The sequence below is a fragment of the Streptomyces sp. JJ36 genome, from assembly GCF_021696945.1.
In the GTDB taxonomy this organism is placed as follows: Bacteria; Actinomycetota; Actinomycetes; order Streptomycetales; family Streptomycetaceae; genus Streptomyces.
In genome coordinates, this window is the sequence record NZ_JACYHE010000042.1 from 1 (window position 1) to 51706 (window position 51706).

Below are 51706 nucleotides of genomic sequence, written 5' to 3' on the forward strand. Positions count from 1 at the left end.
GGCCGCTCCGGGCGCCGGCCCCTGCGGCGCTTCGGGCCGGCCCGCCGGGCCGCCGGGTGGGCCCTCGCCGGGGGCGTCCGGGCCCTGCCCGGACGGCTGCCCGGCAGCCGGCTCCGGCTCCAGGTGCAGCAGCTCGACCGCGCGCCGGCTCACCTGCTCCACCAGGGCCGGCGGCAGCCATCCCGTACCGCTCAGGGCCGCCGCGCCGCCCTCGCCGGCCAGCCGCCCGGCCACCTCCTCCGGGGCGGGGCGGGCCGCCGGGTCCTTCGCCAGGCAGCCGGCCACCAGCTCGCGCAGCGGGCCGCTCAGGTCGTGCAGCTCCGGGTCCTCGTGCACCACGTGGTAGAGGAGCGCGGCCGAGCTGTCGCCGGGGAAGGGGGCGTGGGCGGTGGCCGCGTACGCCAGCACCGCGCCCAGCGAGAAGACGTCGCTCGGCGGACCCACCCCGCCCCGCCCGAGCGCCTGTTCGGGTGACATGTAGCCGGGGGAGCCGATGGAGACCCCGGTCGAGGTCAGCGACGCCGTGCCGTCCGTCGCGCGGGCGATGCCGAAGTCGATGAGGGACGGCCCGTCCAGGGTGAGCAGCACGTTGGACGGCTTGACGTCCCGGTGCACGAGGCCGAGCCGGTGCACGGCCGCCAGCGCCTCGGCCAGCCCGGCGCCCAGCGCCCGTACGGCCGGCTCGGGGAGCGGGCCGTGGCCGGCCACCGCGTGGTGGAGTGGAGGTCCGGCGACATAGCCGGTGGCCACCCAGGGCAGCGGCGCGTCCGGGTCGGCGTCCAGCACCGGCGCGGTCCGGACGGCCTCGCCCGCGCGGCGGGCGGCGTCGACCTCGCGCCGGAAGCGGACGAGGAAGTCGTCGTCGCCGGCGAAGTGCGGATGGACGACCTTCACGGCGACCGTACGGCCGCCGGGGCTGCGGCCGAGGTAGACCCGGCCCATGCCTCCGGAGCCGAGCCGGCCCAGCAGCCGGTACGCCCCCAGCGTCCGCGGGTCCCCGGCCTCCAGCGGCTGCATGCGCGATCCCCTCCCCCACCCGCGCGGTGCGACCAACGGCCCCCAGCTTAGGGCCTGTCCGGCGGACCTTCCCGGGCCCGCGAGGCCTGGCACGCACGCGCGCCGCGTTGTCGCATCCGTTGTCGCATCGTCCGCGTACGCGCCGTACGAGAACGATCCTCCGCCTTGCGCACGCACGCTTCCCCAGAGCCTTCGGCCTGGGGGAAACCCCTTGACGCCGCGGGCTGATCCTCAAGGATCCACCGGACAGGTCCTGGGCGTGCGGGGGCGCGGGGCGTCACGCCCGCCGCAGCAGCTCCACCCGGACGTCGGCCGGGTAGCCGGTGGTGGCTCCGGTCCGCCGGGCGAACTCCGCGATGCCCGCGAGCTGCTCGCCGCCCAGCCGGAAGTCGAGCGTGGTGAAGTACCGTTCCAGCACCGGCGCCTCGAAGGGCTCCCAGCGCGCCGCCTGCTCGGCGACCTTGGCGACCTCCTCCAGGGAGAGGTCGCGGGAGGCGAGGAACGCCTCGTGCACGGCCCGCACGATGGCCGGTTCGCGCCGCAGGTAGTCCCGGCGCACCGCCCACACCGCGAAGACGAAGGGCAGCCCTGTCCACTCCTTCCAGAGCTGTCCGAGGTCGTGCACCTGGAGCCCGGGTTCGGGCAGGGCCCGCAGATAGGCGCGGAGCCCGACGTCCCCGATGACCACGGCCGCGTCGGCCTCCCGCAGCATCGCGGTCAGGTCCGGCGGGCAGCTGAAGTACTCCGGGTGGACGCCGTAGCGCTCGGCCAGCAGGAGCTGCGCCAGGCGCACGGAGGTCCGCGAGGTGGCGCCGAGCGCGACGCGCGCCCCGCCGAGCTCCTCCAGCGGGCGCCGGGACACGATCTCGCAGGACATCACCGGGCCGTCGCAGCCCACGGCGATATCCGGGAGGGCCACCAGGTCCTCGGCATTGCGGAGGAATTCGACGAGCGTGACCGGGCCGATATCGAGAGCGCCGTTCACCAGTTGTTCGCTCAGTTTTTCGGGGGTGTCCTTGGTCAGCTCCAGGTCGAGCAGCGTGCCGGTCCGGGCGAGGCCCCAATAGAGCGGCAGGCAGTTCAGGAACTGGATGTGCCCGACACGCGGGCGGGTGCTCGGCTGTGCAGTCACCCTCCGGAGGGTACGCCCGGCCGCGCCGCCTCCCGCCGCCAGCCCGGGACGCCCTGGCGGAGGCCCAGGCCAGAGCGGTGGCGCAGCGTCCGACACGCCCAGAGCGAAAAAATCTTGTCCTCTTCCCCACGGGAGCGCGGCCGTGCTACTCTCAGAGCGAGTTGCAGTTTGGTTTCCCTTGCAGTACAGAGCCTGCGGAGCATGTGACCGCGGGCTCTCGTCGTTTTCAGACTTCTTTTGAGGGTTCTGGAGCAGGGCGACCCTTATAGGCCCAGGGAGGGCTTATGGCTACCGGAACCGTCAAGTGGTTCAACGCCGAAAAGGGCTTCGGCTTCATCGCCCAGGACGGCGGCGGTCCCGACGTCTTCGTCCACTACAGCGCGATCAACGCGACCGGCTTCCGCTCCCTCGAGGAGAACCAGCAGGTCACGTTCGACGTCACCCAGGGTCCGAAGGGCCCGCAGGCGGAAAACGTCACCACCGCCTGATCGCCTGATCCGCAGTACCCAAGGAGCCCCCGCCACCGGCGGGGGCTCCTGCCTGTCCGGGGACGGGTTCCTCATCGACACCGGAGTGATGAGAAAACTGACTGGCCCATCAGTCAGGACCTGTTTCCCGCCCCCTTCCGACCTCACTTACCCCATGACACTGCCAGCGGACGGAGGTGCCGCGCCAGCCGCGTTGCGGAAATCTCATCACTGGGCTACGGTCGCGGGTCATGTCCCCCACACCGGTTCCCGAGGAGCGGCAGCGGCGTGACCGCGGTGGCCCCGGCACCCCCGGCGAGGTCGCCGCGCGGGTCCGCGAGGTGATCGCGGCGGCCGGGTGCAGCCGGCGTGAGTTCGCCCGGCGCATCGTGATGGACCCCTCCAAGCTGTCCCGCTCGCTCGGCGGCACCCGCCGCTTCACCGCGGCCGAACTCGCCCGCATCGCGGACGAGGCGGGAGTCGACGCGGGCTGGCTGCTCGGTGCGGCCCCGGGCCCGCGGGGCGGACCCGCCGCCCCCGCGGGCCGGGCGTCCGTACGCCCCGCCGCCCCGCCGGAGGGTGGGCGTCCGCTCCAGATCGTGCGGGAGACCGTGCGGCTGATCGCCGAGCACGGCTTCCACGCGGTGCGGATCGCGGACATCGCCGCGGCCTGCGAGACCAGCACCGCCGCGATCCACTACCACTTCCCCGGCCGGGCCGAGCTGCTGGAGGCGGCCGTGCGGTGGTGCATGGACGAGGACATCGCCCGCCGCGCCGCACGGATCGCCGGGGCGGCCGGCGCGCACGAGGAGCTGGCACAGCTCCTGGAGCTCCAGACACCACGCACCGAGCAGCAGCGCCGGCAGTGGCGGGTGTGGCTCGACCTGTGGGCGGAGGCCGCCCGCTCCACCGCCGTCGGCCGGCTGCACACCGACTACTACCGGCAGTGGCGGGACACCGTCGCGGACGTCCTCCGGCGCGGCGTGGACCAGGGCGCCTTCCGCCCGGTCGACCCGGCGGCGGCCGCCCTGCGGCTGACGGCGCTGATCGACGGCCTGGCGTCGCAGGTGCTGGCCTCCGGTCCGGAGGGCACCACCGCGGACGACATGCACGCGGCGCTGCTGGCCCACGTACACACCGAACTCACCCCCGCCTGACCGGCCGCCGGCCGGCACCGCACCGCCCCCGAGCCCCGCGAATCCGCACCGTTCCCGCTCCGGGAGGAGTCCGCATGCCCGCGCACGCCGTCCACGCCGTCCACCCCGTCGCCGAGGAGGTCATCGTCACCTGCGCCCTGACCGGTGCGGGCGACACCGTGCACCGCAGCCCCCATGTGCCGGTCACCCCGGAGCAGATCGCCCGTTCCGCCGTGGAGGCGGCCGACGCGGGCGCGGCCGTGGTGCACATCCACGTGCGGGACCCCGGCAGTGGCGCCCCGTCCCGCGACCCGCGCCTGTACCGGGAGGTGGTGGAGCGCATCCGGGAGACCGGCACCGACGTGGTGATCAACCTCACCGCCGGGATGGGCGGCGACCTGGTCGTCGACCCCGACGAACCGCTGCGGCACCTGCCCGGCACCGATCTGGTCGGCGGCCTGGAGCGGCTGCCGCACGTGGAGGAGCTGCTCCCGGACATCTGCACCCTCGACTGCGGCTCGCTCAACTTCGGCGACGGCAGCAACCTCTACGTCTCCACCCCCGACATGCTGCGCGCCGGCGCCCGGCGCATCCAGGAGCTGGGCGTCCGGCCGGAGCTGGAGGTCTTCGACACCGGTCAGCTCTGGTTCGCCAAGCAGCTCCACGCCGAGGGACTGCTCGACGAGCCGGCGCTCTTCCAGCTCTGCATGGGCATCCCGTGGGGCGCCCCGGCCGAGCCGCGGGTGCTGGCGTCGATGGTCGACCTGCTGCCCGCGGGCGCGCAGTGGGCCAGCTTCGCGCTGGGTCGGATGCAGCTCCCCTGGGTCGCGCAGGCCGTACTGCTCGGCGGGAACGTGCGGGTCGGCCTGGAGGACAACCTCTATCTGAGCAAGGGCGTCAAGGCCACCAACGCCCAGCTCACCGAGCGCGCCGTCCGCCTCGTCGAGCTACTGGGCGCCCGCGTCGCCACCCCCGGTCAGGCCCGCGCCCGGCTCGGGCTCCGCCCCCGCACCGCCGCCTGACCCGCCGTACGTCCCCAGGAGCCCCCTGCCATGTCGTTCCCCGCACCTCCCTGCGCTCCCACCTCCGTACGCCGAGTCGCCTGCGTCGGCGCCGGCGTGATCGGCGGCGGCTGGGTCGCCCACTACCTCGCCCGCGGCTACCGGGTCACCGCCTGGGACCCGGCCGCGGACGCCGCCGCCCGGCTGCGGCGGCTCGTCGACGCCGCCTGGCCCGCGCTGGAGCAACTCGGCCTCGCCGAGGACGCCTCGCCGGACCGGCTGACCTTCGCCGGTTCGCTCGCCGAGGCCGTCGCCGGTGCCGAGTTCGTCCAGGAGAGCGCGCCGGAGGACCTCGCGCTCAAGCGGGAACTGCTGGCGGAGCTCGACGCGACCACCCCGCCGGGCGTGGTCATCGCCTCCTCCACCTCCGGTTTCCCGATGACCGAGATGCAGACCGCGGCCGCCGGCCCCGGCCGGCTGGTGGTCGGCCACCCCTTCAACCCGCCGTATCTGGTCCCGCTGGTCGAGGTCGCCGGTGGCGAGCGGACCGATCCGGCCGCCGTCACCTGGGCCTCCCGCTTCTACGAGGCCGCCGGCAAGTCCGTCGTCACCCTCGACCGCGAGCTGCCCGGCTTCCTCGCCAACCGCCTTCAGGAGGCGCTCTGGCGGGAGGCGTTGCACATGGTCGCGAACGGCGAGGCCACGGTGCGGGACATCGACGCCTCGATCACCGAGGGACCCGGGCTGCGCTGGGCCTTCATGGGCCCCTGCCTCACCTTCGCGCTGGCGGGCGGCGAGGGCGGCATGGCGCACATGCTGGACCACTTCGGGCCCTCCCTGCGGTCCCCCTGGACCCGGCTGGAGGCACCGCCGCTGGACGACGGGCTGCGGGCGGCCCTGGTGGACGGCTGCGCGGAGGCCGCGGACGGGAGGACCCACGCGCAACTCGTCGCCGAGCGCGACCAGGGCGTGATCGACGTGCTGCGCGCCACCGGCAGGCTGCCGCGCCCGGCGGCACCGCACGACCGGGGAGACCCGGCGGAACCGGAGGTCCCGGAGGCCCGGGAAGCGCCGTCCGGGGAGACCCGGCGAGGCCCGGATGCCCCGGGTGGTACCGCATGACCGGCACGGACGGGCGGCTGCCGCTCCTCCGGGAGACCGTGCGCCCGGAATGGATCGACTACAACGGCCATCTCAGCGAGGCCTTCTACGTCCTGGTCTTCGGGCACGCCACCGACGCCCTGATGGCGGAGGCCGGCCTGGACGCCGGCTACCGGGCGCGCACCGGGTGCTCGCTCTACACCGTCGAGGCTCACCTGCGTTATCTGCGCGAGGTCACCGAGGGCGCCCGGCTGGTGGTGCGCACCCGGGTGCTGGGGGTGGACGCCAAGCGGGTGCGGTGCGCCCACGAGATGTTCGCCGAGCGCCCCCAGGACCCGGAAGACGGGGCGGGGGCCGCCGGGGACGACACGGTGGACACGGGAGACACCGTGCCGGCGGGCGGCCCCGTGGCGACCGCGGAACTGCTGGCGCTGCACGTGGACCAGGAGGCGGGCCGCGCCGTGCCGTTGCCGGAGCAGCCGCACGCCGTCCTGGCCGGCCTCACCGGACCGGCGCCCGGGTGGGCCGGACGCTCCGTCGGCGCGGTGCCCCGCCCGGAGTGACGGACCGGCAGCGCGGCGGGACCGGTTCGGGCGCGTGTTGACAGTGCCCGGGGCCGTTCCCAGAATGGCGGCATGATCCGACCGCACTCGTTCGACGCGCCCGGGACGCCCGACGTCCCCGAGCGCGGCGGGTGCGAGCGCTCCGGCCGATAGCCGCGGCGCGGCCTACCGGTCGTTCCCCGACCGCGTGCCGCCGCAGCCGGCCGGATCTCCGTCTGTTCACCGCCCCGTGGGGCGCCCTCCCCCGCCCGTGCTGCCCGCGGTACGCGCGTCCTTTCCCCTTCCCCCCGCGTACGGCTGTGCCGTACGCCGTCTCAGGAGGACCGACGTGACCGTCACCGAGAGCCCCCTCGACCACCCCGGCACCGCCGCTCCGGCGCCCGCGCCCGCACTCCGCGAGGCGCGGGTGCCGGCAGGCGGGATGTACGAGGGCCGGCGGGTGCTGCGCCGGGTGCCCGAGGACTGGGAGGAGCGCCCGTACGAGCACGTCACCCTGGTCCCGCAGGGGCGCGTCATCGGGGCCGAGATCCAGGGCGTAGACCTGACCCGCCCGCTCGCCCCCGCCGTACGGGAGGAGCTGAACCGCGCGCTGCTGGAGTGGAAGGTGCTCTTCTTCCGCGGCGCCCACCTCAGCTCCGCGCAGCAGGCCGACTTCGCCCGGCACTGGGGTGAGCTGGAGACCAACCCGCTGCTGGCCCGGGGTTCCTCGGCGGAGGTGGTCCGCTTCGACAAGGGCGGCTCCGCCGCACCCACCTTCGAGAACGTCTGGCACGCCGACGTCACCTTCCGGGAGCGGCCGGCGCTGGGCGCGGTGCTCCAGCTCCGCGAGGTGCCGCCGGTCGGCGGCGACACCATGTGGGCGGACATGGCGGCGGCGTACGACAACCTGCCGGAGGAGGTGCGGGAGCGCATCGAGGGAGCCACCGCGGTACACGACTTCCTGCCCGGCTTCGCCCGCTTCTACGGGCCCGAGCGACTGGCCCCGCTCCAGGAGGAGTTCCCGCCGGTGGAGCACCCGGTGGTCCGCCGGCACCCGGAGACCGGCCGCCGGATGCTCTTCGTCAACACCTCCTTCACCACGCACATCACCGGCATGGACCGGGAGGAGAGCGACCGGCTGCTGAGCTTCCTGGTGCGGCAGGCGCATGTGCCCGAGTACCAGGTGCGGTTCCGCTGGCAGGCGGGCGACGTCGCCTTCTGGGACAACCGCGCCACCCAGCACTATGCGATCGACGACTACTTCCCGCACCGCCGGGTCGCGGAACGGGTGGCCATCGCGGGCGACCGCCCGTTCTGAGAGCCGGAGGCCCACCCGCACGGGTGGGCCTCCGGGGGCCCGGCCGGTGCCGGGCCCCCGGCCCCGGCCGGTGCCTCACCAGATCGACCCGACCCACTCCGGGTGGTCGATGAACGGGTTCCGGTTCTCCTGGAAGCGCTCGTGGATGAGGTCGTTGCGGCGCTGCTCGAAGGCGTCCGGCGGGTCCTGCTCGTGCCACGCCTTGAGCACCGAGAGCCGCCCCAGCAGCGGCTGCGAGCCGTTGCCCACCCGGTCGTTGAGTTCCAGGTCGGCGAAGCCGTCGCCGCCCTCGTAGCGCACCGCCATGTAGAAGACCATGCGGGCGACGTCGCCCTTGACCGCGTCCCGGGGTTCGAAGGAGTCGTCGTCGGTGCGGCTCTCCGGGGCCTCGTCGACCGGAGAGCCGCCGAGGTCGAAGTCCTTGTTGCCGCGGGTGCCGTTGACGGTGACGTCGGTCGGCCGCAGATGGTGCACGTCGGTGCCGGGGCCCGGCGCGGTGCCGAAGTCGCCGTGCGACTTGGCCCAGACGTGCTCCCGGTTCCAGTCGTCCTGGTCGCCGCCGTGCCGGTCCTTGTCCCGCGAGGTGCCGCTGTAGAGCAGGATCACGTTGTCCGGGTCGGCCGGGTCCTCGTCGGTGACCTGGAGCGCGTCCCACACCTGGGAGTAGCTCAGCGTGCGCTGGTCGCTGACGATCGTGTGCAGTGCGTCCGCGAGTGCCGGGCCGGTCTTGCCGAGCGCGTCCTGGTAGTAGGAGTCGTCGAGTGCGGACGGGCCGGGCTGCGCGGCGCTCGGCGGGCCCGGTGCCGGGCCGGCGGGTGCGGCCGCCCCCTGGGCGGCGAGGCCGGTCAGCAGGGTGCCGGCGGCGAGCAGGGCCAGGCCGGTGCGGCGGCCGGTGCGGGATGCGGGCATGCGTGGGGGTCCTCTCCCGTGGTGCCGCGGCGGGGCGGCGGCGGCCGGGTGGGGAGAGGCCGTCTACGCGCGATGACCGCGGCGACTGCGTGGGTGTGCGTCCACGGGAAGTCTTCCCCGGGCGGCTGGACTCAATGTGAACATGACAAATGCATTGCCGGGCCGGTGCACGTCCCCGGGCCGGCATCGCGCACGACGCCGCCCGGCGGGCGCCTGCGCACCCGCCGGGCGGAGGGGCGGACGGCCCGGGCAGAGGCCCCGGCGGGACCCGGGCCGGAAACGGCCGCGCCGCTTACGCGGTGCGCTCGCCGAGCACGAAGGCGAAGCGGTCGTCGAACTCCAGCCACGCGTCCGGGTGACGCTCGGTGACCTCCTCCAGCCCGCGCTTCAGCTCCTCGTCGCCGAACGTGGAGAGCACGGACATCCAGCGGTTCCCGACCAGGCGCAGCCACCGCTCCCGCTCGATCCCGACCCGGTACTGCTCGGTGGTGTGCGTCACCGCGAGCCCGGCGCGGCGCATCCCGGCCGCCACCGCCTCCGGCTCCGGCTGGCGGTCGGCGAACCGGTCCAGGGCCTCCTGGAAGAGCGGGTAGTCCAGCTTGGGCGGGATCGTCACCACCAGCAGCCGGCCGCCGGGGGCCAGCCGCCCGGCCAGCCCGGCGAGCGTGGCGTCCAGATCGGCGAAGTGGTGCACCGCCTCCTTGACGAGCACGGCGTCGAAGGCGTCGTACGGAAGGGCCGTGTCCGGGTCGCCGAGTTCCTCCGCGGTGGCGCGCAGCGGCCGCAGCCGGGGGTCGTCCGGGAGCTGGTCGAGCATCTCCTGCGACGGGTCCACGCACACCAGCGGTGTACGGGCGTCCGCGCACGGCAGCAGCCGGCTGAGGAAGAGCCCGGTGCCGGCCCCGACGTCGGCGATCCGCTGGCCCGGGTGCGCCCGGAGCCGGTCCCGGATCAGGTCGGCCATCCATTCCAGGTACGCGGGCCGCTGGCCCCACGTGTCGTCGTAGGTACGGGCAAGCTGTGCGTAGTGGCGCTGAAGCTGCTCGTCCACGCGGCGGACTCACCTTTCTCACTGGAGTCACACGGTTTGCGCCACCAATGTGCGGCCCGGGCGAGCCTCTTGGCCACCGTGCCACCGCCCGGCGGCGCTGCCACCGAAACATTTCAGCCACCCCAGGATACCGACCGCCCGCACGCCCCGGGATGCGGACGACCACCGTCCGCCCGGCACGGGCCCGCCCGGAGACTCCGCACGCACGGCACCCGGCCGTGCACCCGGAGTGAGCGTGCGCCCCGGGTCGGGGGAAGCGTGCGCCCCGGGTCGTGGTGCCCGCCGGCCTCCCGTGCTCAGGTGTACAGTGCGTCGATCTCCGCGGCGAAGTCCCGCTGGATCGCCTCCCGGCGCAGCTTCATCGAGGGCGTCAGGTGCCCGGAGCGCTCGGTGAAGTCCACCGCCAGCACCCGGAAGCGGCGGATGGACTCGGCCTGGGAGACCAGGGCGTTGGCGTCGTCCACCGCCTGCTGGAGGTTGCGCCGCAGGTCCTCGTCCCCTACGAGCCGGTCCGGCGGGACGTCCTCCTTGCCGTGCATCCGCTGCCAGTGCGCCAGGCCCTCCGGTTCGAGGGTGAGCAGCGCGGTGAGGTAGGGCCGGTTGTCGCCGACGACCAGGCACTGGTGCACCAGGGGGTGCGCGCGCAGCCAGTCCTCCAGGGGCGCCGGGGCCACGTTCTTGCCGCTGGAGGTGATGATGAGGTCCTTCTTGCGGCCGGTGATGGTGAGATAGCCCTCGTCGTCGAGGTGGCCGAGGTCGCCGGTGGCGAGCCAGCCGTCCGGCCGGGTGCCCGGCTCGACGGCCCGCCGGGCGCCGTGCCAGTAGCCGCTGAACACCTGGCCGCCGCGGAGCAGCACCTCGCCGTCGTGCGCGATGCGGACCGCCGTGCCGGGGACCGGCCAGCCGACCGTGCCGAGCCGTGGCTTGAGCGGCGGGGTGACCGTGACGGCCGCGGTGGTCTCGGTGAGCCCGTACCCCTCGAAGACCTCGATACCGGCGCCGGCGAAGAAGGCGCACAGCCGCTCGCCCAGGGGCGAGCCGCCGCAGATCACCTGGCGGACCCGGCCGCCGAGCGCCTCCCGGATGCGCCGGTAGACCAGCGGGTCGTAGAGGCCGCGGGCGGCGCGGGTGAGGAAGCCGGGGCCGCGCCCGCCGCCGTGCCGGGCGTCGAGGGCGGCGTCGCCGAACCGGACGGCGACCCGGGAGGCCCGGTCGAAGGAGGAGCCGCGGCGCATCCGCTCGGCGGTGGCCCGGGCGTTGTTGTAGACCTTCTCCAGCACATACGGGATGGCCAGCAGGAAGGAGGGCCGGAACCCGGCGAGGTCGGCCAGCAGGTCCTCGGTCTGGATGCTGGGGGCGTGGCCCAGCCGGACCCGGGCCCGGACGCAGCCGACGGCGACCATCCGGCCGAAGACGTGTGCCATGGGCAGGAAGAGCAGGGTGGCGGCCGGGTGGCGGCTGACGGCCCGGAAGACGGGGTGCAGCAGCTCGATGCAGTTGTCCACCTCGGCGAAGAAGTTGCCGTGGGTGAGCACGCAGCCCTTGGGGCGGCCGGTGGTGCCGGAGGTGTGGATGACGGTGGCGATGGTGTCCGGGCCCAGCCCGGCCCGCCGTCCGGCCACCGCCTCCTCGGGGACCTCCCGGCCGGCCGTGGTGAGCCGGCCGAGCGCACCGGCGTCGAGCTGCCACAGGTGCTCCAGGTCCGGCAGGGCGCCGCGGACGCCGCTGACCAGCCGGGCGAGTTCGGCGTTCTCCACCACGCAGGCCCGGGCGGTGGTGTCCTGCAGGACGAAGCGGGCCTGGGCGGCCGAGGAGGTCGGGTAGACCGGCACGGTGACCAGCCCGGCGGCCCAGGAGGCGAAGTCGAGCAGGGTCCAGGCGTAGCTGGTACGGGCCATGATCGCCAGCCGGTCGCCCGGCCGCAGCCCCTCGGCGACCAGGCCGCGGGCGACCGCGGAGACCTCCTCGGCGAACTCGGCCGCGGTGACGTCCGCCCAGCGCCCGTCGGGCTCCTTGCGGCTGAGCACCACCGCGTGCGGGTCCTCGGCGGCGTTGTGGAAGGGGATGTCGGCCAGCGAGCCGCTCTCCAGCCGCGGGACCAGCGGCGGGACGTAGGCCTGGCGGACGACGCCGCCCTCCCGGTGCAGGGTCGGTTCGACGAGTGGGGGCGGGGTGGGTCCGGCGGCCGGCGGGATCTTCGGGGACATGGCGGCTCCTTGGGGGTCGGCGCGTGCCCGGCGCGGACCCGCCCGGTGTGGCGGCCGCCACACCGTACCGGCCCCGCCCTGTCGGGGCCGTACGGCGGCTGCGGCGGGCCGGCGACGCGGCGGGCCGGGTGCGGTGGGGGTGCCGGGAGAGGTGCCGGGGCGGGTGAGGTGCCCGCCGGGCGGCCGGTCGGGGCCGCCGGCGGACGAAGGGACCGGGACGTGCTCGCCGGTGCGGCGCGGAGCGCCTCAGGCGCGTTCGAGAATCGCGGTCACCCCCTGCCCGCCGGCGGCGCAGATCGAGAGCAGCCCGCGCGCGCCCGGCTCCGGCCCCGCGCGCTCGGCGAGGAGCTTGGCCAGGGTGGCGGTGATGCGGGCACCGGTGGCGGCGAACGGGTGTCCGGTGGCCAGCGACGACCCGGCGACGTTGAGCCGGGAACGGTCCAGCGGTGCCAGCCCCTGTTTCTCCCAGGCGGCCAGGGTCGCCAGCACCTGGGAGGCGAAGGCCTCGTGGATCTCGATGAGGGCGAAGTCGCCGAGATCCAGCCCGAGTCGGCGCAGCAGCCGCGGCACGGCGAACGCGGGTGCCATCAGCAGCCCCTCCCCGGCCTCCTCGGTGAAGTCCACGGCGCCGGTCTCGTACGCGGTGAGGTAGGCGAGCGGGCGCAACCCGCGGCGCTCGGCCCACTCCTCGGAGCCGAGCAGCACGGTGGCGGCGCCGTCGGTGAGCGGTGTGGAGTTGCCCGCGGTCATGGTGGCCTCGGCGGCGCCGTCGGCGAGCCCGAAGACCGGCGGGAGTGCGCCGAGTTTCTGCACCGAGGTGCCGGGGCGCAGGTTCTGGTCCCGGGCCAGGCCCTGGAAGGGCACCACCAGGTCGTGCAGGAAGCCGCTGTCGTAGGCGGTGGCGAGGTTGCGGTGGCTGAGCGCGGCGAGTTCGTCCTGCTCCCGCCGGGTGACGCCCCATTCGCGGGCGGTACGGGCGGCGTGCTCGCCCATGGAGAGGCCGGTGCGGGGCTCGGCGTCGCGCGGGGTCTCGGGGACGAGCTCGCCCGGCCGGAAGCGGGCGAGTTCCCGCAGTCGCTGCTTCAGGCTCGGGGCCCGGCGGGCGGCGAGCAGGATGCGGCGCAGCCGGTCGTCGATGCCCAGGGGGGCGTCGCTGGCGGTGTCGACGCCACCGGCGATCCCGGCGTCGATCTGGCCGAGGGCGATCTTGTTGGCCACCGCGATCACGGCCTGCAGGCCGGTGCCGCACGCCTGCTGGACGTCGTACGCGGGGGTGCGGGGGTCGAGCGCGGAGCCGAGGACGGTCTCGCGGGCGAGGTTGAGGTCGCGGCTGTGCTTGAGCACGGCGCCGGCGACGAACTCGCCGAGCCGCTCGTCCTGCAGCCCGTGACGCTGCACCAGCCCGTCGAGCGCCGCGGTCAGCATGTCCTGGTGGGAACAGGTGGCGTACGGCCCGTCCGCCCGTGCGAAGGGGATGCGGCTGCCGCCGAGGACCGCGACGCGGCGCGGAGGGGAGGAACCTATGAGGCCGCTGAGAGTCATCCTCGACCGAACTCCTGACCTGTGAGTGATTTTACCCGGAAGTACATCCACGCGAACCCGAGGATCCCGGGGAACGGCCGACCGCCACCCGCACGTCGCCCGCACAGGCCCCGGCCGCGGAGGGCATCGTACGGCGGCGGGGCGCACCGTCCGGACAGCACGGCTCGCGCACCCCGGCTCCGGCGACCGGAACCCGGTCCGTCTGCACCCGCTCGCCACACGGGCGTTCGGCTTTTCCGCGGGCTGTCGCCCACGGCACGGGGCTCGTCGCCCGCCGACTCGCGGAACCGGCGCCGGAGGGACAGGCGTGCACCGTCTCCGCCCGCTTCCTCGCACCGGTGCCGCTGCCCGCGACGGTCCGCTACGGCGTCACCGGGACCGGCGCGGGGCGCACCTTCGAGCTGCGGAACGCCGCGGACCCCGGCCGGCTGCACCTCACCGGCCGGACGGCGTCCAGCGCCCGCCCTTCATCAGCGACTCCAGGCCCGTCCAGCAGAAGTGCATGAGCGTCGCCGCGGTCTCCTTCGCCGAGGGCCGGTCCTCCGTACGGGAGTTCGCCCAGTCGGCGAGCGACTCCGCCGCGCCGGCGAGCGCGTGCGCCAGGCCCGACACCTCACGGTCGACCAGGTCCTCGTCGCACCCCGCGTCCCGCGCGGCACGGCCGATGAGCCGGGTCACCAGTGCCACCAGCTCGGCGCGCATCTCGGAGACCGCCCGCGCGAACGGCTCGCCCTCGGTACGGGCCTGCTGGGAGAGGACCGCCCAGCCGTCGGGGTGGGCCGCGGTGTGGGCGAAGAAGGCGCACAGCCCGTTCCAGAGCTGCTGGTCGGCGGAGGCCGCCTGCTCCCGGGTGCCCTCGTGGACGGCCGCGGAGAGCGCCGCGGCCTCGCGCGCTATGCAGGCGGTGAACAGGTCTTCCTTGGAGTGCAGATACTGGTAGACCAGCGGCTTCGAGACCCCGGCGGCCTCCGCGATGTCGTCCATCGACGCCGAGCGGTACCCGTGCCGTGCGAACCCGGCGACCGCCGCGTCCAGCATCTGCTGCTCGCGCACCGCCCGCGGTACCCGTCTGCTGTTCTTCGACCCCACCTCGTAGCCCTTCGCATCGCCCCCGCCGTGAGCGTTATCACTCCGTAGCCTACGCCGAAGCTCCCCCGGACACGGTCGTCCGGGGGAGCTTCCAGCCATGCCGGGGGCACAGTCCCGCGGCGCATGCGGGCCGTACCACCGCCGGTCAGGCGGGTACCGGCGCCGCCCCGGGCTGCGACGCCGACGGGGCGCCGGCCACGGCGCCGGCCGCGTCCTTCCGGTCGTCGGGACCGTCCGGGCCGTCAGGGGCGTCGGGGCTGAAGCTCCGCGCCCGCCCGAAGGCGTCCAGGTCCAGGATCCGTTCCCGCGCCGCCACCAGCACCGGCACCAGCGCCTGGCCCGCCACGTTCGTCGCGGTGCGCATCATGTCCAGCACCGGGTCGATCGCCAGCAGCAGGCCGACCCCGGCCAGCGGCAGGCCCAGCGTGGAGAGGGTCAGGGTGAGCATCACCGTCGCCCCGGTGAGCCCGGCGGTGGCGGCCGAGCCGATCACCGACACGAACACGATCAGCAGGTACTCCCCGACGCCGAGGTCGACACCGAAGATCTGCGCCACGAAGATCGCGGCGATCGCGGGGTAGACGGAGGCGCAGCCGTCCATCTTGGTGGTGGCACCGAACGGCACCGCGAAGGAGGCGTACTCCTTCGGCACCCCGAGCCGCTCCACGACCTTCTGGGTCAGCGGCATCGTGCCGACCGAGGAACGGGAGACGAAGGCGAGCTGGATCGCCGGCCAGGCACCGCGGAAGAACTGCAGCGGGCTGACGCGGGCGGCGGTCGCCAGCAGCAGCGGGTAGACGCCGAAGAGGACGAGGGCGCAGCCGAGGTAGATGCCGGCGGTGAAGGTCGCGTACTGGCCGATGAGGTTCCAGCCGTAGTCCTTGATCGCCGTGCCGATCAGGCCGAGGGAGCCGAGCGGCGCCAGCCGGATGACCCACCACAGGGCCTTCTGCAGCAGCGCGAGCACCGACTCGCCGAACGCCAGCAGCGGTTCGGCCCGCGGGCCCAGCTTCAGGGCGGCGACACCGGTGACGGCGGCCATGAAGACGATCTGCAACACGTTCAGCTCGGTGAACGGCGTGATCACGTCGGTCGGCACGATGCCGGTGAGGAAGTCCAGCCAGGAACCCGCCTGCTCGGGCTCGGCACCGTCGGCGGCGGTGAGCCCGGTGCCGGCCCCGGGATCGGTGAGCAGACCGATCGTCAGCCCGATCGCCACCGCGACCAGCGAGGTGACCATGAACCACAGCAGCGTGCGGGTGGCCAGGCGGGCGGCGTTGGAGACTTTCCGCAGGTTGGTGACGGAGATGACGATGGCGAAGAAGACCAGCGGCGCCACGGCCAGCTTCAGCAACTGCACGAAGAGGTCGCCGGTCCGGGTGAGGGTGGTGCCCAGCCAGGCGACCTCCCAGGTGCGCGCCACCCAGCCGAGCAGCACGCCGAGGGCGAGACCGGCCAGGATCTGGGCCCAGAAGGGCACGCGGGGCAGGCGTATGCGCGCGGTCGCGGACCCGCGGGCCGCCTCGGGTGACGTCTCGGCGGACGGCGAGTCAGGGGACGGGGTATCAGGGGGCGGGGTGGCAGAGGACACGGACACACTCCGGTGCGGAAGTCGGCAGGCGTACGAAGGAGAGCGAGGGAGACGGCAGCGGACCGCGGAAGAGGCCGCGGGAACCGCGGAAACCGCGGAAACCGCGGAAGAGGGCCCCTCGGGAAGGGGCGGCGAGACGCCGGGGCGGTCCGGCCGCCGGTCGCGTCAGGCGCGCCGGGGCGCGCGACAGCTCGCGGAGAGGCAGCGGCAGAGGTCGACGTGCAGCCGCGCCACGAGCAGGGTGCTCGTCGCCTCGGGGTAAGGGGCTGCCGTCGTCATGGTCCTCACGCTACATCGGGCTGCGACCGGCCCCGGCCCGGCGGCCGGGGGCGGTCCGTACGGCCACGCACAACGCCCCGCCGGGAGAAGGGATTCCCGGCGGGGCGTGCGGACGGGTGTGAGGAAGCTTACGACCGGGCGGCCTGCCCGGGGGCTCCGCGGCGGCCGTGGGCCGGACGGCGCCCGTGGGGCGTACGGCTCAGTACAGCGTCGCGCCGTACTTCGCGAGCGCCTCGGTGACGGGCTGGTAGAAGGTGGTCCCGCCGCTGCGGCAGTCACCGCTGCCGCCGGAGGTGATGCCCAGCGCCTTGTCGCCGTCGTAGAGCGCACCACCCGAGTCACCGGGCTCCGCGCAGACGTTTGTCTGGATCATGTCCCGAACCGTGCCGCTGCCCGTGTAACGGACCGTCACGTCCAGAGCGGTCACCTCGCCACCGTGCGTGCCCGTGGTCGAGCCGGTGCGCTTGACGGACTCACCGACGTACGCCTCGGCCGCGGTCCAGCCACCGGGGTGGGAGAGGCCGGAGTTGTCGTAGCGGACCAGCGCGTAGTCGTTGCCGGGGAAGCTGGAGTGCACGGTGGGGCCGATGAGGGTCCGCTGCTGCGCGTCGGTGTACCAGGTGCCGGCGACGTCGCCGCAGTGCCCGGCGGTCAGGAAGTGGTACGCACCGTCGCGCACGACGTTGAATCCGAGCGAACAACGGTAGCCGCCCCCGTAGATGGCGTCGCCCGAGTCCAGCAGCGGCCGGAAGACACCGCGAGCGCGTTCGACGCGGAGGGCGGCGGCGTCCGCGCCGGCGGCCTTGCGCAGGGTGGCGATCTCGGCACGGGAGACGGAGGCGTCGGCGGTGACGACCACGCGCCCGGACGCCTCGTCGGTGTGCCAGGCGATGCCCCGTACGCCGGACTGTTCCACCGCGTCGGTCACCTGGGCGAGACGGTCGGCGCCGCGGTCCTGCGGGGCCGCGGCATGGGCGGTCGGGAGCGCCATGGCACCGGATGCGGCGAGGCCGAGTGCGGCGGCGAGGAGGCGGACCTTCGTCCGGCGACGACGTGCGGGAGCGGGGGTGGTGGTCCTCACGGTTCTCCTCCTGTAGGAGTCGAGGTGGCCCGGGGGGTGAGAGGCCTGGTGCGGCAGCGCCGGGAGCTGGTGTCGTGCTCCTGACAACAACCGGCCCGAGTATGCGGGAGTGTGCCCGGCGTCACAAGACCCGCGTCGGACCGCCGGCGACGCCCGGGGAAGCGGGCCCCGCCCGCGAACACCGTGCAGCAGCGCCCCGGCGGTCCGGGCACGGGCTCGTACCTCGCCACGGCGGGCAGCGGGAACGACGGCCGGCTGCCCGGTGGGCGCACGCCATGGGCCCCCGGTGCACCCACGGTGGGGAGAGACCGGCCCCCGGGTGCGGCCCGGGGACGGGATGCCTACGAGGAGGACGACCCGGTGACGGCCGGACCGCGCCCTCGGGCGGTGTCCGCGGAACCGGCGGCGTCCGCCTCCGCGGTCGCGGTGGCCGGTTCCGCCTCCGGGCCCGCGCTGTCCCGGGCGGCGTCGTCGGCGTCGTCGTCCTCCATGCTGCGGTTCGCCGCCAGCCGGCTCCGGGCGCGGTCCACGCCGGAGGCGACCTGCTCCGCCATCGCCTCCCGCTGCCGGCGCAGCAGCACATAACTGAGCGGTGCGGAGAGCACCAGGGCCAGCAGGAGCACCCAGAACGGGTTCGAGCGGCCGATGCCCTCCGGGATGATCCCGGCGTAGGCGAGCACCGAGACGACGACGAGGCAGCCGAGGAAGATGCCCAGCCGCAGGGCGGTGTAGCGGAGCGTTGCGTGTGTCCTGCTGCTCACGGTGGTTCTCATTCCTTCTCGATCAGTCGGGGGAGTCGAGGGGCAGCCACATCGTGACCTCGTCCCGGTAGGAGCCCTCCGCGACCCGGATCGCGTCCGGCACGCGGCCGGCCTCCTGGTAGCCGCAGGAGGCGTAGAAACGCTCCAGCCCGCCGCCGGCCCGCAGGGTCAGCCGGATGCCCCGCACGCCCTCCAGGCCGCGGGCGGCCTCCGCGGCGGCGGCCATCAGCTCGCGCCCGACGCCGGTTCCCTGCCGGGCCGGTTCCACCATCACGGTGGAGAGCCACACCCAGTGTCGCATCAGCCGGTGGGTGTTCAGGGTGAGGAAGGCGGTGGCGACCACCCGGTCCCCGTCCCGCCCGGTGAGCAGCCGGCTGCGGCCCTCCGCCATGGCCCGCAGCCGGCCCAGCAGCTCCGGGCGGACGTCCTCCGGGGTGACCGGCGGCACAAAGCCGACGGAGCCGCCCGCGTTGCTGACGTCCGTCCAGAGCCGCAGGAGCTGGTCGCGCAGCTCCGGGGTCGGGACGGGGTCCAGCTCGTACACGGTCGGCATGGATCCGACGATAACGAGCACCGCCGGCGGGCGGCCGCGCGGCCCCGGCGACGGGCGGCCCCGGGGGGCGGACGGCCCGGCGGGCCGGGCGGTCCCGGGGTGCGCGGCCCCGGTGACGGGCGGCCGCGCGGTCAGGCGGCGGCGAGGACGTCCGCCGCGACCCGCAGGTCGGCCACCAGCCCGGCGTACGTCTCCTCCCGGTCGTCGGCGCGCAGCACCGCCGAGGGGTGGAGGGTGCCCAGCACCGGCGGCGAGTCCGGGCGTTCGAGCAGCGTCCCGCGCTGCCGGGTGACCCGGTAGGACGGGCCGAGCAGCGCCTTGCCGGCGGTGGCGCCGAGGGCCACCAGCACCTCGGGGTCGGCCACCGCCAGCTCCGCGTTGAGCCAGGGGGCGCAGGCGGTCATCTCGCGCAGGCTCGGCGCCCTGTGGATGCGCCGCTTGCCGCGCCCGGCGACGTGCACGTACTTGAAGTGCTTCACGGCGTTGGTGACATAGGTGTCGGTCGGGTCGATCCCGGCCTCGTCCAGCGCCTGCATCAGCACCCGGCCCGCCGGCCCGACGAAGGGCTGCCCGCGCCGGTCCTCCTGGTCGCCGGGCTGCTCGCCGACCAGCACCACCCGGGCGTCCGCGTCGCCGGTACCGAAGACGGTCTGCGTGGCGTGCTCGTGCAGCGGGCAGCCGCGGCAGCCGGCGGCGGCCTCGCGGAGCGCCGCGAGGTCCGCGCCCGGCGGCACGAAGGGGCCGGCGTCGTAGGCGTCCTCGGGGCGCCCGGCGGGCGGGGCGCCACGGGTCCCGGTGGCGGTCATGCACGCCGGGTACCCCGCGGCGCACCGCCGGAACACGCGAGGGGCGCGCCCGGCCGGCGACCGGCGCCGGGCGAGGGAGTGCGTTGCCGGGCCCGCCCCGGGGCTCAGACCCGCATCGGCTGCGGGGTCTCCCGGCGGGCCGGGTCGGGACCGTCGTACTCCCGGATGATCTCGTACCGGGTGTTCCGCTCCACGGGCCGGAAGCCCGCGTCCCGGATCAGGTCCAGCAGGTCCTCGCGGGTGAGCTTGTCCGGGGTGCCGAAGTTGTCCGCGTCGTGGGTGATCTTGTACTCCACGACCGAGCCGTCCATGTCGTCGGCGCCGTGCTGGAGCGCGAGCTGCGCCGTCTGCACGCCGTGCATCACCCAGAACACCTTGACGTGCGGGACGTTGTCGAAGAGCAGCCGGGAGACCGCGAAGGTCTTCAGCGCCTCGGCGCCGCTGGCCATCGTGGTGCGGTCCTGGAGCCGGTTGCGGATCTTGCCGTCCTGCATGTCCACGAAGTCGTGCTGGTAACGGAGGGGGATGAAGACCTGGAAGCCGCCGGTCTCGTCCTGGAGTTCCCGCAGCCGCAGCACGTGGTCGACCCGGTGCCGGGGCTCCTCGATGTGCCCGTAGAGCATCGTGGACGGCGTCTTGAGGCCCTTCCGGTGGGCGAGCCGGTGGATGCGCGACCAGTCCTCCCAGTGGGTGTCGTGGTCGACGATGTGCTGCCGGACCTCCCAGTCGAAGATCTCGGCGCCGCCGCCGGTCAGCGACTCCAGGCCGGCGTCGATCAGCTCGTCCAGGATCTCCGAGGCGTCCATCCCGGAGATCTTCTCGAAGTGGTGGATCTCGGTGGCCGTGAAGGCCTTGAGCGAGACCGTCTCCGGCAGCGCCTCCTTCAGCGCGCTGAGCGACCGGGGGTAGTAGCGCCAGGGAAGCGTCGGATGCAGGCCGTTGACGATGTGCAGCTCGGTGAGGTTGTCCCCCTCCATCGCCTTGGCCAGCCGCACGGCCTCCTCGATGCGCATGGTGTAGGCGTCCTTCTCGCCCGGCTTGCGCTGGAACGAGCAGTAGGCGCAGGAGGCGGTGCACACGTTGGTCATGTTGAGGTGGCGGTTGACGTTGAAGTGCACCACGTCGCCGTTCTTGCGGGTGCGCACCTCGTGGGCGAGGCCGCCGAGCCAGGCCAGGTCGTCGCACGCGTAGAGCGCGAGACCGTCCTCCCGGGTGAGCCGCTCCCCGGAACGGACCTTGTCCTCCAGCTCCCGCTTGAGCCCAGCGTCCATGCGCGCCTCCTCGAGTCCGGACCGTGCTCCTGTGGCCCCCGGCCGCCGGCCGCGGGCCTCCGACGAGCCTACGCCTACGCGTTCTCGGGCAATTCGCCGACCCGGTTCTCCCATTTGGTGGAGAGCACGATGGTCGTACGGGTGCGGGAGACGCCCTTGGTGCCGGAGAGCCGCCGGATGGTGCGCTCCAGGCCGTCCACGTCGCTCGCCCGCACCTTGAGCATGAAGGAGTCGTCGCCGGCGATGAACCAGCAGTCCTCGATCTCCGCCAGCTCCCGCATCCGGGCCGCCACGTCCTCGTGGTCCACGGCGTCGGAGAGCTGGATGCCGATGAGCGCGGTGACGCCCAGCCCCAGCGAGGGGGCGTCGACGGTGGCACGGTAGCCGGTGATGACCCCGGCGGCCTCCAGCCGGTTGATGCGGTCGGTCACGCTGGGACCGGAGAGTCCGACGAGCCTGCCCAGCTCGGCGTACGAGGCTCTGCCGTTCTCCCGCAGCGCCTGGATGAGCTGCCTGTCCACCGCGTCCATGCCTACTGGGCCTTCCGTCTTCCTGAGATGCGCAGTTTCCCGGTTCCTTCGCGTACGAATCTAAGGCATGGGCCCGCTCCCGCCGTGCGGCACCGTGCCTCCCAGCCCGCCCCGCCAGCGCCGGTAGAGGGTGTGCGGCACGCCCGCCGCGTCGAGCACCCGGCCCGCCACGAAGTCGACCAGGTCCTGCACCTCGCGGGAGTCCGCGTAGAAGGCGGGCGAGGCGGGCAGCACCACCGCCCCGGCGTCGTCCAGGGTCACCAGGTGGCGCAGGGTCGGCCCGGTCAGCGGGGTCTCACGCACGGCGACCACCAGCGGCCGGCGCTCCTTGAGGGTGACGGAGGCGGTGCGCTGGAGCAGGTCCTTGGAGAGCCCGAGCGCCACCCCGGCCACACAGGCGGTGCTGGCCGGGACGATCAGCATGCCCCGGGCCGGGTACGAGCCGGAGGACGGCCCGGCGGCCAGATCGCCGGCCGCCCAGTGCCGCACCCGGCCGGGGCCCGTGGCGAGGGCGTCCGGGTCGAAGGCGTCCGGGGTGCCGTCGGCGCCCCGGGCGAGCCAGCGGCGCAGGTCCTCGGCGGCGTGCGCGTCCCGGAAGGGGCCGCCGGTCTCGTCCAGCACGGTCAGCCGCGCGGCCCGGCTGACGATCAGGTCGACGTCCTCGCCGGCCTCCAGCAGTCCCCGCAGCACGGCGGCGGCGTACGGCGTGCCGGAGGCCCCGGAGACCCCCACGATCCAGGGGCGGCGCTGGCTGGCAGTCACGCCCCGAGCCTACGCGGCCGGGCGACTGGCGTGGCGGGCCGGTCATGCGGTTGGCTGCGGGGATGCGTTTCCCCGGATGCCGACGCCCCGCGACCGGAAGCCGACGCCGACTCCCCGGGCCCCGCCGGCTGCGAGCCGGCGCCACCTGCGGCACGGTCCTGCTGCTGGCCGCCGCGGTGGCGTGCGGTCCCCCCGAACAGGTGAGCTCCGAGGACACGGTGGAGCACGCGGTCGACAAGCTCACCCGGCAACCGTCGGCCACGCTCTTCGCGGACCTCGACGGCTCCCCCGCCGAGGTGCGCGCCTTCCTGGAGAACGCCGGCCAGGGCGCCTCCCCCCAGCGGGCCGCCCGGCTCGCCGAGTCGGAGCTGACCGTGGCCCTCGGCGCGGACGTGCCGCTGGAGGAGCTGGAGTCCTACGACAGCCGCACCCGGCTGGCGCTCTCGCTGAACCTCGGGGACAAGGACATCGTCAACTACAAGTCCGTCGGCGACGCCGTCTATCTGCGCCTCCAGCCCCGGGAGCTGGTCCGGGAGGCCCACCTGGACCCGCGGGAGCGCCGGCAGCTCCGGGAGGTGGTGGACCTCGCGGACCGCCTGCCCGACTCGCTGCGGTCCGTGCAGCGGCTGCTCCGGGGCGGCTGGGTGCGGCTCGACCCGGACGACTACCGGGACTTCGGCTGGGCGGTCGAACGGTTCGCGCGGCTTCCGCTCGACGGGGACGAGGCGCGCGGCGCCGGCTCGGTGCTGGACGGCACGGAGCTGCGGGAGCTGCTGAGCGGGCTCCGGAAGGTACTGGTCGAGCACGGCGACGAGCCCCGGCCGCGGGCCTCCGGCCGGGGCGGCGGCACCGGCACCGAGCGGCTGACCGTCGGGCTGCCCGCGCGGGAGGTGGCCGAGGAGCTGGCGCCCGCCGTCGCGCCGCTGGGCGTCCGGCTGCGGCCGGACCGGGTGCCGGACCGGCGGGTCACCGCCGAGCTGACGATCCGGCGCGGGGTGCTCGCCGGGCTGACCCTGGACCTGGCGGCGCTCACCGACCGCGGCGGGTCCGCCCACCTCCCGCTGCGGCTGCGGTTCGCCACCGGGGACGCACTCTCCGTGCACCGCCCCTCGAAGTCGTACGAGCTGGAGCCGCAGGACATGCTGGCGGCCTTCCTCTACGGCACGGTGCACGGGCCCGCCCGCTGACGGACGGCCGGCGGGGCCGGTCGACGGCGCTCCGGGGCGGGGTGCCCGAGGCAGGTGGGGAACCGGCGCGCGCCGGGTAGCGTTGTGCAGGGAGCGGACCCTGACACGCGGGGCTCTCCAGGGCGGGGAGGCGTGATGACGAGCGAGACGGCGTACCGGACCAGGGGCGCGGCCCAGGTGATCCTGTTGTGGGTCGGCCTGCTCTGGGTGCTGGAGGCGGCCGACCAGGCGACGGGGAACGCGCTGGACACCTTCGGGGTCTCGCCGCGCCGCACGGACGAGCTGGCCGACGTCATACCCGCCGCCTTCCTGCACTTCGGCTTCGACCACCTGATGGCGAACACCCTGCCGCTGCTGGTGCTCGGTTTCATGGCCGCACTGCGCGGCACCGGACGCTTCCTGGCGGTGGCGCTGACGATCATCGTGATCAGCGGCCTCGGCGTCTGGCTGACGGCCCCGGAGAACAGCAACACCGCCGGAGCCTCCGGACTGGTGTTCGGGCTCTTCGGCTATCTGGTGGTACGCGGGTTCGTGGACCGGCGGATCACGGATGTGGCGCTCGGCGGCGTGGTGGTGGTGTTCTACGGCTCGATCCTGTGGGGGGTGCTGCCCACCTCGGCGGGGATCTCCTGGCAGGGGCACCTGTTCGGGCTGATCGGCGGGGTGGTGGCGGCCTTCCTCACCTCCACGGTGCACAGTCAGGGCGCCCAGAAGCCCGCCTGGCACTGACGGCCGGGGAGCGGCCGGCGGGAGCGGCACCGCGCGGGCACGGGGCTCCCTCGCGGGCGCGGGCACGGGCTCCTGCGCGCGACAGGGCTCCCCGGAGTGCGGCGCCGGGCAGGGACTCCCGGTGTGGTCCGTCCCGTCAGGCGCTCAGGCCGCGGACGGCCAGGTCCGCCAGGGCGCAGCCGAAGAGCGCGATGCCGACGAAGCCGTTGACGGTGAAGAACGCCCGGTTGACCCGGCTGAGGTCGCCCGGCCGCACCAGCAGGTGCTCGTAGCAGAAGGCCACCGCGACCACCGCCAGTCCCGCCCACCAGAGCGCCCCGGCCCCGGTGACGGCGCCGAACCAGGCCAGCAGCGCCACCGTCAGGGCGTGGCTGGCCCGGGAGGCGTACAACGTGGTGCGGATGCCGAAGCGGGCGGGCACCGAGCGCACCCCCTGGGCCCGGTCGGCGGCCACGTCCTGGCAGGCGTAGATCAGGTCGAAGCCCCCGATCCAGATGCCGACGGCCAGCCCGAGTATCACGGCCTCCCAGGACCAGCTCCCGGTGACCGCCAGCCAGGCCCCGATCGGCCCGATGGACTGCGCGAGCCCCAGGATGGCCTGCGGGAAGTCCGTGAAGCGCTTGCCGTAGGGATAGACCACCATCGGCACCACCGCGAGCGGCGACAGCGCCAGGCAGAGCGGGTTCAGCAGGGCGGCGGAGCCGAGGAAGACCACCAGCGAGACGGCCGCGCCCACCCGGGCGGTACGGACCGAGACCACGCCGGTGACCAGCTCCCGGCCGGAGGTGCGGGGATTGCGGGCGTCGATCTCGCGGTCGATGATCCGGTTGGCGGCCATCGCGAAGGTACGCAGCGAGACCATCGCGGCGGTGATGAGCAGCAGCTCCCACCAGTGCACCGAAGCGTCCGCGAGGTGCATCGCGGTGAGCGCGCCGATGTACGCGAAGGGCAGCGCGAACACCGAGTGCTCGATGGTGACCAGCCGCAGGAAGGCCCGGACCCGGCCGCCCCCGGCCGCCCCCCGGTCCGCGGCTCCGCTCCCGCCCGGGGCGCCGGTGGGCTCCGCCCCGTCCGTGCGCGTCCCGTCCGTGCGCGCCCCGTCCGTACGCGCCCCGTCCGTGCGCGCCCCGTCCTCCCTCACAGGCCGTACTCCTTCCACCGGCGGTCCACCGTCGCCGCCGTCTCCGGGTCGGAGACGATCATCTGCGGCCAGCCGCCGTCCCGGGTGTACCCCTCCTCCGGCCACTTGGCGGTGGCGTCGATCCCCGCCTTGCCGCCCCAGAACTGCTGGTAGGAGGCGTGGTCCAGATGGTCCACGGGTCCCTCCGCCACCGTGAGGTCGCGGGCGTAGTCGGTGTTCCCCAGGGCCCGCCAGGCCACCTCGTGCAGGTCGTGCACGTCGCAGTCCGCGTCCACCACCACGATCAGCTTGGTGAGGGACATCATGTGCGCCCCCCAGATGGCGGACATCACCTTCTGTGCGTGCTTCGGGTAGCGCTTGTCGATGGAGACGACGGCGCAGTTGTGGAAGCCGCCGGCCTCCGGCAGGTGGTAGTCGACGATGTCCGGCACGATGACCTTGAGCAACGGGAGGAAGAACCGCTCCGTGGCGCGCCCCAGCGGACCGTCCTCGGTCGGCGGCCGGCCGACCACGATGGACTGGAGCAGCGGCCGCCGCCGCATGGTGACGCAGTCGACGGTGAGCGCCGGGAAGTCCTCCTGCGGGGTGTAGAAGCCGGTGTGGTCGCCGAAGGGCCCCTCGGGCAGCATGCGGCCGGGCTCCAGCCAGCCCTCCAGCACCACCTCGGCGGCGGCGGGCACCTGGAGCGGCACCGTCTCGCAGTCCACCATCTCCACCCGCTTCCCCTGCACGAAGCCCGCGAGCAGGTACTCGTCGATGTCGCCGGGCAGCGGCGCGGTGGCGGCGTAGGTGACGGCGGGCGGGCAGCCGAAGGCGATGGCGATGGGCAGCTTCTCACCGCGGCGCGCGGCGACCTGGTAGTGGTTCCGGCTGTCCTTGTGGATCTGCCAGTGCATGCCGATGGTCCGGCTGTCGTGCCGCTGGAGGCGGTAGAGGCCGAGGTTGCGCACCCCGGTCTCCGGGTGCTTGGTGTGGGTGAGCCCGAGGTTGAAGAAGGAGCCGCCGTCCTCCGGCCAGGTGAAGAGCGCGGGCAGCGTGCCGAGGTCCACCTCGTCACCGCGCAGCACCACGTCCCGTACCGGCCCGTCCTTCACCTTCCTCGGCGGCACGTGGGACATCGTGCCGAGCTTGCCGAAGGCCTCCCGCATGCCGACGAAGCCCTGCGGCAGCTCGGGCCTGAGCAGGCCGCCGATCTTCTCGCCGATCTCCGCGTACGCCCTCAGGCCGAGGGCCTTGAGCAGCCGCCGGTCGGTGCCGTAGACGTTCATGGCCAGCGGCATCGCCGAGCCGCGGACGTTCTCGAAGAGCAGTGCGGGGCCGCCGGACTTCTGCACCCGGTCGACGATCTCGCCGATCTCCAGATGCGGATCGACCTCCGCCGTGATCCGCTTCAGGTCGCCCTCGCGTTCCAGCGCCCGCAGCAGCGAGCGGAGATCGTCGTATGCCATGTGCCCCAGTATCGGCCATGGCTTCCGGGCACCGTTACGCTGGCCCTGTCACCTGGCCGCGTCGGCGGCCCCCCGCGCCGCGACAGCCCGACCCTTGAGGGGCCCGCATGATCCGGTATCTCCCGTTCCTGTTGATCCTCGCGGTGTGGATCTACGCCTTCGTCGACTGCCTGAACACGCCGGAGAACGAGGTACGGAAGCTGCCGAAGCTCGCCTGGGTGTTCATCATCCTGCTCTTCGGCCAGGTGCTGCTGGGCCCGCTGGCCTGGTTCCTGGTGGGCCGGCCGCGGCGGAACGTGCCGTACGGCGCCACCCGTCCGCAGGAGCGGCGCTGGGTGGCGCCGGACGACAACCCCGAGTTCCTCAAGTCGCTGGGCGAGGAGGAGCAGGAGCGGCGGCGCCGGGAGGGCGGCGGCCCGGAGGACACACCGCCCCCGGCCGGGGCGTGACCCCGGCGCCCGGCACGCCGGGCGTCAGAGACAGTCGCCGCCGAACACGTCCTCGTGCGTGCGGTAGTACGCGGGTGCTTCGGTGCGCCGCTGGTCCTTCCGCGGACCCGACGCCTCGTCCGCCTCCTCCCCCCGCGCGCGGTCGTTCCCCCGCTCCTTCTCCGGCACCGGGTACTCGATGACCGGGACGGGCTTGCAGACCGGCCACTTGTCGGTGCTCGGCTCGGCGTCGTAGCCGAAGGTCCCGCTCGCTCCGCGCACACAGTTGACGCAGTCCGAGCCGTCCTCCGTGCCGAGCACCGACATGTTGACGATCGTGTTGTAGACGTCGTCCTTGGTGGGCATCCGGAAGCCCTCCGGGGCGTCCTCGTTGGCCGCGGTGAAGGACTCGTCCGCCGCCTGCGCGGCCACGGTGAACGCGTCGTGGTACATGATCGTGTAGCCGTCGTCCAGCGGCTTGCGGCCCAGCTCCACCCGCTGCGCCAGGGACTGGAAGACCTCCAGGAAGCTCTGGAAACCGCGCGGCGGTTCCGCGCCGCCCTCCCACCAGCGCGGGTCGACGTCCACGGCACCCACCGTGGTGATCTTCGCCTCGCGCATCTGCCGGGTGGTCGTCCGGCCGGTGTACTCCGGGTCCCGGCCGATGCCGACCTTCAGGATGCGCAGCGGCTTCTCGTGGTCACACGAGGGCTGCTCGGCCAGCTTCCCCACCAGGGCGGCCAGGTCGCGGTCCCGGCCGGCGTAGAAGAGGGTGTCGGCTCCGGTCAGGCAGATCTTCTGGGCGAGCGGGGTGAACCGGCGCGGTATCCCGGCCTCCTCCCCGATCACCCCGAGGTACGAGCCGTTGCGCTTGCGCAGCCCGTACTCGGCGCCGAAGTGCTCCATGAAGACCTCACGCAGGTTCTGCGCGTAGTTGTCCTGCTTCCGCGCGTCCCACACCAGGAAACCGCGGCCGGAACCCGGCTGCTCCGCAAGGTACTCCTCCAGCGCCAGCGCGAAGTCCTTGTTGGAGGCGGAGGTCTTGAAGAGGCGGTCGGCGGTCATGTCGCGGGAGGTGAGCACCGGGCCGATGTTCGGGATGCGCTCCGCCGACAGGGCCTCGGCCGCCTTCCGGGTGTCCGGCACGCTGTTGGGGAAGCCCAGGACGGCCACCAGCGGCGCCTCGCCGCCGGTCTCCCCGGCGAGCTGGTCGACCACCGGCCGCCACTGGTCCAGGTCCTTGCCGTCGTTGGCCATCAGCAGCTCGTACTGGAGCCCGGAGTCCCGGTTGGCGCGGAGCTGCGCGGTGTGCGCGCCCGCCAGCCCGTGCCGGATCAGGTCCTCCGTCATGGCACTGGTGGCGTCCGAGGTGTAGGGCATCATCAGCGCGATGCGCACGTACGGGATGCGGGCCCGGCCGTCGTCCGGGTCCTCCCAGTCGTCGCGCACCCGGGCGTTCTCCGCGGCGACGCTGCGGATCAGGCCCGCCAGGTCCTCGTCGAAGACGTGCGCCTCCGCGGTGACGCCGATGCACTCGCCGGCGTCGCCGCGCCGCTCCAGCCCGGGGCCGCACCCGTCGCCGGAGGGCCAGACCACGACGCCCAGCCCGGCGAGCAGTGCGGCGCAGACCAGGCCGACGACGATCTTGTAGGGAGTGGTGAGCAGGGAGAGGAAGTCGGCTAAGCGTCGGAGCATGGGTCCTCACTCGGTGTCGCGGATCGTTGCGCGGGTTCGCCGCGCGGAGGGGCGGGGCGGAAGGCCGGGGCGGGGCCCGGCCGGGGTCACGGCGGGAAGGACCGCCGCTCCCCGGCGGCCCCGGCCCAGTCGCGGGCGGCCCGGGAGAGCACCGCGTGCCCGGTGGGGTGGTGCAGGGAGAGGAAGTCCAGCTCCCGCTCCAGGGTGCGGCGCAGCTCCTCGGAGGGAGTGCCGACGGTGTCGGCCGTGTACCAGGCGGCGTGCAGCAGCCGGTTGACCGAGCGGTGCAGGTCGTCCGCGTCAGCGTGCTCCGCGTCCCGCTCGCCGCGGGCGACGGCCGGCCGGGGATCGCGCCCGGGCGGGCCCCAGGGCGGATGCGGCGCGGTGACGGCACGGCCCAGGCAGGCCAGCCAGCGGCCCGCGTCCGCCTCCCCGAACGCCCCGGCGAGCCGCAGCACCACGGACCAGGCCTCGCCGGCGGCCAGGGTGTGCCGCAGCACGTCGGGCTCGCCGGCCTCGCCCAGCGCGGCGTGGTGCTCCCGCAGCACCCGGTGCACCTCCTCCCACCCGGCCGGCGCGTTCCCCTCGGCGGAGGTGCGGCGGAACTCCTCCACCAGAACGGCGCGCAGGAAGGGGTCGGCGACGAAGAACCCACCCCCGGCGGGCGCGGCACCCGCCGCACCGGCCGCCGGGTGCTCCGGCTGCCAGAGCTCCTCCCGCAGGTACCGCTCGGCGTCCGCCGCCGTGCCGCCCCCGCCGGGCACCGCCCCGGCCAGCGCGTGTGCGGCCTCCCGGGCGCCGGCCACCGCGAGCGTCACCAGCCGGTCCCTCAGCAGCGCGTCCGGCACCAGCAGCTCCAGCAGTGTCTCCGTCACCGGCCGGCCGCCGGCGGTACGCAGCCGCAGCAGGTCCTCGACGCCCACCGGCTCGCCCGCGGGGGCGTGCAGCACCGCGTCGCAGAGCAGCCGGCAGCCCAGCGGCTGCCCGCCGGTCAGCCGGTGCACGGCGGTCGGCAGTTCGGCGTCCAGCGCGGCCGGGGCGTCGTCGAGCATGGTGAGCACGTCCTGCGGGCCGAGCGGCGGCAGGTCGACGGCGAGCACCCCGGCGGACGGCGTGCCGGACTCCGGCGGCTGCCAGCCCGAACGCTCGGCGACCTCGGGGAACCGGCGCCGGACCGCCTCCGGGTAGCGCACCGGGGCCGTCTCCCGGGACGCGCCCACCACCACCAGCGGGTCCGGCCGGGAGCCACCGGAGGTGGTCAGCGCGGCCCGCGACTCCAGCAGGATGTCCAGCACCGCGCGGCCGGCCGGCGTGTGCACGTTGTCCAGGAGCGCCAGCGGACGCGGCACCTGGGCGAGCCGGCGGCGGGCGGCGCGGGCCTCGGTCAGGTCGGCCAGCAGAGCCTCCGTCAACGTCCGCTCCACGGCCCGGCGGTAGTCGCCCCCACGGTGGAAGCGGCGGCAGAGCCGGACCAGGGCGTGCACGCCGTCCTCGGCGCCCTCGTCCCGGTCGCCGTACCACTGCTGCGCCTGGCGGGCCTCCCGGCGGCCGGCGTGCCGGGCGAAGTACTGCCGGGTCACGGCGTCGGCGACCGGCTCCAGGTCGTCGGCCGGGTTCGCCCCGGCGAGCTGTGCGGCGACGTCGGCCATCCACGGGGCGCCGAGGACGTGCGGCTCCGTCTCGCCGGGCCGGCGGTCCTCCTCCAGCGCCGCCAGCAACCGGCTGATCCGCCCGCGGGCCACGTCCTGTTCGCCGGCGTCCCCCCGGTGCCAGCTCGTGACGGCGAACAGCCCGGGCAGCAGCCGGACGAACCGGCCGCGCCCGAAGGGCGGCACCGAGGGCGCCAGCCCCGTGCAGAGCCGTACCAGCACCTCGACCAGGGCGGAGGTGTTGGAGACCGCCGGCCCGCGGCCGCCGGCCGGGCCGCCGATCCGCTCCAGGTCGGCGCGGGCACACGGGACCCGCGCCTCGTAGTACTCCGCGAGCTGGTCCAGCAGTGCGGTCTTCCCCGTCCCGTGGCGGCCGGTGACCAGCACCACCGGCAGCGCCCCCGGGTGCTCCCGCGGCACCGCGCGGAGGCGGTCGTGGGCCAGCCCGACCAGTCTCGGCAGCAGTCCGTGCAGCAGGGCGTCCCGCCCGTACAACCGCGGCATGCGCCCTCACCCCCTCTTCTTGCGGCCCGCCGCCGGGAGCGGCGGCGGGCCTGACGTTCCGTCGGCCCCGGTGCGGCCCGGGTCGTGCACAGGGCACGCCGGGCGGCACGGCTAGCCCAGCAACCGCCCCATCGCCTGACCGACGGCGTCCAGCACCACCTGGCGCGCGACGGTGTCGGGCGAGGCGTACAGGGCCGTACGGATGCGTTCCAGCACCCCCTCGCGGCGGTCCGGGCCGGGCGTCCCGTCCGGGTCCGCAGGGGTCGCCGGGCCTCCGGCCGTCGCGTCGCCGGGCCGTCCGCCGGCCCCGCCGTCCAGCGCGTCGAGCTGCTCCAGCAGCGCGGCGCGGGCCTCCTCGTCCAGTCCGAGCTCCGGGACCAGCCGGCGGATCACGGCCGCCAGCTCCGGGACGGCGGAGGGCTGCGGGAAATGGATCCCGCCGCTCACCCGCTGGTCGCCGCCGACCACGTTGTGCACGGTGCCGTGGAAGACGTTCTCGGTGGTCGTGGTGGGCCGGGCGAGCTCCCGCTGCTGCTCGACGTACCGGCCCACGTCGGCCTCGCTGAGGGCCGCGTCCACCCCGAGCGGTGTCAGCGACACCGGGGCCTCGAAGCCGTCGCCGAGGTGCCCCGCCGACGCGGTGATCAGGCCCTGCTGGGCCAGATAGGACGCCGCCTGGGTGACCTCTCCCGCGGAGAGCGCCTCACCGAAGAAGAACAGTTCGCGGGAGTCGAAGAACTCCGCCAGCCGCACCGGCCTCCCGTGCGCACGGGCGAAGATCCAGGAGAGCAGGGCCTGCCGGGCGTACCTCCCGCGTTCGGCCGGCGAGGCCCGCCGCGCCCGCAACCAGCGGGCCTGCTCCAGCCCCGCCGGCTCGAAGGCGGCCTCGGGACCGTCCGGGCCGCCGTCCCGGACCCGGACCATGGCGTGCCCGCGCAGCCGCTCCAGCACGGTGTCCAGCACGCCGCCGGATATCGACTGGGCCGCGGCGAACTCGGCGCACGGGACGGAGATCCCCGTGTCCCCCTCGGTCCGCTCCAGCAGCCACAGCAGGAAACGCGGCAGGTAGCGACCGGTGCCCGTGCCCTCGGCACCGGACTCGGGTAACGCTGGAAGAGCGGTCGACACGCGTGGATTCCTCTGCTCGGGCCGGCCGCCCGCCCGGCCGGGACCACGGCAGTGCACTCCCCCCGACGGACCGCCGACGTCTCTGCCCCATACCGTCAGCTGTCGTTCTCGAACCTACACACCCTTCCCGGGCGTCACCAGGCTGTCAGCGGAAATCCCCGGCCCCGGCGGGCCCTCCGGCCCCCGCCGTGCGGCCGCCGGCCGCCGCGGGAGTCGGGCCGGCGGCTGCGGGCAAGCCGGCCCGAGGCCGGTTCAGACGCCGCCGTAGCTGTGCTTGCCGTTGAAGAAGATGTTGACGCCGTAGTAGTTGAAGAGGAAGCAGGCGAAGGCGAAGAGCGCCAGGTAGGCGGCCTTGCGGCCCTTCCAGCCGGCGGTGGCCCGGGCGTGCAGGTAGCAGGCGTAGGCGATCCAGGTGATGAAGGACCAGACCTCCTTGGGGTCCCAGCCCCAGTAGCGGCCCCAGGCGTCCCCGGCCCAGATGGCGCCGGCGACGATGGTGAAGGTCCAGAAGGGGAAGACCGCCGCGTTGATGCGGTAGGCGAACTTGTCCAGCGAGAGCGCCGACGGCAGCCGCTCCAGCACCGAGGTGGCGAAGCCGCCGGGCCGGCCGCCGTCCAGCAGCTTGGTCTCGTAGCGGTCCCGGAAGAGGTAGAGCACCGTGGAGACCATGCCCAGGTAGAAGAGCGCGCCGCAGACGATGGCCAGCGAGACATGGATCCAGAGCCAGTACGAGTGCAGCGCCGGCACGAGCTGGTCGCTCTCGGTGTAGAGCACCGTGGTGGCCAGGCCCAGGTCCAGCAGGACGGTGGTGACCAGCGGCAGGCCGATCCAGCGGACGTTCTTCCGGGCGATCAGGAAGGCGAAGTACGCGCCGACGGCCACCATCGAGAAGGTGGTGGAGAACTCGTACATGTTGGCCCAGGGCGCGCGCTGCACGGAGAGCGCCCGGGTCAGGACCCCGGCCGCGTGCAGGCCGAAGGCCAGCACGGTGAGGGAGATCGCGATGCGCCCGTAGAGGTCGCCCTGCTCGTCGCCGCCCGCGGCGCCGGGCCCGTCGGGCAGTTCGCCGCGGCGGCCGGCGCTGGACCGGGTGACGACCTTCGGCCGTTCCAGGACGGTGGTGGAGCCCGCGCGCCGCACGGTCACCGCCGGGGCGGAGGCCCCGGCGGAATCCGCTGCGTCGTCCCGGGCGCCGGACCGGGCGCCGGCCTGGTCGCCGGACGTCCGGCTGCCGCCGAGCGCGGCGGCCGTACGGGCCACCTTGCTGCGGCTGCCGAACACCCACTCGGCGATGTGGGCGAGAAAGGCGAGGGTGTAGACGGCCATCGCCGAGTAGATCAGGTAGTTGCTGATCTCGGCGATGTTCTCGTTGGTGGCTGCGGCGATGTTCACTCGGCTTCTCCTCGCGAGAGCTGCCCGGCGCCGCGCTCGGCGTCGGCCTTCTCCGGGCCCGTGGCGGTGCCCGCGTCCGGTGCTGCGTCCGTGTCCGCTGCTGTGTCCGTGTCCGGCTCGCCGGAGGCGGTGGTGCCCCCGGCGCGGGTGGGGTCGCCTCCGGCGGCGGGTCCGGACTCGCCCGCGCCTCCGGGGGCGTCTCCGGTCCCGGTGTCCCCGCCGTCGCCGGCGGTGTCCACCGGGTCGGCGGTGCGCTGGAGGTCGGCGGCGAGATCCCCGAGCTCCTCCGGCAGCCGCGGGGAGTCGCTGCGGCCCAGCCCGGCCATCTCCACCACCGTGAGCCCGCCGGCGTCCCGGGCCGCCCGCACCCACACCCGGCGGCGCTGGATGAACAGCGAGCCGGCCAGACCCGCGATGGCGGCCAGCGCACCGGCGAGGGCCCAGCCGTTGCCGACCTGGTGGGCGATCTGGAAGTTGGCCCAGCGCTTGACGCCGTCGAAGGTGAGGGTGCCCGCGCCGTCCGGCAGCTTCATGGACTCGCCGGGCAGGATCTTCTGCGCGAAGGGCCCGCCGTCCTCGTCCGTGAACTGCTTCATGTTGTCGGTGTCGAGCTGGTACACGTTCTGCGGGATGCCGGCGTCCAGCCCCAGGTCGCCGTGGTAGGCGGTGAGGAAGAGCACCGGGTACTCCAGCTCGGGCGACTGGGAGAACATCGTCCCGGCGCCGGAGCCGCCGAAGGTCGGCACGAAGAAGCCGCGGAAGCCGAGCTGGTCCCGCTTCCCCTCGGCGTCGCGGTAGTCCGTCACCTTGATCACGCCGCTGGAGGTGAGGTTGCCGTCCTGCGGCAGGAAGGCGACCGGGCCGCGGTAGGCGATGTCGCCCTGCCCGTCGCGGACGGTGACCACGGGCGCGTAACCGTTCGCCAGCAGGTAGACCTTGGAGTTGCCGACCTCCAGCGGGTGGTTGACCCGGATGGTGGACTTCCGCTCGGTGCCCTCGGCCCCCTTCCACCAGGTGACGTCGGCCTCGGCCGTCCGGACGCTGCCCTTGTTGGGCCCGCTCTTCTCGAACGTGGCGTCGAAGCCGTCCAGCCGGAAGCCGAAGGCGTCCAGGTCCGCCGGGCTGAAGAGGGAGCCCGAGGAGAAGTCGTCGTACTGGGTGAGGGTGTTGGAGAAGCCGTCCCCGACGATCACCAGCTTCCCGCCCTCGGCCTTGAAGAGCTGCCCGGCCGCGAAGGCCAGCAACAGCACGATCAGGGCGATGTGGAAGAGGAGGTTCCCGGCCTCGCGGAGATAGCCCTTCTCGGAGGCGACGGCGGCGTCCTCCGCGTGCACCCGGAACCGCTTGCGGCCCAGCACCGTACGGGCGTCCCGCAGCACCTCCTCCGGCGGGGCGTCGGTGCGCCAGGTGGTGTACGCGGGCATCCGGTCCAGCCGGCGCGGCGCACGCGGCGGCCGGGCCCTGAGCTGGCCGACGAACTGCCAGCTCCGCGGCACGATGCAGCCCGCCAGCGACACGAACAGCAGGATGTAGATCGCGGAGAACCACACCGAGGTGTAGACGTCGAAGAGCTGGAGCTTCTCGTACAGCGGCGCCAGCAGCTCGTGCCGCTCCTTGAACTCCCGCACCTGCACCGCGTCCACGGCGCTCTGCGGGATGACGGAGCCGGGGATGGCGGCGAGGGACAGCAGGAAGAGCAGGATCAGCGCCACCCGCATCGAGGTGAGCTGCCGCCAGAACCAGCGCGTCCACCCCAGCGTCTCCCGCCCCGTCCAGGCCAGCGCGCCGCCCGCGCCCGGGCGCCGTGCGCCGCCGAACGAGCCGCGGCCCGCGGCGGACCGCCCGTCGTCCTCGGCGGGCGCCGTGGAGAGCTGCGACATCGCGTCGCCGAGCTCCCGCTCCGCCTCGGCCGTCACCGTGCCGCCGCGCCGGTCCGCCGGCGCCGCCCCGGAGGGCGTCTCTTCGCTCATCGTGCTCAGATCCCCACGGTGAAGTCGGACGACCACACCTGCAACTCGTAAACGATCCGGTCCCAGATCCCCGTGACGAGCAGGACGCCGACGGCGACCAGCATGCCGCCGCCGATCCGCATCACCCAGGCATAGTGCCGCTTCACCCAGCCGAAGGCCCCCAGCGCGCGCCGGAAGGCGACCGCGGCGAGGACGAACGGCACGCCCAGCCCGAGGCAGTAGGCCACGGTGAGCAGGGCGCCCCGCTCCGCGCTGGCCTCGGTGAAGGCGAGCGTCTGCACCGCCGCCAGGGTGGGGCCGATGCACGGCGTCCAGCCGATGCCGAATAGCACGCCCAGCATGGGCGCGCCCGCCAGCCCGACCGCCGGTCTGCGCTGGATGCGGAACTCGCGGGAGGTGAAGCGGGGCAGCACCCCGAGGGCGCCCATGAACACCAGTCCGAGCAGGATGGTGAGCGCCCCGAGCACCTTGGAGAGGACGTCCTGATACGCCAGCAGCGTGCTGCCGAAGCCTCCGAAGAGCGCGCCGCCGGAGACGAAGACCGCGGTGAAGCCGAGTACGAAGAGCGAGGCGCCGGCGAACATCCGGCCCCGGCGGGCCTCCGCGAGATCGGTGCCGCTGACCCCGGTGACGTACGAGAGATAGCCCGGCACCAGCGGCAGCACACAGGGCGAGAAGAAGGAGACCAGACCACCGAGCACGGCGATCGGCAGGGCGAGCACCAGCGCCCCGCTGAGGACGGTGTCGTTGACCCCGGTGGCCGCCAGCACGCTCACGACCGGCTCACTTCTCCGCGATCAGCGGGTCGAGCATCGAGCGCAGTTCCTTGTCGTCGAGCTCCTTGAGCGCACGTACGGCGATCCGCCCCTCCCGGTCCAGGACCACCGTGGACGGGATGGTCTGCGGCGAGAGGGTGTTCTTGGGGAACTTCAGCAGCAGCCTGCCGTGCGGGTCGTAGAAGCTCGGGTAGTCGATGTCGTAGGTGCGCTCGAAGGCGCGGGCGTTGGCCCTGTCCAGGTCCCGGGTGTTGATGCCGACGAAGGCCACGCCCTCGTCGGCGGTCTCCTCGGCCACCTTCGCCAGGTGCGGGGCCTCCGCCCGGCAGGGCGCGCACCAGGAGCCCCAGACGTTGACCACCACGATCTTGCCGCGGTAGTCGGAGAGGGAGATCCGCTTGCCGTCCACGGTCTTGCCGGAGATGTCCGGGGCGGGCTTCCGGGCCTTCGCGGACACCGTGGTCACCTGCCCGGTGCCCTGCACGAAGCCGTTGTCCCCGGAGGACTGCACCTCCGGGCCTCCGCAGCCGGCCAGGACGAGCGCGGCGACCGCGGCGCACGCCGTGGCGGCGGACACGCGGACCGGGCGGCGGAACCGGCCGGCGGGCCGGGCGGAAGCGGCGCTCGCACCGCGCGTCGATGCTTCGCGGAAACTCATGTGAAAAGTTTCGCATGCGTGTTTTGGGGATCTTCCCGGGGGCCCCTGACACCGCAGGACCCGGCCCCACCTGCGCCGACGCGCCCCCGGAAGCATGTAAGCGCGCTCCCGGGCTCCCGGAGGGTCATCTCAGGCCCCGAAGCCCTTGGCGCCCTTCGGCCCCCTGCCGCGCCCGGCGCCCGGCAGCAGGTGCGGGGGCACCAGATCGCGCGCGGGCTCGGCGTACCCCACCGACACGATCCGGTCGCCGAGGTAGGTGAAGCTGGTCAGCGACGCCAGGCTGCACTGCCGGCTGCGCGGGTCGTGCCAGAGCCGGCGCCCCTCGACCTGGCAGCGCAGCACCCAGATGGGAAGCTGGTGGCTCACGCACACCGCCTCGTGGCCCCGGGCCGCGTCCTTGGCGGCGTCCAGCGCGCTCCGCATCCGCACCACCTGGTCGATGTACGGCTCGCCCCAGGACGGCCGGAACGGGTTCCGCAGATGCCGCCAGTTCCCCGGCCGGCGCAGCGCGCCGTCGCCCACGCCGAACGTACGGCCCTGGAAGACGTTGGCCGCCTCGATCAGCCGCTCGTCGGTCGCCACGTCCACGCCGTGCTGCTTGGCTATCGGCTGCGCCGTCTCCTGGGCGCGCTCCAGCGGGGAGGCGACGACCCGGGTGACGTCCCGGTCGGCGAGGTGGTCGGCGACCCGGTCGGCCATCCGCCGGCCGAGGTCGGAGAGGCCGTACCCGGGCAGCCGCCCGTAGAGCACGCCCTCCGGGTTCTCCACCTCGCCGTGCCGCATCACGTGCACCACGGTGACGGTCTTGGCGTCCTGGCCCGCGTACGTGCTCACGCCGCGTCCTCCTCGGTGGCCTCCGCCGCGGCGCGCGCCGCAGCCGGTAGCGCGGCGGCGATCCGCTCCACCGCCCGCTCGTCGTGCGCGGTGGAGACGAACCACGACTCGAAGGCGGACGGCGGCAGGTAGACGCCCTGGGCGAGCATGGAGTGGAAGAACGCGGTGAAGCGGAAGCCCTGCTGGGCCCGGGCGCCCGCGTAGTCGGTGACCGGTTCCTCGGTGAAGAAGACCGAGAACATGTTGCCGGCGGTCTGGAGCCGGTGTGCCACGCCCTCCTTGTCCAGGGCCTCCGTCACCAGCCCGCGCAGCCGCTCGGAGACGGCGTCCACGGTGGCGTAGGCCTCGTCGTCCAGCAGCCGGAGCTGCGCGAGGCCCGCGGCGGTGGCCACCGGGTTGCCGGAGAGGGTGCCCGCCTGGTAGACGGGGCCGGCCGGGGCCAGGTGCTCCATCACGTCCCGGCGGCCGCCGAAGGCCGCGACCGGGAAGCCGCCGCCCATCACCTTGCCGAAGGTCATCAGGTCCGGCCGCACGCCGTCCAGGCCGTACCAGCCCTGGCGGCTGACCCGGAAGCCGGTCATCACCTCGTCGGAGACGAAGAGCGCGCCGTGCTCCCGGCACAGGTCGCGCAGCCCCTCGTTGAAGCCCTCGCGCGGCGGGACGACGCCCATGTTCCCCGGGGACGCCTCGGTGATCACGCAGGCGATCTCGCCCGGGTGCGCGGCGAAGGCGGCCCGTACGGCCTCCAGGTCGTTGTAGGGCAGCACCAGGGTGTCCCCGGCCTGCGCCCCGGTGACGCCCGGGGTGTCCGGCAGGGCGAAGGTGGCCACCCCGGAGCCGGCCGCGGCCAGCAGCGCGTCGACGTGCCCGTGGTAGCAGCCGGCGAACTTCACCACCTTGGTGCGGCCGGTGAAGCCGCGGGCCAGCCGGATCGCGGACATGGTCGCCTCGGTACCGCTGGAGACCAGGCGCACCTGCTCGACCGGGGGGATCCGCGCGACGATCTCCTCGGCGAGCGCCACCTCGTCCTCGGCGGGCGTGCCGAACGAGGTGCCGCGGCTGACCGCGCCCTGTACGGCGGCCGTCACCTCGGGGTGGGCGTGGCCCAGGATCATCGGCCCCCAGGAGCAGACCAGGTCGACGTACTCCCGGCCGTCCGCGTCCATCAGGTACGGGCCCGTACCGGACACCATGAACCGGGGCGTGCCGCCCACGGCGCGGAAGGCGCGCACCGGGGAATTCACGCCCCCGGGCGTGACGGCGGCGGCGCGATCGAAGAGCGACTGCGATACTGGGGCGTCGTACGAGTAAGTCACAGCAGCCATGGTGGCAGAGCCGTCCACAGACATGCGCCTCCGGGCGTTTCGCGCACGCCTGTGCGGGGAGGTCTCTGACACGATGATCGGGTTGCGCGGCGGATGCCGCGAGTGGTCGGGTGGTGACATGCAGCGCGGTGGCGGACTGGGCGAGGGGACCGGGGACCTCGGGCCGGAGCGCGCACGGGGGCGTCACCGCCGTGAGGCGGCGAGGACTGGGAGCAGCAGGGGTGGCGGCCGAGTGGGGGTGACCTACAAGTACTTCGGTGCACCGGACGGCGCGACGGCCGCCCGGGTGCCGATCTCCATGCGCCCGGAGGAGCTCGGCGGCGACGAGCTCGGGCACGGCATGTTCACCAAGATCAAGCCCGAGACGATGGCGGCGATGGTGCTCACCGGCATCGAGGGCATACCGCTCTACCGCGTGCCCCCGCTCGAACTCGTCGTGCTCCACCCCGACTACGCCGTGGTCAAGCTGCCCATGACCGTCGTCGACCCGCTGCGCGGCGTCGGCGAGGAGTCCGTCGGCGCCGCCGCGTTCATCTGGTCCACGGTCCCGGACCGCGCGGGGCCGCAGGACGCCTTCAGCGTCTACCAGCTCCTGCACGAGTGGCAGGACTTCTCCGAACGCCTGCACATGGCCGGGCACCAGCCGTACTGCCTCGTCTGGCCCTGACGCCGCGCCGGGCCCGGCCGGGCCCGCAGACCCCGGGGCGTCACCGGGGAGCCGGGCCCCCGTCCTCCCACCGCGCACCGTCAGGTCGGCACCAGGGTGACCTCGGTGGCCTTGACGCTCGTCCACACCGGCGTGCCGTCGGCCAGGCCGAGTTCGGCCGCGGCCTGCGGGGTGATCTCCGCGATCAGCTCCGGCACCTCCGCCGAGGCGACCAGCACCCGCAGCCGGCTGCCCACCGCGGTCACCTCGCGCACCGTGCCGGGCCAGACGTTCCGCGGGCTGCCCGCCGGGCGGGACAGGTGCAGCGCCACGGACTCCGGCGGCACGGTCGCCAGCGCCGGCTCCCCCGCCGGCAGTGGGTCCGCCGCCACCAGGTGCCCGCCGCCCGGCACCCGCAGGCCCTCCGGGGTGCTGACGCCCGGCCACGCGTTGCGGCCCAGCATCCGGGCCACCCACGGGGAGCGCGGATGCCGCGCCACCTCGGCCGGCGGCGCGTCCTGTAGCGTACGGCCGCCGTCCAGCACCAGCACCCGGTCGGCCAGCGAGACGGCCTCCACCGGGTCGTGCGTCACCAGCAGGCACACGCCGCGGAAGTGCCGCAGATGGGTCCGGAGGGTGTGCCGCACCCGGGCCCGGGTGGTCTGGTCGAGAGCTGCCAGCGGCTCGTCGAGCAGCAGCAGCCGCGGCCGCGCGGCCAGGGCGCGGGCGAGCGCCACCCGGCCGGCCTGTCCGCCGGAGAGCTGCGCCGGCCGGCGGTGGGCGAGCCCGCCGACGCCGAGCCGGTCCAGCCAGAGCTGCGCCGCGCGGCGCGCCTCCGCGCGGGGCGTGCCGTGCGCCCGCAGCCCGTACGCGGTGTTGCCCAGGGCCGTGAGGTGCGGGAAGAGCGCCCCGCTCTGCGGCACCCAGGACACGCCGCGGCGGTGCGGCGGGAGCGCGGTGACGTCGGCCTCGCCGAGGTGCAGCTCCGCGTGCGCCCGCGGGGTGAGGCCGAGCAGGGCGCGCAGCAGGGTCGTCTTTCCGGCACCGTTGGGCCCGACCACGGCGACGGTGGTGCCGGGGGCGGCCTCCAGGGTCAGCCGGTCGGACCCGGTCACCTCGGCACGCAGTGCCCAGCCGGCCGCGTCGTCCTCCCCCACCGGGGTCCCGGCGGAGAGCTCCTCCGGCCCGTGGCCACCCGGGGGCGCCGGCCGGCCCGGGACAGACTCCCGGTGGGCACCGGGCCTGTCCCCGTCCGGGAGGCCGGGGGCGTCCCCCGGGCCGGGCGCCCCCGCGGGCTCCTCGGCCACGTCCGCGCCCGGGTCCGTACGGGCCGTGCGGGCCGTGCGGGCCGTGCGGTCCCCGCCGACGCTCCAGCGTCCCCGCAGCCCCACCAGCACCGCCATGGCCACCGCCAGCAGCAGCAGCGAGACCGAGGTGGCGGCCTCCGGATCCTCCTGCAACAGGAGATACACCTGGAGCGGCAGGGTCTGGGTGGCCCCCGGCAGGTTCCCGGCGAAGGTGATGGTGGCCCCGAACTCGCCGAGCGCCCGCGCCCAGGTCAACGCCGCGCCCGCGGCCAGCCCCGGGGCGACCAGGGGCAGCGTGACCGTGGTGAACACCCGCAGCGGCGAGGCCCCCAGCGAGGCCGCGGTCTCCTCGTAGCCGGGCCGCAGCGCCGCCAGGCTGCCCTCCAGGCTGATCACCAGGAAGGGCATCGACACGAAGGTCGCGGCGACCACCGCACCGGCGGAGTGGAACGGCAGCGTCACCCCGAAGACGTCCTCCAGCCAGGGGCCGAGCAGGCCGCGCCGCCCGAAGCCGAGCAGCAGCGCGAGACCCCCCACCGTCGGCGGCAGCACCATGGGCAGCAGCACCAGCGACCGTACGACCGCCTTGCCGCGAAACGGCACCCGGGCGAGCACCCAGGCCAGCGGCACGCCCAGCAGCAGGGAGAGCCCGAGGGACCAGAAGGAGACCACCAGGGACAGCCGGAGCGCCGTCAGCACGGCGTCACCGGTCAGATGGGTGCCCAGGTCGCCCCAGGGCGTACGGGCCAGGACGCCGGCCAGCGGCAGCAGCAGGAAGGCCACCGCCACCAGCGCGGGCACCGCCAGCGCCACCGGCACCCCGCGGCGGGCCGCGACCCCGGGCCGGGACGCCGGGCCGGGACGGGGCGCCGTGGCGGGGCGAAAAGGGCGCGCGAGGTTCCGCTGCATCGTGCCGCCCGTCCTCAGGGAGCCTCGAAGCCCGCGTCCCGCAGGATGCGCTGCGCCGCGGAGCCGTTCAGCCACCGTACGAACGCGGCGGCGGCCTCCGGGTGGGCGGAGGCGTCCAGGGTGGCGGCCGGGTACGCGGCGAGGGCGTTCTGCCGGTCCGGGATGCGCACGGTGTCGGTGGTGTCCTCGGCGGTGGCCGCGTCGGTGCGGTAGACGATCCCGGCGTCGGCCTCGCCCAGCTCGACCTTGCTGAGCACCGCGCGGACGTTCGGCTCCCGGGAGACCGGGTCGACGGCGATCCCCTGCCGTTCCAGCACCCGGCGGCTGTAGCGGCCCACGGGCACCTCGGGGGCGGCGAGCACCACCGTCAGCCCGTTCCGCTCCAGGTCACGCAGACCGCGGACCTTCTGCGGGTTGCCGTCGGCGACCGCGACGACCAGCCGGTTCCGGGCGAAGAGCGCCGGGTCGCCGGTCTCCCCCCGCAGCCCGTCCATGGTCCGGGTGTCCGCGGTGGCCACCACGTCGGCCGGTGCGCCCTGCCGGACCTGCGCGGCCACCTCCTGGGAGCCGGCGAAGGAGAAGCGCACGGAGGTGCCCGGGTGCGCCTCCTGGTAGGCGTCGCCCGCCGTGCGGAAGACGTCGGTGAGCGAGGCAGCCGCCAGCACCGTCAGCTCGGTGCGCTCGCCCGCTCCGTCGTCGCCGCCTCCTCCGCAGCCGGCAAGGGCGAGGGCGAGGGTCACGCCGAGCGCGGCGGCGCGGCGGGGCCGGGCGGTCTGCCGGGCACGGCGGGCGGCGGCGGGCGGCGGGGCCATGCGGAGCTCCTCGGCCGTTCAGGACCGGTCGATGTGGACGTTGGTGGACTTCACCCGGGCGGTGGCGCGCATCCCGACCTCCAGGCCCAGTTCCTCGACGGCCTCCCGGGTGAGCAGGGAGACCAGCCGGTGCGGACCCGCCTGGATCTCCACCTGGGCCGCGACGTCGCCGAGGGTGATCGCGGTGACGATGCCCGGGAAGGCGTTGCGGACCGAGGTCTGCGGGGCCTCGTCCTCCTCCTGCGGCGGCCGGGCCGCCAGCTCCACGGAGAAGGCGGCCAGGTCGCGGCCGTCGACGAGCCGGCGGCCGGCGGAGTCGCGGTGGGTGGCGATCCTCCCGGCGTCCGCCCAGCGGCGTGCGGTGTCGGGGCTGACGCCCAGCAGCCGCGCGGCCTGACCGATGGTGTACTGCTGCATGTGCGGCACTCTAACCACGCCAGGCCCGCATGTACACGGACTTCGGAGCATCACACGTCGCAGATGCCAGGTCACGGGAGCAGTCTCGTCGGATCCACCGGGACCCGGCGTTCCGCGCGCCGTCACGGACCACCGGGCACGAGGCCCCGGACACGACGGAGCCCCGCCACCGGTCATCGTCCGGGACCGGGGGCGGGGCTCCGCGCGGGGCGGGACCGGGGCTATCGCTTGGCGCCTCCGGCCTTGTCCTTCGTCCCGCCGTTGTCGCTGAGGGAGCCGTTCTCCAGCCCCTCCTCGATCGCCGCGACGGTCTTGTCGATCAGCCGCTCCTGCTGGGCCCTCCGCTTGGCCTCCAGGTACGCCTGGCGTTCCTGGCGGAAGGACTTCAGCGTGGCGACGCACATGCCGATCATCACGAAGCTGAACGGCAGCGCGATGATGATCGCCACCGTCTTCAGCGTGTCCAGGGAGGCCGTGCCCGAACCGGACGCCAGCAGCAGCGCGGCCGCGACCGCACCCTCGGCGACGGCCCAGAAGACCCGGCTCCACACCGGCGGGTTCGGGTCGCCGCCGGAGGCCAGCATGTCCACCACGTACGAACCGGAGTCCGAGGAGGTGACGAAGAAGAGCACGATCAGCAGGATCGCCACACCGGCGACGAAGGTGCCGCCCGGCAGCGTGTCCAGCAGGTCGAACAGGGCGTTGTTGGTACTCACGCCCTCCTCGCCGATGTAGTCGTGCTCGCCGTTCATCTGCTGGTGCAGGGCGCTGCCGCCGAAGACGGCGAACCACACGAAGGTGAGCAGGGTCGGGACCAGCAGCACACCGCAGACGAACTCACGGACCGTGCGGCCGCGGGAGATGCGGGCGATGAAGATGCCGACGAACGGCGCCCAGGAGATCCACCAGCCCCAGTAGAAGACGGTCCAGCCGCTGACCCAGCTGGTGCCGTCGTCGCCCTGGGAGGCGCCGGTGTCGAAGCTCAGCCGCAGGATGCTCTGCAGGTAGTTGCCGACGTCCTGGACCAGGCCGTTGAAGATGAACAGCGTCGGGCCCAGGAGCATCACGAAGAGCATGATCGCCGCGGCCAGGCCCATGTTGATGTTGGACAGCCACTTGATGCCCTTGCCGATGCCGCTGACGACGGAGAGCGTGGCGATGGCGGTGATGCAGGCGATCAGCACCACCATCAGGCCCTTGCTCCCCGGATCGTCCACCCAGCCGAGGAAGTTCATGCCGCTGGCGATCTGCATCACGCCGAGACCCAGCGAGGTCGCCACGCCGAAGAGCGTGCCGATCACCGCGACCGTGTCGATGATGTCACCGAAGGCACCCTTGACCTTGTCACCGAAGATCGGCTCCAGAGCCCAGCGGATGGAGACCGGGCGCCCCTTGCGGTGCACCGCGTAGGCGACGGCCAGGCCGACCACGACGTAGATGGCCCACGGGTGGATGCCCCAGTGCAGGAACGTCTGCACCATGGCGAACTCGGAGCGGGCGGCCTCGCCCTCCCCGACGCCCGGCCGTGGCGCGTCGTAGAAGTTCAGCGGCTCGGCCACCCCCCAGAAGACCAGGCCGATGCCCATGCCGGCGGCGAACAGCATCGCCAGCCAGGAACCCGTGCTGAACTCGGGTTTCTCCCCGTCCTTGCCCAGCTTGATGTCTCCGTAGCGGCCGATGCCGACCCAGAGGACGAAGATCACGAAGAGCGAGACCAGAGCCATGTAGAACCAGCTCAGGTTGCCCACGATCTTCTCGTGCACATCCTGCACCGCCTCGGCCGCATCCTCCTGGCCGATCGCGGCGAACAGCACGAAGCCCAGGATGACCAAAGCCGCCGGGTAGAAGACCCGCGGCGCGATGGACCCGGAACGTGTGGTTCCCTCCGGCCCTGAGGGGGCCGGATTATCCTTCGGCGGTTTCGCCGTCGATTGCGCAGCCACGCACTCTTTCCTTCGCGATAGGGGACGTTTGGCCGGCGGGCCGGGACGACATCGGCCCGAGGCAAGCGCCTCCCCCCGATGGCCGGAATCATTCATCACAAAACCATCTCGGCACTCCGTGTCAGCGCCCGGATGCACCGTCAACGGGCTGCCCCCCGGCCGGAGTCAGCCGTTCCCGCGGTCCTCCCCCGGCTCCTCCATGGAACCGGACGACTCCGTTCCGAAGCCGGTGGTCCCCGGCTCCGTGCCGGCCACATGCGCCCCGTGCGCGGCCTCGTCCTCCGCCAGTGCCTGCTCGTCCGCCCGGCGCCGCAGCTCGTCGAGGTCCACGTCGGACGCCGGGCCCACCCGCAGCGCGAAGTCGCCCGCGTACCGCTCGTGACCGGTGAGCACGGCGCGCTCGATGGCTTCCGCGCCCCGCTCACCGCGCTGGATCAGCGCGTCCCGGCGCAGGTCCCGCAGCAGCGCGAAACACAGCGCCACCATCACCAGGGTGAAGGGCACCGCAGCCAGGATGGTGAGGTTCTGCAACCCGTCCAGGGCGGACGCACCACCGTGGCCGATCAGCAGCATGATCGCCGCGACCGCGCCGGTGACCGCGCCCCAGAAGATGACCACCGGACGGATCGGCTCCAGCGTGCCGCGCTGCGAGAGGGTGCCCATCACGATCGAGGCCGCGTCCGCGCCGGAGACGAAGAAGATCCCGACCAGGATCATCACCACCAGGCTGGTGAGCGTCGCCGCCGGGTACTCCCGCAGCACCGCGAAGAGCTGCCCCTCGGCCGTCGCCTCCCGGGTGAGCGGGACCCCCCGCTCCTCCAGCCGCATGGCGGTGCCGCCGAAGACCGCGAACCAGACCAGGCTGACCACGCTCGGCACCAGGATCACCCCGCCGATGAACTGCCGGATCGTCCGCCCGCGGGAGATCCGCGCGATGAACATGCCCACGAACGGCGTCCAGGAGATCCACCACGCCCAGTAGAAGACCGTCCAGCTCGACAGCCACTCCGCGACGTTCTCCCCCGTGCTGGCCTCGGTACGCGCCGCCATCTCCGGCAGGTCGCCGACGTACGAGCCCAGCGAGGTGGGCAGCAGGTCGAGCTGGAGCACGGTCGGGCCGACCACGAAGAGGAAGACCACCAGCAGCGCGGCCAGCACCATGTTGATGTTGGAGAGCCACTGGATGCCCCGCTCCACGCCCGACACGGCGGAGAGCACGAAGAAGACGGTGAGGACCGCGATGACCGTCACCAGCAGACCGCTGCCGGGGTCGGTCAGCCAGCCGACCTCCTCCATGCCGCTGCCGATCTGCAACGCACCCAGGCCCAGCGAGGCCGCCGACCCGAAGAGCGTGGCGATGATCGCGAGGATGTCGATGACCCGGCCGGGCGCTCCGTTGGCGCGCCGCTCCCCGATGAGCGAGGTGAAGGTGGCGCTGATGGTCTGCCGGCGGCCGCGCCGGAAGGCGCTGTAGGCGATGGCGAGCCCGACGACGGCGTAGATGGCCCACGGGTGCAGCGTCCAGTGGAAGAGCGTCGTGGCCATGGCGTTGGCCATGGCCGCGCCCGCGTCCCGGGGGTCGGTGCCCGGCGGCGGTTCGGCGAAGTGCGTCAGCGGCTCGTTGACGCCGTAGAACATCAGTCCGATGCCCATCCCGGCGCTGAACATCATGGCGATCCAGGAGACCGTGCGGAACTCCGGCGGCTCGCCCTCCGCCCCCAGGGTGATCCGCCCGTAGCGGCTGAAGGCCAGCCAGAGCGAGAAGAGCACGAACCCGGAGGCGGCGAGCACGAAGGCCCAGCCGGCGTTGTGGATGACCTTCTCCAGGAGCGTCGCCGACACGTCGGCGAGGGAGTCCGTCGAGATCCCGCCCCAGGCGACGAAGGCGCAGGTGAGGACCGCGGCGACGCCGAAGACGACCCGGTCCGTCCGCGGTCTGCGGGCGGGCGCGGCGGTGGCGGGCGTGGTGCCCATCACCTCGTCGTCGTCGGGTGAGCCCTTGCCCTCCTGGCGGTTCAGCACCTGGTGACCTCTCCCTCACTCCGTACGAAGACGGTTCCTCGGAGCCGTCCTCCGAGTCGCTGCGCACCGGAGAGCCCCGAGTATTCCTGTTCAGCCCCTTCGGGGCGCCCGCGGCACACGCGGAGGGGCGGGGCGCGACCGTCCGGCCGCTCCCCGCCCCTCCGGTTTGCCTGCTTCTCAGCCCTTCACACAGACGACCTGCTTGAGTTCGGCCACGACCTCGACGCTCCGAACTTCGTTGCGGAGCGCTCCGCTTCCTCCGTGCGCTCACCAGTTCGAGTGATCGAAGGCTGATTCCCTTCCTTGCAGTACAGCCTCGCCCGAATATCAGATCATGACCTTCATGAAGCTGGAAGTACCTGAATACGCCTACATGTTCGCCTTTCTCCAGATGGACGGCCATCTGGAGAAAGGCCGGGGCAAGAAGGGACGGCTTTCGGTGGAAATCGGCTATCAGGACGTCGAGATCCTGCACCGGTTTCGGGAGCTGACCCCCTACCCGAGCACAGTCGGGGAGCGCACACGGGCCACCAACTTCGCCGAGGAGCACCGCTCGGCGATCTGGACACTGTGTTCTCTGGAGGCCAGGACCCTCTTGCACGACCTGGGCTTACCCCATGGCCGCAAGTCTTCGCTGGTCACCCCACCGCGCAACCCGTTCGCCGAGGCCGACTACGTGCGAGGGCTGGTGGACGCGGACGGATCCGTCGGTCGCACGTCCCAGGGTTTGCCGTTCGTCGCCCTCACCACCGCGAGCACGGCACTCGCACGCTATTTCTGTTCCTACGGGGCACTTGTCACGGGCGCCCATCGCACTGTGCGACGGAACTCCAGAGACCGGGTCTACAACGTTCTGTACACCAAGGAGGCAGCGCTCGCGCTGATCCGCCACCTCTACTATCCGGATTGCCTGGCCCTGGAGCGCAAGCAGAAGGCGGCACGCGAAGCGCTCGGCTGGACTCGTCCGGCAGGTATGAAGAAGCGCACGCCAGGACGCCGATGGCACCCCTGGGAAGACGAAGTGCTTCTGCGCTGTGAAGGCCCGGCGGAGGCTGCTGCCCTCCTCGGTCGCTCGGAAAGCAGTTGTTACATGCGGCTGTGGCGCTTCCGCCGAGGAGATCTCAGCCTGGCTGCGCCCGGGCGTGGCGCGCAGGAGGTCAGGCGCGAAGGTCCGTGACTACACATGTGTCGTGACGTTCCGGAGCTGGCGCATCGCGCCCGGCTCGACGCCGGCCGGGTCCGCCCACATCCGGATCGGCACCCGCGCACCGGGCACCTCGGTGTACGCCATCTCACTCAACTCCCCCGGAGAAATACCGTCATCAGCGCACCACCGGCCAACCACGACAAAGAGCAAAAGCCGGACTTCGCGCAACATAGCCATCGGAGGACCGGACGGCCGCGCGGCGCGTGCGGTAGACATTGTGGTCCGTCGTCCCCTCGGGGCGGCAACACGTTTTCGACCCGCAGTCCGACCGCAGGAGGCCCCGGTGCAGCGGAGGGCAAGGACGTTCGCCACGAGCGCCGCACTGGCCGTCGCGCTGGCCGGCGGCCTGACCGCCTGCTCCTCCGGCGGCGACGGGGACGGCGGCGGCACGGACGCCGAGCCAGGCGGCAGCACCGCCACCGCGGCCCAGGCGCCCCCCGGCCGCTACCAGACGCTGCCCGAGCCCTGCGGCACGCTGGAGACCGACCAGCTCGAGAAGCTGCTTCCCGGCGCCGGCACCGCGACCGGCACGGGCAACGGCACGGAGGAGTCGCCGTACGAGGGCGAGCCGACCGTGACCTACGACACGGACCGCCGTGTCGGATGCAGTTGGCAGAGCGCCACCAGCCTCGGCAGCCGCAGCCTCACCCTCGACTTCGAACGCGTCGTCTCCTACGACGCCGAGGTCAGCGACGACGAGGAGGCGGAACGGCTCTTCGCCGAGCGGGCCCGGGAGGCCGGTGTCGACGCCGCCGCGGAATCGCCGGACCCGGAGAGCGCGGGCCCACCCGGGGAGGCCCCCACCGCGGAGGGGGGCGAGGACGGCGACGGAACGCGGCGCCCCGGTGACGGCCCGGGGAACGGGGCCGGCGACGGCTCCGGTGGAAGCCGTGAGGCGGCGGAGGACGGCGCGAGCGCGGCGGAGGGCCCGGGCGAGACCACCCTCCCCGAGGCCCCCTCGGACGAGCCCTCGCTGCCCCCGCGTACCCTCGACGGCATCGGCGACGCCGCCTTCCTCGACGACACCCTCGTCACCGGCGACAACGGCGGCCGCGCCACCCAGCGGGACGTCACGCTCGTCTTCCGTACGTCGAACGTGCTGGTCACCGTGGAGTACAGCCAGTCGGTCGCCGACGAGTACCGCACCCCGGACAGTGCCGAGCTCCAGGAGAAGGCGCAGCAGGTCGCCGGTCAGCTCGCCGGACAGTTCGACGACTGAGCGCGGATCCCGAACCCCCGGAAGCGAAGCGAAGGAACCATGCACCGACTCATCCCGCGCCCGGCCGCCCGCCGGGCCGCCTGCGCAGCCGCCGTCATACCCGTGCTCCTGGTGGCGGCCGGCTGCACCTCCGACTCCGGCGCCGACGACAAGCCGGCGAACAGCCCCTCCCCGTCCTCCTCGGCACCGCCGGCGCCCGTGAAGTACAAGGAACTTCCGGAGCCCTGCAAGACCCTGGACAAGGGCACCATCGAGGACCTCGTGCCGGGCGCCGACGACAAGACCGGCAAGGACCTCGCCTCCAGCGACACCGAGCGCTACGGCTCCTGCCTCTGGAGCGGCGGCAGCGGGAAGAACGACGCCGAGTACCGCGCCCTGACCGTCTCCCTCAAGCGCTACGACTCGGACGCCGCGCTCGGCTCCGGCGACAAGCAGGCCGGGCGCTTCTACGACCAGGAGAAGAAGGCCGTCGCCTCGGACGAGGCCAACAAGAAGGTCGAGCAGTCCGCGCTCGACGGCGACTGGGAGCAGGCCGTGGTGCTCTCCTACGAGACCGAGAAGAAGAAGCACGACTACCGGATCTCCCGGGCCGTCGTCCGGGACGGGAACGTCGTCGTCACCGTGGACTACGAGGGCACCGGCTTCGAGGGGGCGGACCCGCCCAGCGCGAAGGAGGTGCGGAAGAACGCGGAACGGGCCGCGAAGGAGGCCGCGAAGGCGCTCGGTTGAGGTGCCCTGGGGCGCGTAGGGTCCCCGTCACGCCCCCACCGTGCTTCAAGCGCCGGCTTGACGGGTGTGCCACTCTGGTCGCCGCCAGTTTCCGAGGGTGGGGACCAGACCAGTGCAGGCCGTAACTCTGACCCGTACGCACCGCATACTGATCGGCGTCGTGGTGACCGGCGCGGTCGTCATCGCCGCGATCGGCTTCGCCGGTTCGTACGCCGCCGTGCGCGACCTGGCGGAGCGAAAGGGGTTCGGGGAGTTCGCCCCCTTCTTCCCGATCGGCATCGACGCGGGCATCGTGGTGCTGCTCGCCCTGGACCTGCTGCTCACCTGGATCCGCATCCCCTTCCCGCTGCTGCGCCAGACCGCCTGGCTGCTCACGGCCGCCACCATCGCCTTCAACGGCGCCGCCGCCTGGCCGGACCCGCTCGGCGTGGGCATGCACGCGGTGATCCCGGTGCTCTTCGTCGTCGCGGTGGAGGCCGCCCGGCACGCCATCGGGCGCATCGCGGACATCACCGCCGACAAGCACATGGAGGGCGTGCGGGTCTCCCGCTGGCTGCTCGCCTTCCCCTCCACCTTCCGGCTGTGGCGCCGGATGAAGCTGTGGGAACTCCGCTCCTACGAGCAGGTCATCGCCATGGAGCAGGACCGGCTGGTGTACGAGGCCCGGCTGCGCGCCCGCTACGGGCGCTCCTGGAAGCGCAAGGCCCCCGTGGAGGCGCTGATGCCGCTGCGGCTCGCCCGCTACGGCGTGCCGCTGGCCGAGACCGGCCCCGCCGGGCTCGCCGCCGCGGGGATCGAGGCGCCGGCGCTGCGCTCCCTGACGCCGCACGCCGGCGGCTCCGAGGGCGGGGCCCCCGGCGGGCCGCGCCCCGGTCCCGACCGGGCGGAGGTACGGGCGGCGGGGCGGCCGGCGCTGGAACGGGCGGGAGGTGCCGGCGGGTCGGCGGAGCCCGGGGCCGCCCAGGCGGCCGGGACGGCCGACGCCGCCCGGGCGGGCGGCACAGGATCGCCTGTCTCGGCGGCCGGTGCCCGCAGCGGCCCTGACGCGTCGCCGGAGGCGGCCGTCGCGACGGCCGCGGGGCAGACGTCCGGGACCGGAGGCGCCCCGGGGGCCTCCGAAGACGCCGGGACCGGGCGGACCGCCGGCGCCGCAGGGGCGGCCGGAGCGGGTGCGGACGGCACCCGGGGTGCCCCGCAGAGCCCCGGATGGCACACCCCGGCCGGCACCGGCAGGGGCGCCCCGGGAGCGGCCGCGGACACGGCCGCAGCGGCAGGAGACCGGGAGCCGGCCGCCACGGCCGATGCGGCGACGGCTCCCCCCGGAGCCCGGGCCGCGGCCGCCGCGCCGGGGCAGCCCGCCGGGAACGGGAGCGAGGCACCGTCCTGGGACCCCGCGGCAGCGTATCCGGCGGGCACGGCCGACCCGGCGGGCCCGGCTGCCGCCGTGCCCGGCCGCCCGGAGGTCGCGGCAGCCGCCGGGCCGGG

The 51706-nt window shown here is 74.0% G+C and carries 45 protein-coding genes; 14 read left to right on the forward strand and 31 right to left on the reverse strand.

Annotated features, from left to right (window positions below):
* Both HOY81_RS16695 and HOY81_RS16700 read right to left on the reverse strand, forming a co-directional pair.
* The coding region (locus HOY81_RS16695; protein WP_237321219.1) for a serine/threonine-protein kinase at window positions 1–1017 on the reverse strand (1017 nt) is incomplete at its 3' end.
* Window positions 1018–1294: 277 nt separating this feature from the next.
* A complete protein-coding gene (locus HOY81_RS16700; RefSeq protein WP_237321220.1) occupies window positions 1295–2149 on the reverse strand; it encodes a menaquinone biosynthetic enzyme MqnA/MqnD family protein in 855 nt (284 codons plus the stop codon).
* A 284-nt stretch (window positions 2150–2433) separates the two neighbouring features.
* Between HOY81_RS16700 and HOY81_RS16705 the strand changes: the two genes are divergently transcribed.
* The 6 genes from HOY81_RS16705 (at window position 2434) to HOY81_RS16730 (ending at window position 7714) form a co-directional block, all read left to right on the forward strand.
* Complete coding sequence (locus HOY81_RS16705; RefSeq protein ID WP_237321221.1) at window positions 2434–2637, forward strand: cold-shock protein; 204 nt, start codon at window positions 2434–2436, stop codon at window positions 2635–2637.
* Between the two features lie 230 nt (window positions 2638–2867).
* Window positions 2868–3773: a TetR family transcriptional regulator C-terminal domain-containing protein gene (locus HOY81_RS16710; protein ID WP_237321222.1), complete on the forward strand. Its 906-nt coding sequence runs from the start codon at window positions 2868–2870 to the stop codon at window positions 3771–3773.
* A gap of 74 nt (window positions 3774–3847) precedes the next feature.
* Window positions 3848–4774 carry a 3-keto-5-aminohexanoate cleavage protein gene (locus HOY81_RS16715; protein ID WP_237321223.1) on the forward strand — a complete coding sequence of 309 codons (927 nt, stop codon included), beginning with the start codon at window positions 3848–3850 and terminating at the stop codon, window positions 4772–4774.
* A gap of 30 nt (window positions 4775–4804) precedes the next feature.
* Window positions 4805–5875: a 3-hydroxyacyl-CoA dehydrogenase NAD-binding domain-containing protein gene (locus HOY81_RS16720; protein WP_237321224.1), complete on the forward strand. Its 1071-nt coding sequence runs from the start codon at window positions 4805–4807 to the stop codon at window positions 5873–5875.
* Entirely contained in the window at window positions 5872–6417 is a 546-nt protein-coding gene (locus HOY81_RS16725) for a thioesterase family protein (RefSeq protein ID WP_237321225.1), read from the forward strand. Before HOY81_RS16720 ends, HOY81_RS16725 begins: the two co-directional genes overlap by 4 nt.
* 421 nt (window positions 6418–6838) lie before the next feature.
* Window positions 6839–7714 carry a TauD/TfdA family dioxygenase gene (locus HOY81_RS16730; protein WP_237321256.1) on the forward strand — a complete coding sequence of 292 codons (876 nt, stop codon included), beginning with the start codon at window positions 6839–6841 and terminating at the stop codon, window positions 7712–7714.
* Between the two features lie 75 nt (window positions 7715–7789).
* Here HOY81_RS16730 and HOY81_RS16735 read toward each other — a convergent pair whose 3' ends face one another.
* The 13 genes from HOY81_RS16735 to HOY81_RS16795 form a co-directional block, all read right to left on the reverse strand.
* Entirely contained in the window at window positions 7790–8623 is an 834-nt protein-coding gene (locus HOY81_RS16735) for an endonuclease I family protein (RefSeq protein ID WP_237321226.1), read from the reverse strand.
* Between the two features lie 292 nt (window positions 8624–8915).
* Window positions 8916–9674, reverse strand: coding sequence for a class I SAM-dependent methyltransferase (locus HOY81_RS16740; RefSeq protein ID WP_237321227.1), 759 nt, complete (start codon window positions 9672–9674; stop codon window positions 8916–8918).
* 296 nt (window positions 9675–9970) lie between these two features.
* Complete coding sequence (locus tag HOY81_RS16745) at window positions 9971–11881, reverse strand: long-chain fatty acid--CoA ligase (RefSeq protein ID WP_237321228.1); 1911 nt, start codon at window positions 11879–11881, stop codon at window positions 9971–9973.
* Window positions 11882–12127: 246 nt separating this feature from the next.
* A complete protein-coding gene (locus tag HOY81_RS16750) occupies window positions 12128–13423 on the reverse strand; it encodes an acetyl-CoA C-acetyltransferase (protein ID WP_237321229.1) in 1296 nt (431 codons plus the stop codon).
* A 435-nt stretch (window positions 13424–13858) separates the two neighbouring features.
* Window positions 13859–14461, reverse strand: a complete 603-nt coding sequence (locus tag HOY81_RS16755; RefSeq protein WP_237321257.1) for a TetR/AcrR family transcriptional regulator — start codon at window positions 14459–14461, stop codon at window positions 13859–13861.
* Between the two features lie 196 nt (window positions 14462–14657).
* Window positions 14658–16007, reverse strand: coding sequence for a dicarboxylate/amino acid:cation symporter (locus HOY81_RS16760; protein WP_237321258.1), 1350 nt, complete (start codon window positions 16005–16007; stop codon window positions 14658–14660).
* Window positions 16008–16581: 574 nt separating this feature from the next.
* Window positions 16582–17373 carry a S1 family peptidase gene (locus tag HOY81_RS16765; RefSeq protein WP_237321259.1) on the reverse strand — a complete coding sequence of 264 codons (792 nt, stop codon included), beginning with the start codon at window positions 17371–17373 and terminating at the stop codon, window positions 16582–16584.
* Window positions 17374–17804: 431 nt separating this feature from the next.
* Window positions 17805–18224, reverse strand: coding sequence for a DUF4229 domain-containing protein (locus HOY81_RS16770; protein WP_237321230.1), 420 nt, complete (start codon window positions 18222–18224; stop codon window positions 17805–17807).
* A 22-nt stretch (window positions 18225–18246) separates the two neighbouring features.
* Window positions 18247–18777: a GNAT family N-acetyltransferase gene (locus tag HOY81_RS16775; RefSeq protein ID WP_237321231.1), complete on the reverse strand. Its 531-nt coding sequence runs from the start codon at window positions 18775–18777 to the stop codon at window positions 18247–18249.
* Window positions 18778–18908: 131 nt separating this feature from the next.
* Window positions 18909–19583, reverse strand: a complete 675-nt coding sequence (locus HOY81_RS16780; protein WP_237321232.1) for a UdgX family uracil-DNA binding protein — start codon at window positions 19581–19583, stop codon at window positions 18909–18911.
* Between the two features lie 104 nt (window positions 19584–19687).
* Window positions 19688–20854 carry an aminofutalosine synthase MqnE gene (mqnE, locus tag HOY81_RS16785; RefSeq protein WP_237321233.1) on the reverse strand — a complete coding sequence of 389 codons (1167 nt, stop codon included), beginning with the start codon at window positions 20852–20854 and terminating at the stop codon, window positions 19688–19690.
* Between the two features lie 74 nt (window positions 20855–20928).
* Entirely contained in the window at window positions 20929–21384 is a 456-nt protein-coding gene (locus tag HOY81_RS16790; RefSeq protein ID WP_237321234.1) for an Lrp/AsnC family transcriptional regulator, read from the reverse strand.
* A 60-nt stretch (window positions 21385–21444) separates the two neighbouring features.
* The gene (locus HOY81_RS16795; protein WP_237321235.1) at window positions 21445–22146 is read right to left on the reverse strand and encodes a UbiX family flavin prenyltransferase; all 702 of its coding nucleotides are present in this window, start codon (window positions 22144–22146) and stop codon (window positions 21445–21447) included.
* A 200-nt stretch (window positions 22147–22346) separates the two neighbouring features.
* Here HOY81_RS16795 and HOY81_RS16800 point away from each other — a divergent pair, with 200 nt between their 5' ends.
* Both HOY81_RS16800 and HOY81_RS16805 read left to right on the forward strand, forming a co-directional pair.
* Window positions 22347–23333 (forward strand): hypothetical protein, encoded by a 987-nt coding sequence (locus tag HOY81_RS16800; protein ID WP_237321236.1) that lies wholly within the window; start codon window positions 22347–22349, stop codon window positions 23331–23333.
* Window positions 23334–23468: 135 nt separating this feature from the next.
* Window positions 23469–24062: a rhomboid family intramembrane serine protease gene (locus HOY81_RS16805; protein ID WP_237321237.1), complete on the forward strand. Its 594-nt coding sequence runs from the start codon at window positions 23469–23471 to the stop codon at window positions 24060–24062.
* Between the two features lie 136 nt (window positions 24063–24198).
* Here the strand turns inward: HOY81_RS16805 and mqnP are convergent, their stop codons facing one another.
* Together mqnP and HOY81_RS16815 are read right to left on the reverse strand one after the other, a co-directional pair.
* On the reverse strand, window positions 24199–25203 hold the full coding sequence (mqnP, locus tag HOY81_RS16810; RefSeq protein ID WP_308341084.1) for a menaquinone biosynthesis prenyltransferase MqnP: 1005 nt from the start codon (window positions 25201–25203) through the stop codon (window positions 24199–24201).
* Window positions 25200–26651 (reverse strand): menaquinone biosynthesis decarboxylase, encoded by a 1452-nt coding sequence (locus HOY81_RS16815; RefSeq protein ID WP_237321238.1) that lies wholly within the window; start codon window positions 26649–26651, stop codon window positions 25200–25202. The genes mqnP and HOY81_RS16815 overlap by 4 nt, the downstream gene beginning before the upstream one ends.
* Before the next feature lie 107 nt (window positions 26652–26758).
* Between HOY81_RS16815 and HOY81_RS16820 the strand changes: the two genes are divergently transcribed.
* On the forward strand, window positions 26759–27100 hold the full coding sequence (locus HOY81_RS16820) for a PLD nuclease N-terminal domain-containing protein (protein ID WP_237321239.1): 342 nt from the start codon (window positions 26759–26761) through the stop codon (window positions 27098–27100).
* A 24-nt stretch (window positions 27101–27124) separates the two neighbouring features.
* On the opposite strand, the gene HOY81_RS16825 is transcribed toward HOY81_RS16820, so the two are convergent.
* The 9 genes from HOY81_RS16825 to hemL all read right to left on the reverse strand — a co-directional run bounded on the left by HOY81_RS16825 (window position 27125) and on the right by hemL (window position 39010).
* Window positions 27125–28774 (reverse strand): ABC transporter substrate-binding protein, encoded by a 1650-nt coding sequence (locus tag HOY81_RS16825; RefSeq protein WP_237321240.1) that lies wholly within the window; start codon window positions 28772–28774, stop codon window positions 27125–27127.
* An 86-nt stretch (window positions 28775–28860) separates the two neighbouring features.
* Window positions 28861–30927 carry an ATP-binding protein gene (locus HOY81_RS16830; RefSeq protein WP_237321241.1) on the reverse strand — a complete coding sequence of 689 codons (2067 nt, stop codon included), beginning with the start codon at window positions 30925–30927 and terminating at the stop codon, window positions 28861–28863.
* A 111-nt stretch (window positions 30928–31038) separates the two neighbouring features.
* Window positions 31039–32055 (reverse strand): hypothetical protein, encoded by a 1017-nt coding sequence (locus HOY81_RS16835; protein ID WP_237321242.1) that lies wholly within the window; start codon window positions 32053–32055, stop codon window positions 31039–31041.
* 252 nt (window positions 32056–32307) lie between these two features.
* A complete protein-coding gene (gene ccsB / locus HOY81_RS16840; RefSeq protein ID WP_237321243.1) occupies window positions 32308–33447 on the reverse strand; it encodes a c-type cytochrome biogenesis protein CcsB in 1140 nt (379 codons plus the stop codon).
* Complete coding sequence (locus tag HOY81_RS16845) at window positions 33444–35417, reverse strand: cytochrome c biogenesis protein ResB (protein ID WP_237321244.1); 1974 nt, start codon at window positions 35415–35417, stop codon at window positions 33444–33446. The genes ccsB and HOY81_RS16845 overlap by 4 nt, the downstream gene beginning before the upstream one ends.
* Window positions 35418–35422: 5 nt before the next feature.
* Entirely contained in the window at window positions 35423–36193 is a 771-nt protein-coding gene (locus tag HOY81_RS16850) for a cytochrome c biogenesis CcdA family protein (protein WP_237321245.1), read from the reverse strand.
* A 7-nt stretch (window positions 36194–36200) separates the two neighbouring features.
* Complete coding sequence (locus HOY81_RS16855) at window positions 36201–36851, reverse strand: TlpA disulfide reductase family protein (protein ID WP_237321246.1); 651 nt, start codon at window positions 36849–36851, stop codon at window positions 36201–36203.
* Between the two features lie 129 nt (window positions 36852–36980).
* Window positions 36981–37634 carry a histidine phosphatase family protein gene (locus HOY81_RS16860; RefSeq protein ID WP_237321261.1) on the reverse strand — a complete coding sequence of 218 codons (654 nt, stop codon included), beginning with the start codon at window positions 37632–37634 and terminating at the stop codon, window positions 36981–36983.
* 47 nt (window positions 37635–37681) lie between these two features.
* Window positions 37682–39010: a glutamate-1-semialdehyde 2,1-aminomutase gene (hemL, locus tag HOY81_RS16865; RefSeq protein ID WP_237321247.1), complete on the reverse strand. Its 1329-nt coding sequence runs from the start codon at window positions 39008–39010 to the stop codon at window positions 37682–37684.
* 118 nt (window positions 39011–39128) lie between these two features.
* Here hemL and HOY81_RS16870 point away from each other — a divergent pair, with 118 nt between their 5' ends.
* The gene (locus HOY81_RS16870) at window positions 39129–39677 is read left to right on the forward strand and encodes a hypothetical protein (RefSeq protein WP_237321248.1); all 549 of its coding nucleotides are present in this window, start codon (window positions 39129–39131) and stop codon (window positions 39675–39677) included.
* Window positions 39678–39757: 80 nt separating this feature from the next.
* Here the strand turns inward: HOY81_RS16870 and HOY81_RS16875 are convergent, their stop codons facing one another.
* The 5 genes from HOY81_RS16875 to HOY81_RS16895 form a co-directional block, all read right to left on the reverse strand.
* Window positions 39758–41872, reverse strand: coding sequence for an ABC transporter permease (locus HOY81_RS16875; protein WP_237321249.1), 2115 nt, complete (start codon window positions 41870–41872; stop codon window positions 39758–39760).
* A gap of 14 nt (window positions 41873–41886) precedes the next feature.
* Window positions 41887–42684, reverse strand: a complete 798-nt coding sequence (gene modA, locus HOY81_RS16880) for a molybdate ABC transporter substrate-binding protein (protein WP_237321250.1) — start codon at window positions 42682–42684, stop codon at window positions 41887–41889.
* 18 nt (window positions 42685–42702) lie between these two features.
* Entirely contained in the window at window positions 42703–43101 is a 399-nt protein-coding gene (locus tag HOY81_RS16885) for a molybdopterin-binding protein (protein WP_237321251.1), read from the reverse strand.
* A 221-nt stretch (window positions 43102–43322) separates the two neighbouring features.
* The gene (locus tag HOY81_RS16890; RefSeq protein WP_308341086.1) at window positions 43323–45044 is read right to left on the reverse strand and encodes a BCCT family transporter; all 1722 of its coding nucleotides are present in this window, start codon (window positions 45042–45044) and stop codon (window positions 43323–43325) included.
* Window positions 45045–45209: 165 nt separating this feature from the next.
* The gene (locus tag HOY81_RS16895) at window positions 45210–47018 is read right to left on the reverse strand and encodes a BCCT family transporter (protein WP_237321262.1); all 1809 of its coding nucleotides are present in this window, start codon (window positions 47016–47018) and stop codon (window positions 45210–45212) included.
* A gap of 382 nt (window positions 47019–47400) precedes the next feature.
* Here HOY81_RS16895 and HOY81_RS16900 point away from each other — a divergent pair, with 382 nt between their 5' ends.
* The 4 genes from HOY81_RS16900 to HOY81_RS16915 all read left to right on the forward strand — a co-directional run.
* Complete coding sequence (locus HOY81_RS16900) at window positions 47401–48243, forward strand: LAGLIDADG family homing endonuclease (protein ID WP_237321253.1); 843 nt, start codon at window positions 47401–47403, stop codon at window positions 48241–48243.
* 313 nt (window positions 48244–48556) lie between these two features.
* Complete coding sequence (locus tag HOY81_RS16905) at window positions 48557–49492, forward strand: hypothetical protein (RefSeq protein WP_237321254.1); 936 nt, start codon at window positions 48557–48559, stop codon at window positions 49490–49492.
* A 39-nt stretch (window positions 49493–49531) separates the two neighbouring features.
* Window positions 49532–50221: a DUF3558 domain-containing protein gene (locus HOY81_RS16910; RefSeq protein ID WP_237321255.1), complete on the forward strand. Its 690-nt coding sequence runs from the start codon at window positions 49532–49534 to the stop codon at window positions 50219–50221.
* A gap of 127 nt (window positions 50222–50348) precedes the next feature.
* On the forward strand, window positions 50349–51706 hold a 1358-nt coding region (locus tag HOY81_RS16915), incomplete at its 3' end, for a DUF2637 domain-containing protein (protein ID WP_237321263.1).

Bases quoted from the DNA above. Each gene is read 5' to 3' on its own strand.
- HOY81_RS16830 (WP_237321241.1), bottom strand. From the start codon at position 30,927: ATGCCGCGGTTGTACGGGCGGGACGCCCTGCTGCACGGACTGCTGCCG.
- HOY81_RS16885 (WP_237321251.1), bottom strand. From the start codon at position 43,101: ATGCAGCAGTACACCATCGGTCAGGCCGCGCGGCTGCTGGGCGTCAGC.
- HOY81_RS16845 (WP_237321244.1), bottom strand. From the start codon at position 35,417: ATGAGCGAAGAGACGCCCTCCGGGGCGGCGCCGGCGGACCGGCGCGGC.
- HOY81_RS16815 (WP_237321238.1), bottom strand. From the start codon at position 26,651: ATGGCATACGACGATCTCCGCTCGCTGCTGCGGGCGCTGGAACGCGAG.
- HOY81_RS16765 (WP_237321259.1), bottom strand. From the start codon at position 17,373: ATGGCGCTCCCGACCGCCCATGCCGCGGCCCCGCAGGACCGCGGCGCC.
- HOY81_RS16745 (WP_237321228.1), bottom strand. From the start codon at position 11,881: ATGTCCCCGAAGATCCCGCCGGCCGCCGGACCCACCCCGCCCCCACTC.
- modA (WP_237321250.1), bottom strand. From the start codon at position 42,684: ATGGCCCCGCCGCCCGCCGCCGCCCGCCGTGCCCGGCAGACCGCCCGG.
- HOY81_RS16790 (WP_237321234.1), bottom strand. From the start codon at position 21,384: ATGGACGCGGTGGACAGGCAGCTCATCCAGGCGCTGCGGGAGAACGGC.
- HOY81_RS16755 (WP_237321257.1), bottom strand. From the start codon at position 14,461: ATGCTGGACGCGGCGGTCGCCGGGTTCGCACGGCACGGGTACCGCTCG.
- HOY81_RS16895 (WP_237321262.1), bottom strand. From the start codon at position 47,018: ATGGGCACCACGCCCGCCACCGCCGCGCCCGCCCGCAGACCGCGGACG.
- HOY81_RS16705 (WP_237321221.1), top strand. From the start codon at position 2,434: ATGGCTACCGGAACCGTCAAGTGGTTCAACGCCGAAAAGGGCTTCGGC.
- HOY81_RS16870 (WP_237321248.1), top strand. From the start codon at position 39,129: ATGCAGCGCGGTGGCGGACTGGGCGAGGGGACCGGGGACCTCGGGCCG.
- HOY81_RS16715 (WP_237321223.1), top strand. From the start codon at position 3,848: ATGCCCGCGCACGCCGTCCACGCCGTCCACCCCGTCGCCGAGGAGGTC.
- HOY81_RS16730 (WP_237321256.1), top strand. From the start codon at position 6,839: ATGTACGAGGGCCGGCGGGTGCTGCGCCGGGTGCCCGAGGACTGGGAG.
- HOY81_RS16780 (WP_237321232.1), bottom strand. From the start codon at position 19,583: ATGACCGCCACCGGGACCCGTGGCGCCCCGCCCGCCGGGCGCCCCGAG.
- HOY81_RS16855 (WP_237321246.1), bottom strand. From the start codon at position 36,851: ATGAGTTTCCGCGAAGCATCGACGCGCGGTGCGAGCGCCGCTTCCGCC.
- HOY81_RS16720 (WP_237321224.1), top strand. From the start codon at position 4,805: ATGTCGTTCCCCGCACCTCCCTGCGCTCCCACCTCCGTACGCCGAGTC.
- HOY81_RS16750 (WP_237321229.1), bottom strand. From the start codon at position 13,423: ATGACTCTCAGCGGCCTCATAGGTTCCTCCCCTCCGCGCCGCGTCGCG.
- mqnE (WP_237321233.1), bottom strand. From the start codon at position 20,854: ATGGACGCTGGGCTCAAGCGGGAGCTGGAGGACAAGGTCCGTTCCGGG.
- HOY81_RS16775 (WP_237321231.1), bottom strand. From the start codon at position 18,777: ATGCCGACCGTGTACGAGCTGGACCCCGTCCCGACCCCGGAGCTGCGC.
- HOY81_RS16860 (WP_237321261.1), bottom strand. From the start codon at position 37,634: ATGCGGCACGGCGAGGTGGAGAACCCGGAGGGCGTGCTCTACGGGCGG.
- HOY81_RS16910 (WP_237321255.1), top strand. From the start codon at position 49,532: ATGCACCGACTCATCCCGCGCCCGGCCGCCCGCCGGGCCGCCTGCGCA.
- HOY81_RS16825 (WP_237321240.1), bottom strand. From the start codon at position 28,774: ATGCTCCGACGCTTAGCCGACTTCCTCTCCCTGCTCACCACTCCCTAC.
- HOY81_RS16805 (WP_237321237.1), top strand. From the start codon at position 23,469: ATGACGAGCGAGACGGCGTACCGGACCAGGGGCGCGGCCCAGGTGATC.
- HOY81_RS16725 (WP_237321225.1), top strand. From the start codon at position 5,872: ATGACCGGCACGGACGGGCGGCTGCCGCTCCTCCGGGAGACCGTGCGC.
- HOY81_RS16710 (WP_237321222.1), top strand. From the start codon at position 2,868: ATGTCCCCCACACCGGTTCCCGAGGAGCGGCAGCGGCGTGACCGCGGT.
- HOY81_RS16900 (WP_237321253.1), top strand. From the start codon at position 47,401: ATGACCTTCATGAAGCTGGAAGTACCTGAATACGCCTACATGTTCGCC.
- HOY81_RS16875 (WP_237321249.1), bottom strand. From the start codon at position 41,872: ATGCAGCGGAACCTCGCGCGCCCTTTTCGCCCCGCCACGGCGCCCCGT.
- hemL (WP_237321247.1), bottom strand. From the start codon at position 39,010: ATGGCTGCTGTGACTTACTCGTACGACGCCCCAGTATCGCAGTCGCTC.
- HOY81_RS16735 (WP_237321226.1), bottom strand. From the start codon at position 8,623: ATGCCCGCATCCCGCACCGGCCGCCGCACCGGCCTGGCCCTGCTCGCC.
- HOY81_RS16820 (WP_237321239.1), top strand. From the start codon at position 26,759: ATGATCCGGTATCTCCCGTTCCTGTTGATCCTCGCGGTGTGGATCTAC.